General features: G+C 66.1%; 63 protein-coding genes (1 of these 63 cut by a window edge). 21 read left to right on the top strand and 42 right to left on the bottom strand.

All coding sequences use genetic code 11. The annotated features are described in order from the left end of the window. The 10 genes from MUG98_RS14105 to MUG98_RS14060 all read right to left on the bottom strand — a co-directional run. Window positions 1-958, bottom strand: the 5' portion of a protein-coding gene (locus tag MUG98_RS14105; RefSeq protein ID WP_265108081.1) for an outer membrane protein assembly factor BamB family protein. The gene continues 260 nt to the left of window position 1, outside the view; only the first 958 of its 1,218 coding nucleotides appear in the window; its start codon is at window positions 956-958; its stop codon lies off the left edge, out of view. 45 nt (window positions 959-1,003) lie between these two features. Continuing rightward, complete coding sequence (locus MUG98_RS14100; RefSeq protein WP_265108080.1) at window positions 1,004-1,576, bottom strand: HemK2/MTQ2 family protein methyltransferase; 573 nt, start codon at window positions 1,574-1,576, stop codon at window positions 1,004-1,006. Further along, window positions 1,577-2,785, bottom strand: a complete 1,209-nt coding sequence (locus MUG98_RS14095) for a mechanosensitive ion channel family protein (protein ID WP_265108079.1) — start codon at window positions 2,783-2,785, stop codon at window positions 1,577-1,579. 91 nt (window positions 2,786-2,876) lie between these two features. Further along, on the bottom strand, window positions 2,877-3,713 hold the full coding sequence (locus MUG98_RS14090) for a 16S ribosomal RNA methyltransferase A (protein ID WP_265108078.1): 837 nt from the start codon (window positions 3,711-3,713) through the stop codon (window positions 2,877-2,879). Window positions 3,714-3,911: 198 nt separating this feature from the next. After that, entirely contained in the window at window positions 3,912-4,502 is a 591-nt protein-coding gene (locus tag MUG98_RS14085) for a DUF655 domain-containing protein (RefSeq protein ID WP_265108077.1), read from the bottom strand. 105 nt (window positions 4,503-4,607) lie between these two features. After that, on the bottom strand, window positions 4,608-5,864 hold the full coding sequence (locus tag MUG98_RS14080) for an MgtC/SapB family protein (RefSeq protein ID WP_265108076.1): 1,257 nt from the start codon (window positions 5,862-5,864) through the stop codon (window positions 4,608-4,610). 309 nt (window positions 5,865-6,173) lie between these two features. Next, window positions 6,174-6,530 carry an RNA polymerase Rpb4 family protein gene (locus MUG98_RS14075; protein ID WP_265108075.1) on the bottom strand — a complete coding sequence of 119 codons (357 nt, stop codon included), beginning with the start codon at window positions 6,528-6,530 and terminating at the stop codon, window positions 6,174-6,176. A 10-nt stretch (window positions 6,531-6,540) separates the two neighbouring features. Continuing rightward, window positions 6,541-6,849 (bottom strand): 50S ribosomal protein L21e, encoded by a 309-nt coding sequence (locus MUG98_RS14070; RefSeq protein ID WP_265108074.1) that lies wholly within the window; start codon window positions 6,847-6,849, stop codon window positions 6,541-6,543. Window positions 6,850-6,974: 125 nt separating this feature from the next. After that, window positions 6,975-7,811, bottom strand: a complete 837-nt coding sequence (locus MUG98_RS14065; protein ID WP_265108073.1) for a hypothetical protein — start codon at window positions 7,809-7,811, stop codon at window positions 6,975-6,977. Between the two features lies 1 nt (window position 7,812). Next, window positions 7,813-9,204 carry a selenium-binding family protein gene (locus tag MUG98_RS14060; protein ID WP_265108072.1) on the bottom strand — a complete coding sequence of 464 codons (1,392 nt, stop codon included), beginning with the start codon at window positions 9,202-9,204 and terminating at the stop codon, window positions 7,813-7,815. A 176-nt stretch (window positions 9,205-9,380) separates the two neighbouring features. Here MUG98_RS14060 and MUG98_RS14055 point away from each other — a divergent pair, with 176 nt between their 5' ends. Further along, a complete protein-coding gene (locus MUG98_RS14055) occupies window positions 9,381-10,544 on the top strand; it encodes a cystathionine gamma-synthase (RefSeq protein WP_265108071.1) in 1,164 nt (387 codons plus the stop codon). A gap of 89 nt (window positions 10,545-10,633) precedes the next feature. Here the strand turns inward: MUG98_RS14055 and MUG98_RS14050 are convergent, their stop codons facing one another. Together MUG98_RS14050 and MUG98_RS14045 are read right to left on the bottom strand one after the other, a co-directional pair. Then, on the bottom strand, window positions 10,634-11,629 hold the full coding sequence (locus MUG98_RS14050; RefSeq protein ID WP_265108070.1) for a hypothetical protein: 996 nt from the start codon (window positions 11,627-11,629) through the stop codon (window positions 10,634-10,636). A 199-nt stretch (window positions 11,630-11,828) separates the two neighbouring features. Next, complete coding sequence (locus MUG98_RS14045; RefSeq protein WP_265108069.1) at window positions 11,829-12,050, bottom strand: DUF7979 domain-containing protein; 222 nt, start codon at window positions 12,048-12,050, stop codon at window positions 11,829-11,831. A gap of 238 nt (window positions 12,051-12,288) precedes the next feature. Between MUG98_RS14045 and MUG98_RS14040 the strand changes: the two genes are divergently transcribed. Next, window positions 12,289-12,972: an MBL fold metallo-hydrolase gene (locus MUG98_RS14040; RefSeq protein ID WP_265108068.1), complete on the top strand. Its 684-nt coding sequence runs from the start codon at window positions 12,289-12,291 to the stop codon at window positions 12,970-12,972. 61 nt (window positions 12,973-13,033) lie between these two features. On the opposite strand, the gene MUG98_RS14035 is transcribed toward MUG98_RS14040, so the two are convergent. After that, on the bottom strand, window positions 13,034-14,152 hold the full coding sequence (locus MUG98_RS14035; protein WP_265108067.1) for an RNA ligase: 1,119 nt from the start codon (window positions 14,150-14,152) through the stop codon (window positions 13,034-13,036). Between the two features lie 126 nt (window positions 14,153-14,278). On the opposite strand from MUG98_RS14035, the gene MUG98_RS14030 reads away from it, so the two are divergent. The 3 genes from MUG98_RS14030 to MUG98_RS14020 all read left to right on the top strand — a co-directional run bounded on the left by MUG98_RS14030 (window position 14,279) and on the right by MUG98_RS14020 (window position 15,853). Next, complete coding sequence (locus MUG98_RS14030; protein ID WP_265108066.1) at window positions 14,279-14,719, top strand: hypothetical protein; 441 nt, start codon at window positions 14,279-14,281, stop codon at window positions 14,717-14,719. A gap of 75 nt (window positions 14,720-14,794) precedes the next feature. Beyond that, complete coding sequence (locus MUG98_RS14025) at window positions 14,795-15,469, top strand: RNA ligase partner protein (RefSeq protein ID WP_265108065.1); 675 nt, start codon at window positions 14,795-14,797, stop codon at window positions 15,467-15,469. 135 nt (window positions 15,470-15,604) lie between these two features. Then, window positions 15,605-15,853, top strand: a complete 249-nt coding sequence (locus MUG98_RS14020) for a hypothetical protein (protein WP_265108064.1) — start codon at window positions 15,605-15,607, stop codon at window positions 15,851-15,853. A 145-nt stretch (window positions 15,854-15,998) separates the two neighbouring features. On the opposite strand, the gene MUG98_RS14015 is transcribed toward MUG98_RS14020, so the two are convergent. Continuing rightward, entirely contained in the window at window positions 15,999-16,265 is a 267-nt protein-coding gene (locus tag MUG98_RS14015; RefSeq protein WP_265108063.1) for an elongation factor 1-beta, read from the bottom strand. 12 nt (window positions 16,266-16,277) lie between these two features. Then, the gene (locus MUG98_RS14010) at window positions 16,278-16,457 is read right to left on the bottom strand and encodes an HVO_2753 family zinc finger protein (protein ID WP_265108062.1); all 180 of its coding nucleotides are present in this window, start codon (window positions 16,455-16,457) and stop codon (window positions 16,278-16,280) included. Between the two features lie 578 nt (window positions 16,458-17,035). On the opposite strand from MUG98_RS14010, the gene nreA reads away from it, so the two are divergent. The 3 genes from nreA (at window position 17,036) to MUG98_RS13995 (ending at window position 18,988) form a co-directional block, all read left to right on the top strand. Next, entirely contained in the window at window positions 17,036-18,337 is a 1,302-nt protein-coding gene (gene nreA, locus MUG98_RS14005) for a DNA repair protein NreA (RefSeq protein WP_265108061.1), read from the top strand. Window positions 18,338-18,414: 77 nt separating this feature from the next. Next, a complete protein-coding gene (locus tag MUG98_RS14000; protein WP_265108060.1) occupies window positions 18,415-18,675 on the top strand; it encodes a hypothetical protein in 261 nt (86 codons plus the stop codon). Between the two features lie 118 nt (window positions 18,676-18,793). Further along, the gene (locus MUG98_RS13995) at window positions 18,794-18,988 is read left to right on the top strand and encodes a hypothetical protein (RefSeq protein ID WP_265108059.1); all 195 of its coding nucleotides are present in this window, start codon (window positions 18,794-18,796) and stop codon (window positions 18,986-18,988) included. Window positions 18,989-18,994: 6 nt separating this feature from the next. Here the strand turns inward: MUG98_RS13995 and MUG98_RS13990 are convergent, their stop codons facing one another. The 6 genes from MUG98_RS13990 to MUG98_RS13965 all read right to left on the bottom strand — a co-directional run bounded on the left by MUG98_RS13990 (window position 18,995) and on the right by MUG98_RS13965 (window position 23,252). Next, window positions 18,995-20,107 (bottom strand): AI-2E family transporter, encoded by a 1,113-nt coding sequence (locus MUG98_RS13990; protein ID WP_265108058.1) that lies wholly within the window; start codon window positions 20,105-20,107, stop codon window positions 18,995-18,997. A 135-nt stretch (window positions 20,108-20,242) separates the two neighbouring features. After that, on the bottom strand, window positions 20,243-21,016 hold the full coding sequence (locus tag MUG98_RS13985) for a PHP domain-containing protein (protein ID WP_265112462.1): 774 nt from the start codon (window positions 21,014-21,016) through the stop codon (window positions 20,243-20,245). 99 nt (window positions 21,017-21,115) lie between these two features. Beyond that, window positions 21,116-21,580: a DUF302 domain-containing protein gene (locus tag MUG98_RS13980; protein ID WP_265108057.1), complete on the bottom strand. Its 465-nt coding sequence runs from the start codon at window positions 21,578-21,580 to the stop codon at window positions 21,116-21,118. Window positions 21,581-21,702: 122 nt separating this feature from the next. After that, entirely contained in the window at window positions 21,703-22,143 is a 441-nt protein-coding gene (locus MUG98_RS13975; protein ID WP_265108056.1) for an RDD family protein, read from the bottom strand. A gap of 116 nt (window positions 22,144-22,259) precedes the next feature. Continuing rightward, complete coding sequence (locus MUG98_RS13970) at window positions 22,260-22,958, bottom strand: CPBP family glutamic-type intramembrane protease (RefSeq protein ID WP_265108055.1); 699 nt, start codon at window positions 22,956-22,958, stop codon at window positions 22,260-22,262. A 6-nt stretch (window positions 22,959-22,964) separates the two neighbouring features. Then, entirely contained in the window at window positions 22,965-23,252 is a 288-nt protein-coding gene (locus MUG98_RS13965; protein WP_265108054.1) for a DUF5789 family protein, read from the bottom strand. A gap of 126 nt (window positions 23,253-23,378) precedes the next feature. Here MUG98_RS13965 and MUG98_RS13960 point away from each other — a divergent pair, with 126 nt between their 5' ends. Further along, the gene (locus MUG98_RS13960) at window positions 23,379-24,323 is read left to right on the top strand and encodes a cell division protein CdpA domain-containing protein (protein WP_265108053.1); all 945 of its coding nucleotides are present in this window, start codon (window positions 23,379-23,381) and stop codon (window positions 24,321-24,323) included. Window positions 24,324-24,487: 164 nt separating this feature from the next. Beyond that, a complete protein-coding gene (locus MUG98_RS13955; RefSeq protein WP_265108052.1) occupies window positions 24,488-25,219 on the top strand; it encodes a GNAT family N-acetyltransferase in 732 nt (243 codons plus the stop codon). Window positions 25,220-25,264: 45 nt separating this feature from the next. Here the strand turns inward: MUG98_RS13955 and MUG98_RS13950 are convergent, their stop codons facing one another. Both MUG98_RS13950 and MUG98_RS13945 read right to left on the bottom strand, forming a co-directional pair. Beyond that, on the bottom strand, window positions 25,265-25,750 hold the full coding sequence (locus tag MUG98_RS13950) for a metal-dependent hydrolase (protein ID WP_265108051.1): 486 nt from the start codon (window positions 25,748-25,750) through the stop codon (window positions 25,265-25,267). Between the two features lie 283 nt (window positions 25,751-26,033). Continuing rightward, window positions 26,034-26,555 (bottom strand): CinA family protein, encoded by a 522-nt coding sequence (locus MUG98_RS13945; protein WP_265108050.1) that lies wholly within the window; start codon window positions 26,553-26,555, stop codon window positions 26,034-26,036. A gap of 102 nt (window positions 26,556-26,657) precedes the next feature. On the opposite strand from MUG98_RS13945, the gene MUG98_RS13940 reads away from it, so the two are divergent. Then, window positions 26,658-27,758 (top strand): pyridoxal phosphate-dependent aminotransferase, encoded by a 1,101-nt coding sequence (locus tag MUG98_RS13940; RefSeq protein ID WP_265112461.1) that lies wholly within the window; start codon window positions 26,658-26,660, stop codon window positions 27,756-27,758. 71 nt (window positions 27,759-27,829) lie between these two features. Here the strand turns inward: MUG98_RS13940 and MUG98_RS13935 are convergent, their stop codons facing one another. The 3 genes from MUG98_RS13935 to MUG98_RS13925 form a co-directional block, all read right to left on the bottom strand. Next, window positions 27,830-28,237: a universal stress protein gene (locus tag MUG98_RS13935; RefSeq protein ID WP_265108049.1), complete on the bottom strand. Its 408-nt coding sequence runs from the start codon at window positions 28,235-28,237 to the stop codon at window positions 27,830-27,832. 60 nt (window positions 28,238-28,297) lie between these two features. Beyond that, window positions 28,298-28,696, bottom strand: coding sequence for a hypothetical protein (locus tag MUG98_RS13930; RefSeq protein WP_265108048.1), 399 nt, complete (start codon window positions 28,694-28,696; stop codon window positions 28,298-28,300). Between the two features lie 120 nt (window positions 28,697-28,816). Continuing rightward, window positions 28,817-29,071 (bottom strand): hypothetical protein, encoded by a 255-nt coding sequence (locus MUG98_RS13925; protein WP_265108047.1) that lies wholly within the window; start codon window positions 29,069-29,071, stop codon window positions 28,817-28,819. Between the two features lie 227 nt (window positions 29,072-29,298). Between MUG98_RS13925 and MUG98_RS13920 the strand changes: the two genes are divergently transcribed. Together MUG98_RS13920 and MUG98_RS13915 are read left to right on the top strand one after the other, a co-directional pair. Continuing rightward, a complete protein-coding gene (locus MUG98_RS13920; RefSeq protein WP_265108046.1) occupies window positions 29,299-30,459 on the top strand; it encodes an ArsA family ATPase in 1,161 nt (386 codons plus the stop codon). A 148-nt stretch (window positions 30,460-30,607) separates the two neighbouring features. After that, window positions 30,608-30,829, top strand: a complete 222-nt coding sequence (locus MUG98_RS13915; protein ID WP_265108045.1) for a helix-turn-helix domain-containing protein — start codon at window positions 30,608-30,610, stop codon at window positions 30,827-30,829. Window positions 30,830-30,981: 152 nt separating this feature from the next. On the opposite strand, the gene MUG98_RS13910 is transcribed toward MUG98_RS13915, so the two are convergent. From MUG98_RS13910 to MUG98_RS13885, 6 genes are all read right to left on the bottom strand, one after another. Next, window positions 30,982-31,224, bottom strand: a complete 243-nt coding sequence (locus MUG98_RS13910; protein WP_265108044.1) for a helix-turn-helix domain-containing protein — start codon at window positions 31,222-31,224, stop codon at window positions 30,982-30,984. Between the two features lie 157 nt (window positions 31,225-31,381). Beyond that, window positions 31,382-32,743 (bottom strand): glycerate kinase type-2 family protein, encoded by a 1,362-nt coding sequence (locus MUG98_RS13905; protein WP_265108043.1) that lies wholly within the window; start codon window positions 32,741-32,743, stop codon window positions 31,382-31,384. A gap of 11 nt (window positions 32,744-32,754) precedes the next feature. Further along, window positions 32,755-33,723: an SDR family oxidoreductase gene (locus MUG98_RS13900; protein ID WP_265108042.1), complete on the bottom strand. Its 969-nt coding sequence runs from the start codon at window positions 33,721-33,723 to the stop codon at window positions 32,755-32,757. Between the two features lie 111 nt (window positions 33,724-33,834). After that, window positions 33,835-34,020, bottom strand: coding sequence for a hypothetical protein (locus tag MUG98_RS13895; protein WP_265108041.1), 186 nt, complete (start codon window positions 34,018-34,020; stop codon window positions 33,835-33,837). Window positions 34,021-34,076: 56 nt separating this feature from the next. Beyond that, window positions 34,077-34,868: an endonuclease V gene (locus tag MUG98_RS13890; protein WP_265108040.1), complete on the bottom strand. Its 792-nt coding sequence runs from the start codon at window positions 34,866-34,868 to the stop codon at window positions 34,077-34,079. Window positions 34,869-34,935: 67 nt separating this feature from the next. Beyond that, window positions 34,936-35,880 (bottom strand): rhomboid family intramembrane serine protease, encoded by a 945-nt coding sequence (locus MUG98_RS13885; protein WP_265108039.1) that lies wholly within the window; start codon window positions 35,878-35,880, stop codon window positions 34,936-34,938. A gap of 123 nt (window positions 35,881-36,003) precedes the next feature. Here MUG98_RS13885 and MUG98_RS13880 point away from each other — a divergent pair, with 123 nt between their 5' ends. The 4 genes from MUG98_RS13880 (at window position 36,004) to MUG98_RS13865 (ending at window position 38,980) form a co-directional block, all read left to right on the top strand. Next, window positions 36,004-36,444, top strand: a complete 441-nt coding sequence (locus MUG98_RS13880) for a DUF5788 family protein (RefSeq protein ID WP_265108038.1) — start codon at window positions 36,004-36,006, stop codon at window positions 36,442-36,444. Then, window positions 36,444-38,237, top strand: coding sequence for a DNA polymerase/3'-5' exonuclease PolX (gene polX, locus MUG98_RS13875; protein WP_265108037.1), 1,794 nt, complete (start codon window positions 36,444-36,446; stop codon window positions 38,235-38,237). Before MUG98_RS13880 ends, polX begins: the two co-directional genes overlap by 1 nt. Window positions 38,238-38,264: 27 nt before the next feature. Further along, entirely contained in the window at window positions 38,265-38,735 is a 471-nt protein-coding gene (locus MUG98_RS13870; RefSeq protein ID WP_265108036.1) for a Mut7-C RNAse domain-containing protein, read from the top strand. A gap of 86 nt (window positions 38,736-38,821) precedes the next feature. Further along, window positions 38,822-38,980 (top strand): hypothetical protein, encoded by a 159-nt coding sequence (locus MUG98_RS13865; protein ID WP_265108035.1) that lies wholly within the window; start codon window positions 38,822-38,824, stop codon window positions 38,978-38,980. A gap of 28 nt (window positions 38,981-39,008) precedes the next feature. Here MUG98_RS13865 and MUG98_RS13860 read toward each other — a convergent pair whose 3' ends face one another. Then, window positions 39,009-39,773: a PHP domain-containing protein gene (locus tag MUG98_RS13860; RefSeq protein ID WP_265108034.1), complete on the bottom strand. Its 765-nt coding sequence runs from the start codon at window positions 39,771-39,773 to the stop codon at window positions 39,009-39,011. A gap of 253 nt (window positions 39,774-40,026) precedes the next feature. Between MUG98_RS13860 and MUG98_RS13855 the strand changes: the two genes are divergently transcribed. After that, window positions 40,027-40,314, top strand: coding sequence for a DUF7565 family protein (locus MUG98_RS13855; RefSeq protein WP_265108033.1), 288 nt, complete (start codon window positions 40,027-40,029; stop codon window positions 40,312-40,314). A gap of 172 nt (window positions 40,315-40,486) precedes the next feature. Here the strand turns inward: MUG98_RS13855 and MUG98_RS13850 are convergent, their stop codons facing one another. Continuing rightward, window positions 40,487-40,924: a transcription elongation factor Spt5 gene (locus tag MUG98_RS13850; RefSeq protein WP_265108032.1), complete on the bottom strand. Its 438-nt coding sequence runs from the start codon at window positions 40,922-40,924 to the stop codon at window positions 40,487-40,489. After that, window positions 40,924-41,100: a protein translocase SEC61 complex subunit gamma gene (locus tag MUG98_RS13845; RefSeq protein WP_250139848.1), complete on the bottom strand. Its 177-nt coding sequence runs from the start codon at window positions 41,098-41,100 to the stop codon at window positions 40,924-40,926. The genes MUG98_RS13850 and MUG98_RS13845 overlap by 1 nt, the downstream gene beginning before the upstream one ends. 161 nt (window positions 41,101-41,261) lie before the next feature. Here MUG98_RS13845 and MUG98_RS13840 point away from each other — a divergent pair, with 161 nt between their 5' ends. Continuing rightward, window positions 41,262-41,465 carry a hypothetical protein gene (locus tag MUG98_RS13840; RefSeq protein ID WP_265108031.1) on the top strand — a complete coding sequence of 68 codons (204 nt, stop codon included), beginning with the start codon at window positions 41,262-41,264 and terminating at the stop codon, window positions 41,463-41,465. 30 nt (window positions 41,466-41,495) lie between these two features. Here MUG98_RS13840 and MUG98_RS13835 read toward each other — a convergent pair whose 3' ends face one another. After that, entirely contained in the window at window positions 41,496-42,449 is a 954-nt protein-coding gene (locus MUG98_RS13835) for a TIGR03557 family F420-dependent LLM class oxidoreductase (protein WP_265108030.1), read from the bottom strand. Window positions 42,450-42,627: 178 nt separating this feature from the next. Next, entirely contained in the window at window positions 42,628-43,728 is a 1,101-nt protein-coding gene (locus MUG98_RS13830; protein WP_265108029.1) for a S1C family serine protease, read from the bottom strand. Between MUG98_RS13830 and MUG98_RS13825 the strand changes: the two genes are divergently transcribed. Then, the gene (locus MUG98_RS13825) at window positions 43,709-45,394 is read left to right on the top strand and encodes a glycoside hydrolase family 15 protein (RefSeq protein ID WP_265108028.1); all 1,686 of its coding nucleotides are present in this window, start codon (window positions 43,709-43,711) and stop codon (window positions 45,392-45,394) included. The genes MUG98_RS13830 and MUG98_RS13825 overlap by 20 nt on opposite strands. Before the next feature lie 18 nt (window positions 45,395-45,412). On the opposite strand, the gene MUG98_RS13820 is transcribed toward MUG98_RS13825, so the two are convergent. The 4 genes from MUG98_RS13820 to MUG98_RS13805 all read right to left on the bottom strand — a co-directional run bounded on the left by MUG98_RS13820 (window position 45,413) and on the right by MUG98_RS13805 (window position 50,318). Beyond that, window positions 45,413-46,651 (bottom strand): mandelate racemase/muconate lactonizing enzyme family protein, encoded by a 1,239-nt coding sequence (locus MUG98_RS13820; protein WP_265108027.1) that lies wholly within the window; start codon window positions 46,649-46,651, stop codon window positions 45,413-45,415. Window positions 46,652-46,760: 109 nt separating this feature from the next. Further along, a complete protein-coding gene (locus tag MUG98_RS13815; protein ID WP_265108026.1) occupies window positions 46,761-47,828 on the bottom strand; it encodes a glucose 1-dehydrogenase in 1,068 nt (355 codons plus the stop codon). Window positions 47,829-48,388: 560 nt separating this feature from the next. Further along, window positions 48,389-49,042, bottom strand: coding sequence for a bifunctional 4-hydroxy-2-oxoglutarate aldolase/2-dehydro-3-deoxy-phosphogluconate aldolase (locus tag MUG98_RS13810; protein WP_265108025.1), 654 nt, complete (start codon window positions 49,040-49,042; stop codon window positions 48,389-48,391). A gap of 214 nt (window positions 49,043-49,256) precedes the next feature. Continuing rightward, on the bottom strand, window positions 49,257-50,318 hold the full coding sequence (locus tag MUG98_RS13805) for a TrmB family transcriptional regulator (RefSeq protein WP_265108024.1): 1,062 nt from the start codon (window positions 50,316-50,318) through the stop codon (window positions 49,257-49,259). A gap of 174 nt (window positions 50,319-50,492) precedes the next feature. On the opposite strand from MUG98_RS13805, the gene MUG98_RS13800 reads away from it, so the two are divergent. Further along, window positions 50,493-52,547, top strand: a complete 2,055-nt coding sequence (locus tag MUG98_RS13800; RefSeq protein ID WP_265108023.1) for a DUF7997 domain-containing protein — start codon at window positions 50,493-50,495, stop codon at window positions 52,545-52,547. Between the two features lie 166 nt (window positions 52,548-52,713). Here the strand turns inward: MUG98_RS13800 and MUG98_RS13795 are convergent, their stop codons facing one another. Next, complete coding sequence (locus MUG98_RS13795) at window positions 52,714-53,853, bottom strand: ABC transporter ATP-binding protein (RefSeq protein WP_265108022.1); 1,140 nt, start codon at window positions 53,851-53,853, stop codon at window positions 52,714-52,716. Between the last annotated feature and the right edge of the window lie 171 nt (window positions 53,854-54,024).

Genomic DNA, 54,024 nt, shown 5'->3' with positions numbered 1-54,024 from the left:
CGGACCCCGAACTGATGGCCTGGAGCGATCGGCCGTTGACGAAGACGACGCCGTCGGCGAGGGCGATCCCGCGTTGTGCCGAGCCGGTCTCGATCGACCACTGGATGCCATCCGCGGTGTCCGCATCCGCGCCCATCGCCAGCGCGTACGTACTTCCGTTCCAACAGTTGACGTAGACCGTGTCGCTGTCGACGGTCGGGGGAGACATCGGCTCCGCGGGAAGTTGCCACCGCCTCCTGCCGCGGCCGTCGTCGCCGAGGGCGTAGACCATCCCGGCCTCCGTGGCGACGATCCAGGAGTATCCCATAACGATCGCGGCGTGATCGATCACCTGTCCGAAGACGTCCCGTCGCCACTGGACGTCGCCGTTCTCGGGATCGAGCGAGACGACTTGCTCGCCCACCCCACAGATCAGCGCAGACCCGTCGTACGTGGCCGGTGTCGCCACCCGGCCCGGCGTCTCGAACGTGCGCTCCCACAGCGTCTCGCCGCTCTCGGAATCGATCGCGCGAACCGCGTCGCCGATGGAAACGTAGGCGACGCCGTCCCAGAGCAGCGGCGGGGAATCGACGCTGGCGATCGTCCAGCGTTCCTCGCCGTCGTCAGCGTCGAAGACCCGGAGCGTGTCCACGTCGAGGAAGTAGACGCGATCGTCCGCGACGACGGGTTCCTGATAGGCAGAATGTGCGACTTCTACCCGCCAGCGCTCGGTCACTCCGTCGACCGGCGCTTCGCCGTCGGCGACCGCCCGGGTGTGGGCGGCGTTACAGCCGAACGTCGACCACTCGCCGTTCGCGCCGTATACGTGGCCGTCCGGGTCCGGAAGTTCGTCGACGCCCGACTCCGGCGGCTCGTCGGGATCGGGCGTCGTTACCTCTCGCGAGAGTTCCGAACACCCCGCGATCGTCGCGCTCGCGGCACCGACGCTCGTCAGGAGGGCGCGTCGTGACGGAGACATATTCCCGACGTTCCGAGCGAACCGACAAATATCTTCGGACCCGGGTCAGCGCAGCAATTCGAGCACCGTCAGCGTCTCGAACGGGAACGACTCGTCGGCGACGGCGACGGCGCTGAACCCCTCCTCGCCCGCGCGCTCGACCACGTCGTCGACGCCGGTGAGGCTGCTGACGAGCAGGTAGACGACGCCGTCGGGTGCCAGCACGCGGCCGACGGTCGCGAGGAACGGATCGATGACGGCCCGGCCGTCTTCGCCCCCCGAGAGGGCGCGTTCCATCCAGTCGTCCCACTCGTTGTCGGGATCCGTCGGCAGGTAGGGCGGGTTGAACGCCACCGCGTCGAACGACTCGGCCGCGAAGGGTTCGACGAGGTCCGCCCGGACCGTCTCGACGCCCTCGCCGCGGGCCTGCCGGACGGCGCGTGGGTTCAGGTCCGAGGCGATCACGCGGGCGCCGGTTTCCTCGGCGATCCGGCTCGCGACGTAGCCCGATCCGGTGCCGACCTCCAGCACGAGCGCGTCGTCGTCGAGCCGTTCGGAGGCGGTCTCGGCCAGCAGCGCCGAGTCCTCGGCGGGCTGGTACACGTCGCGTTCGAGCCCTCGCCGGTCCTGGAGATCCATCTACTCACCCCCCGATGGTGCCATCTGGCGGCTCTCGGATTCGGGGCCGTCGCCGTCCGTCCTGGACGCGGTGCCGTTGCCTTCCGATGCGGCTTCCCGGGCGTCGATCGCATCCTCCGGGCCGTCCGCGATCCGGAACCCGCCGGTTTCGGCGCGGCCGGAGAGTTCGCGCTGCGGATAGGGGATCTTCACCCCCTCGTCCTCGAAGGCCCGCTTGATCGCGTTGATCGCGGCGGTCCGTGCCCGCCAGTGGCGGCGTGCACTCGGCCTGTCGATCCAGAACCGGACCCCGAGCACCACCGCCGAGTCGCCGAACGTCTTGGCGACGACCCCCGGCGACGGTGCGTCGAGAACCAGATCGATGTCCCCGACCGCGTCCTCGGCGAGCGCTGCGGCCCGATCGACGTCCGTCCCGTAGTCGACGCCGACCTCGACTTCGATGCGGAGCCGTCCCCGTTTCGATCGGTTCGTCACCGTACTCGAGGCGATGACGTCGTTGGGGATCATGATGTACTCGCCGTCGAAGGACTTGAGGCGGGTGTTGACGATCGAAATGTCGGTGACGATCCCCTCCTCGTCCTCGATCTCGATCCAGTCGCCGATCTCGAACGGCCGGGCGAACATCAGGACGAAGCCGGCGAGCATCGTCCCGAGCGTCTGGCGCGCGGCCATACCGACGACGATCCCGAGGAAGCCGGCCCCGACCAGCAGTCCGCCGAGGTCGTCGACCCAGACTCCGAGGATTACGACGAGCGCCACCGACCAGATGATCACCTGCGAGAGGCGGTGCGTGACCTCGCGCTGGTGGTCGGTCACCGCCGCGGCCGAGCCGAGGATCTCCGCGATCACGCGCCGGACGAACCGCGTGACGATGAACGTCGCGACGAGGAGGATGAACGTGACGATCGACCGGGCGATCGCGTTGCTGTCGAGCCCGTAGTTCTGGTAGGTGGTCTGCAGGGTCTCGGTCTGGCCCCAGACGCCGACGACGACGCCGAGACTCACGACGCAGCCCGCGGTGAGCACGGCCATCGTGACGATGTCGCTGTACAGCGGCCGCGTGCGCTCGTTGAGCCACGCCTGCAGCCAGCGGGAAAAGAGCAACACGGCTACCAGGAACCCGACGGCCGCGAAGGTCACCGCGAGCCGGAGGGGTTGCGAATCGATGGTCTCCGACAGCCAGTCGAGCCCCGTCAGGACGACGGTCATGAATCTGTGTGATCTGTCGATCGATTCGTTCGTGCAGCTTTGAGTATCCGTCGGTCAGGGCCGGTCGGGGTCGATCAGTTGACAGGTGCGATCACGCCGTCGGCTCACCGACCTCGATCGCCAGCGTGGCCAGCGCCGCGAACTCGGCGGGAGCCATCGCGTCCGGTCGTTTCTGCAGCAGTTCGTCGTCCGCCGCGTCGACGACCGCGTCGGGATCGTCGAGTCCCGTGATGTGGGCCGTGTTCCGGATGCCGTTCCGGACCGTCTTCCGGCGCTGGGTGAACAGCGCCTTGACGAACCGCAGGAAGAACTCCTCGTCGCCGATCTCGTAGTCCGGGTCGCGCGGGATCAGTCTGACCACCGCGCTCTCGACCGCCGGCGGCGGCGAGAACGCCTCCTTCGGCACCGTCTCGACGAGTTCCGGTGCCGCGTAGTGCTGCGTCGAGACCGAGAGCCGCCCGTACTCGGCGGTTCCGGGATCGGCGACCATCCGCTCGGCGAACTCTCGCTGGAACATCAGGACGAGCGGCCGCCCTTCGGGGAGCAGTCGAAAGGTAATCTCGCTCGAGACGCCGTAGGGCAGGTTCGACACCGACGCGGTGAACGCGGGGAGGTCGACCTCGAGGGCGTCGCCCTCGATCACCGTCAGCCGTCCCGCGTCGATCGCGTCGGCGAACTCTTCCCGCAGGAAGGCCGCGAGATCACGATCGCGCTCGACGACGGTGACCTCGTCGGCGACCGCGAGCAGCCGATCGGTCAGCGCGCCAGTCCCGCCGCCGATCTCGAGGACGTGGCTCGCGTCGGCGTCGATCGCCTCGAGATAGGTCGGCAGTCGATCGAGGACGCGATCGTCGACGAGGAAGTGCTGATCGCGGTCGGGATCGCCGCGCACGCCCGCCCGGGCGATCAGTCCGTCTGGATCTCTCATTGCCGGCGCTTGGGACGGAACGGGTGTAAACGCACCGTCTTCGACGTCGGCGGTGCGATCGTCTGCGACGCCGGCCGAGTATCTATCAAAATGATTGCTGCTATCGGGGCTATACTGTGTCGTCGGTTCATGAACTGTACCGTCGTTCACTACCGGTCCGAGAGACGATTAGCAGAACCGTTGGCTGGCGCCCCCTTCTTATTGCGTCTGTTCGCGCCGCCCGACGAACGTCTGGTACTTCAGATCGTCGTCGCGCAGTTCCTCCAGGATGCGTTCGACGAGGATCTCGTCGGGATCGTGCAGCCCCGAGACCCGATCGGTGAGGTCCTCGAAGTTCTCGAAGCGCTTGCGCTTGCGCTCGTCGAGGATGCTGTTCCGGAGCTTCTTCCCGATTCCCGGCAGGAGGTTCAACTGGTGGAGTCGCAGCGTGATCGGCTGGGCGTCGTTGTAGAAGTCGACGAACCGCTCCTCGTTCTCCTCGACGAGGTCGGCGACGACGTACTCCAGTTCCGACTGGGCACCCGAGGAGAGGTCCGCGTACTCGACGCGGTGGGCCTCGGTGACGACGTCGCGCTCCTCGGGCGGTTCGACCACGACCTCGCTGCCGATCGTCAGCCGTTCGTCCTCGTCGAACGCAACCTGATAGAGTCGGAAGTCCTCGACCCCCAGCGCGTACCCTGCCGGTGACTTCTCGTACTGCGGACGGCCGTCGTCCGACAGTCCGTGTGCGAGGTAGTCCAACACGACCGCACGCCGAACGTCCATCTCGTCGCTGTCGGCTTCGCTCATTAGTTGTCGATACGGTGACGGCGTACTTAAAGAGTCGGCCCGCTCTCAACGGAGACCGGCGCCTCTCGTTTTCGACGTTCGACTGCCGCCCGGCGCCGTGGTCGATCAGAACTGTACGAGAGCGAATCCGAGGCCGACGACCGAGACGACCCCGAGTATCGCCGTTACCAGGAGTGCGAGGCGTCGCGTTCCGAGCAGCCACGCGAGCCCTGCTTTGACGAGGGTGTTCGCGATCGCCCCGATGACGATCCCCGTCGTCGCTACCTGCTGGGAGATCGCTCCCTCCGCCGCGAGTCTGCTCAACGTGATCGAGATCGCGTCGACGTCGGCGAGCCCCGAGAGAAACGCCGTCACGTAGACGCCGGACGCACCGACCCACGAGTGTGCGGACTCGGACACCAGCAAGACCCCGGCGAAGACGACCCCGAAGAATAGCGCGGGTCGCAACCGGAACGGGTTTTCGACGTCGGTCTCGATCGCGGACTCCGGGGTAGACCGCCAGTAGACGAGGCCGGCCACGAGGGTGCCAGTCACCGTCATCGCACCAAGTGGAACCGCGACGTGGGGGAGCAACGCCGGATTGACGACCGCGATTTCGACTGCCGCCCGTGGAAACATCACGATCGACGCGATGACCGTCGAGAACGCACAGATTCGATAGAGCGAGGGGGCGTCCGTCGATCGTTCGGCCATCGAAACCGTCGTCGCAGTCGAGGAAACGAACCCGCCGAGAACCCCGGTTAACGCGATGCCGCGCTCGGCACCGACGGTCCGGCTCAGGACGTAGGCGACGAAACTCAACCCGGTGACGAAGACGACCATGAGCCAGACAAACCGCGGATTGAGCCCGAACAGGACAGCGAGTTCGCGATCGGGGAGCAGCGGGAGGACGACCAACACGACGAGAACGAATTTGACCGAGGCCCGTCGTTCGCTCTCGTCGATCCGATCGACGAATCCGTGAATCGTCCCCTTGGCGGAGAGGAGGGCCGTGACGACGCCGCCCGCGATGATCGAGAGCACCATTCCACGGTGTGAGTGGGTCGCCAGCGCTCCGAGGACGACGGTGAGGAGTGCGGCGGTCAGGGTCGTCAACCCGAGATCACCTTCCGTCATGATCTTTCCGCCGTACGCCACGGTCAGCGGAAGGGCGAGAGCGATCAGTGCGACGGGAAGCAGGTCCGGAAAGAACGCCTGAACGAGCGCCCCGAAGATGGCGAACAACGGGAACGTGCGACTGCCTGCGAACGTCCCGCCGGATTCGCTTCGTTCCCGCTCCAGTCCGATGAGTGCCCCGATACCGAACGCCACAGCGATACGCGAGACGAGCACTAACAGTGGCTCGGTAGTCGGGTCGACCATTCGTTCGTCCTTTCGCTCCCGCTTCAGTCAAACTATCGGACCGATCCTCCGGTCCGAAGACTCCAGTTCGAGTGCCCGGGTCACTCCGACGACGCGGCGTACTTCTACATCGTCTCTGATGACGATCGGATTCAGATCGAAACGGTAGCCCGAAATTCGGCGTTACGCAGTGCGGCCCGTTCGCCGATATTTCCCTCGAATACTGACCACTACCGACGTCTCCGGTTCTCGACCCGTTCGATCACGGTGGAGCGGTACCTGCAGACGGGCCAGCGATCGTAGAACCAGCGGCTCCGAACGAGGTCGCTCTTAGCGATACTGCGCGACGATGTTGAGAATCTCGTCGAGTTCGTCCCCTGACAGCGAGTACCGTTGCTGTGCGTACACCGATCGAAGTTCGTCCCGGTCGCGCGGCAGGAGGTTCCCGATCTTGTACGCCGTCGGTTCGTCGACCTTCTCGAGTTCCTGCAGGTCGTCGACCAGCGCCTGTGCCTCCTCGGGTTCGAGCGTGGTGAACCGGTTGACGTGTTCGATCGCTCGTGCGAGTTCGTAGCGCAGCTCGCGGTCCTCGTCCAGTGCGCGTTCGGCTTCGATGTCGGCGAGCAGCTCCTTCGTTTCCGAGACCGTCAGGAACTCCTCGTCGACGATCTCTTTGAAGATCGTCATGGGTCCTGGCTCAGACGTCGACCTGGTCCTGGTCCTGGGCACGCAGGTGGGCAGCGGTCACGATGAGCGTCTTGGCCTTGCCGCGGTCGTTGATCTCGATCTTGAACGCCTTCCCCTGTTTCCCGACGACCTCGCCGGTGTGACCGTCGAAACGCGGGTGGAAGCGGCCGTCCGGGACGCTCGGGTCGATCTTCAGGTGGACCTTCTGTCCGACGTCGTACTCCTGGATCGCTCGCTGCGGCGGCGATCCCCCGCGGTCTCGGGGATCGTTGGAAAGTTTGTTCCGGGTTCCCTGACGAGGGCCATTAGATTTCGGCATAGTCGTACGCCCCTCTTACTTGGTGATGGTTATAAAACGCACGTTCCGCCGTCGTCGCGGTCGGGAACCGGGACGCCCCGGATCCGATCGCCAATCGCTGACGGGCGAGGCGATCGGCTTCCCTGCTATTCCGGGCCCGGCATTGCCCCGTCGAGTCGACGACCCCGTCGAAGCGTCGACGCGCGGAGTTCGGTGATACCCGTCACGAGAAGCACCCCGCCGACGCCGGCAAGGACGACCGTCGCGATCGGCGGCGAGACGACGCCGATGAGGTACCGTCCGACGAGCGCTCCGGCGAGGAACCCGAGGTTAACTCCGGTGACGCTCCCGATCGCCCAGCCCCGACCGACCGGTGCGTACAGGCCGCCGATCGCGACGGTCTCGCCGATCGCGTGCACCGTCAGGACCGCCAAGCCGACCAGGCCGAGCGCGGCGCTCGCGACGTAGACCCCCGCGACAAGGACGCCTTCGACCGATCGGTGGAGCGCGATCGCGCCGAACGCGGCGTCGGCACAGCCGTCGTGCGGCGAGACGCCCCGGGCGCGACCGGCCCACGCGACCGTGCCGCCCAGGAGTCCGCCGCCGATCGCGACGGCCGCGTACTGACCGACGACCGACAGCAGCGCCAGGAGTCCGAGGAGGATCAGCAGGACCGACGTCACGATCCGGGTCGCCGCGCCGTCACCGTGCTCGTGGTCGCGATCCGGATCGGAGGCGGGATCGCAAGCGAGTTTCGACCGGAAGCCTCGCACCGCTCCGAGGCCGATCGCGACGCTGAGCAGGGTCGAAAGGCCGATCGCCGCGAGGAACGGCACCGTGGCTCCGTGGCCCTGTGCGCTCGCTCCCGTCTCGTGGGCACTGGCGACGGCCGGCCCGATCGAGAGGGCGACGAGTGCGATGGCTATCGCGACGACGGTCGTCCGGGGCGGGCGAATTCGTTCGAGGCGGGCTGTTCGGTGCACGTCACATCCAGATGTCGCTGGTGCAGTCGCCCTCGGGCCACCGGATCTCGTGGGCACGAGCGGGCCCGTCGGGGAGCTCGCCGAAGTCGACGAGGAAGTCCTCGTCGAGCCTCATCGTCCCCTTGCGGGGATCGACGTCGACTTTCAGCATGACCGAGCCCTCCTCGCCCTCCGCGGGGAAGAACTGGTTGTCCCAGGTCGAGTACAGCGACGTCGTGAAGTAGAGGCGCTCGCCGTCCAGCGAGAGCTGGAGCATCTGCGGGCCGGCGTTGATCGTCCGCCCGTTCACCTCCTGGCGATCGCTGAAGAGGCCGCCGACGGAGACCGTGTCGACCAGTCGTGGGTTCGTCCGGTCGGAGATGTCGTACATGCGGACCTCCCCGTGGAGCCAGTTCGAGAAGAACAGGTACTGATCGTCCATCGAGATCACGACGTCGGTGATGAGGCCGGGGACCGGCATGTCCCAGTCCTCGTGCTCGCGCGGTTCGACGTCGATAACCTTGCTTGCCTGCCATTCCCCGTCCTCCTTGTACAGGTGGAACATGTTCGACGAGAGCGCAGCGCCGACGTAGGCGTGGTCGGAGTCAGGGCTGTGCAGGAACCGCACCTCGAGCGGGACCATCCCTTCTTCGCCGAGATCGATCGTCTGCTCCACCGTCCGGTCTTCCCAGTTCCAGAAGTGGAGCTTCTGGCCGTACTTTCCGGCTTCGACGTCCTCGAGATCGAATCCCGGCTGGTAGGTCGCGGGTGCAGCCCACTCGCTCGAGACCATCACGTTCCGGCGCGGCTGGTACCAGAAGTCGTAGTTCATCTCGATGTCGCCGGGCGTGTCCCAGCGACCCTCGACCTCGAAGTCCGAATCGAGGAGGAGGAAGCCCCCCGGGAGGTCGCCGTCCGCGTTCCCGAGCATGCTGATCATGATCTTCTCGTCCGGGATGCAGTGGACGGTGTGGGGCGCCGAGAGGTCGTGTTCGAATACCTCCTCGGGTTCGATCACCTTCACGAGTTCGGGGTTCTCGCGGTCGTCGGTGTCGACGATGTGGATCCGGGACGATCGGTTGCCGGGAACGACGAGGTACCGCCGCTGTGCGCCCTCGACGTGGCAGGACGAGGAACAGGCGTTCCAGCCGAAGTGGTGGAGTTCGTCGCCCTGGACCGGCATCTCGATCCGATCGATGATCTCGCAGTACGTCTCCGAGTCGGGGTCGAGGTCGACGACCGTCAGCATGTCGCGGGCGTCGAGGTCCGTCCCGACGTAGAGGGCCGACACGTACCCGATGGTCTCGCGGGCCGCCTGCTCGATGGCGGCTTGCGGCGTTGCATAGCCCACGTCGCTGGCATGGTGCTCGTGTTCGCCGTGGGCGTGGCTGTGGTGTTCTGAGCTAGAGCCCATACGGTACGATACGCGGCTGGACTACATAAATAAATATTATAGAAACACATTTGCAAACCTTCAGTCCTGTTTTCTACGGACCCGTCCCCCGGAGTAAAGGGCGGGTCGATACTCGGTGAGCGACCCCTTGCGGCAGAGTCGTCAGTATAACTTACCTCCGCCGCCTCGGCCCGCGTATGGACGACGACCAGTTCCGGATCGAGACTCGATCGATCCACGCCGGCCAGGAGCCCGACGAGGAGACGGGGGCGCTGATGACACCGATCTTCGCCAACTCGACGTACGAACAGGACGCCCCCGGCGACCACCGCGGCTACGAGTACTCGCGGACGGGGAACCCGACCCGGACCGACCTCGAGGAGAACCTCGCGAGCCTCGAGAACGCCGACCACGGCCGCTGTTTCTCGAGCGGCATGGCGTCGATCAACACCGTCCTCAACCTGCTCGAGGCGGGTGACCACGTGGTGACGGGCACCGACGTCTACGGCGGCACCCATCGCATCTTCACACAGGTGTACGAGGACTACGACCTCGAGTTCTCGTTCGTCGACATGACCGACCTCGACGAGATCGAGTCGGCGTTCAGGCCGGAGACGGAACTGCTCTGGCTCGAGACGCCCACCAATCCGCTCATGTCGATCGTCGACATCGAGGGCGCGGCCGAACTCGCCCACGCGAACGACGCGCTCTGTGCGATCGACAACACGTTCGCGACGCCGTACCTCCAGCGACCGCTCGATCTCGGGGCCGACGTCGTCTCGCACTCGCTGACCAAGTACCTCGGCGGTCACTCCGACGTCGTCGGCGGCGCGCTGCTGACGAACGACGCGGATCTGGACGAGCGGTTCGGCTTCTACCAGAACTCCGTCGGCGCGACGCCCGGCCCGTTCGAGTCGTTCCTCGTGCTCCGGGGGACCAAGACGCTGCCCGTCCGCATGGACCGCCACTGCGAGAACGCCCGCGGCATCGCCGACTGGCTCGACGACCACCCCGACGTCGATCGGGTCTACTATCCGGGCCTCGATTCACATCCCGGCCACGAGATCGCCCGCGAGCAGATGGACGACTTCGGCGGCATGCTGAGTTTCGAACTCGACGCGAGTCTCGAGGAGGCGAGCGCGGTCGTCTCGAACACCGAGGTCTTCACGCTGGCAGAGAGTCTCGGCGGCGTGGAGAGTCTGATCGAACAGCCCGCGCCGATGACTCACGCCGCGATCCCGCGCGAGGAGCGTCTCGAGGCCGGTCTGACGGATAGCCTCATTCGGGTGAGCGTCGGCATCGAGCACGTCGACGACCTGATCGCCGACCTCGACGCCGCGATCGAGCGCGCGCTCGGGTAGTCACCGTCGGGGACGGACGCGATCGGCCCGGAACGAACCGGTGGTTCGACGTTCGAGGTCCCCTCCGGCGTCTCGAGCGGTGATCCGACTCACAGCAGGCCGTCGCTCTCGACGTGATAGACCAGGATTCGCTCGAAGGCCGCGAGATAGGCGTCCACGTCGACGGAGTCGAGGTCGGCGTCGAGCGTCACCGCCTCGTCGTACTCGTCCTGCCAGCGCGCGAGGAACTGGGCGTCGATATCGCTGTCCCTGACCGCCTCGATCACCGGGTCGACGGTCTCCGGGGCGGGTGACGACTGAACGGCTCGAAGCTGATCGACTGAGACAATGCCGGCCTCGAGCGCGCGGATGACGACCCCCGAGATGGGGTCTCCCTCGGTGAGTTCTCGCTCCCAGGTAACGAGCCAGTTGCAGATCCGGGCCATCCGCTCCGTGTGCCGAACCAGTCGCCGTAGCGCCCCGAGTTCGCTCGCGTCGAACGACGGCGCGTTCACGAGGTCGAGGTCCGCGTAGACGAAGACCATCATGTTGTGGACGTCGTGCCGCCAGAGGTCCCGCTCCGAGACGAGTTCGAGGTGTGACCCGGCCAGTCTCGCGTACTCGATCGCTTGCAGGACCTGTCGCAGGTCGAACTGCAGGACGTCGCCGAATTCCCCGAGGCGGGGGCTGTCCTCGATCGTCGTCGAGAACTCCGTCCAGACGGTCCGGAGAAATCGAATCGCTTCGGCATCGACGCCGCGCCGGTCCGGATCGGCACGACAGTAGTCGAACGGGATCTTGATCGCCTCTTCGAACGTGGCCCGATCGCCGCGTTTCTCGGCGATGTCGTCGACGACGGTGACGAACAGCGACGAGAGCAGTTTCGCGTCCTGGGCGCGCTCGGCGTGGTCGTCGGCGACGCACGAGAGCGTGAACTGCGGGAAGAGATGGGTGAGCCACCGCCAGAGGTACGGATCCCTGTTCCCGATGGCGTCGTCGTACTCTTCGAGCAGTGGGACGATCGATTCGGGGAGGTCCTGCTGGCGAACTGCGGCAACCGGTTCGTCTCGTCCGGCGGGTTCTGATTGGAGGTGTTCGCTCGTCACGTACGAAACTCTTCGTATATAATATTATTAAAACTATCGAAGGAAAATAGTGGCGCAATACAGGCCGAACTGGAGCGGCCGGGGAGGACGAGACGGTGATAGCGGTCCTGAAGGCGCAGTAGCGACTGACGTCGACGAGTGTGTGAATCGGCGCACCCCGACGGGAGCGCCCCCAGAAGCGGATTCCGATCGAGAGCGTTCAGTTCACCGAAATTGCGTAGTAGTCGGTGTATTTGACGAAGTCACACCGTCGCAATCCGTCGATGGTATCGTCGTCGACGTCGACGTGGTCGTTCCGGCGACCATCGTCGGTGAGGATCGGGAACTGTTCTTTCGCCGCTTCGCTCAACTCGTCGTAGTGACAGACGGTGGAGTCCTCCGAAACGTCGTCGACCGGTTCCAGTGTGACGTTCTGACTCATGGGACGGTGCCTCGTGGTTGCGGCTGGAAGATATTCAATTTTGTCCCGGATAGTCGACGAATGTACACAGCGAGGGCGTTGTAACCCGTTTGAATTGAACGAACGATGGCTCCGGCTGGATCGACGATCGACCGTCCGCTGCACGCCGGTCCGGACCCGCGACCGTTCGGTGACGAGGCTCGGCGAACGACTCGGAAGAGAACCCAAGCCTTTCTCGGTCCCCGACGAACGGTGTCGTATGCACGACCACGACGAAGCTGGCGTTCACGCACTGCCGATCGACGTCGAGTACGGCGGTCGCCAACTGACGATCACGCCGTCCGTCGTCGAGACCGATCGCGGGCTAGTGTTGATCGACGTCGGACCGCAGCGTGCAGTGGATTCGCTCGAGGTCCACCTGCAGAATCTCGGATACGCGCTCACGGACGTCTGGCTGATCGTCTGCACACACCACGACGGCGACCACGTCGGCGGGCTGACGGCGGTGCTCGATCGCGTCGACGCAGTCGTCGCGACCCATCGCGACGAGGCACCGTACGTCAGGGGCGATCGGGAACCGATCAAGGGCGACGGCGACCGGTACGAACCGGTCGAGGTGGACATCGAACTCGCGGACGGAGTCCGAATTCCGACGCTCGCGGGACCGATGGAGGTCGTCGCGACCCCCGGGCACACGCCGGGGCACGTCTCGCTCTCGTTCCCCGAGGACGGGTTGCTGATCGCCGGTGACGCGCTCGTCGCCGACGGGGCCGCTCCGCTCGAGGGACCGAAACCCGAGTTCACGGCGGACCTGAGCCGTGCCACGGAATCCGTCGGTCGACTCGCCGAACGCGACGTCGAACACACGCTGTGCTATCACGGCGGCTACGTCGACGCGGGGAGCGAACGAATCGAGGAAATTCACGAGAATCTCCGGAGTTGAGGCCTCCCGCGATCGCTGGCGTCATCCCCAGCCTCGTCGTATACTTCCTCAGTTTCGTCACCTACTCCTGGACGACGTGGCCATCGAGATAGTTCCGGATCTTGTCGTTCGTCGCCTGCGTCCGCTTGCAGAACGTGACGACCCGGTCCCCGTCCTCGCGCCGATCGGCCTCGACCTCGATCCGGAGTCCCTGTCCCCGGAGATGCTCGAAGAGGACGTCGATCGTCTCCGCGCTGGCCCGGACGGTGTGACGTTCACCGACCGTCTCGCCCGCTTCCACGGTCTCGATGCTGTCGCGCATCGAGAGGAGGATCGCCTCGCCCAGTTCGTGTGCGCGGTCCGTGGCTTCGTCCGCGGACTCGTCCCACTCGATCGTCTGGAACGCCTCGCGGATGAGCCGGCGGAACATGAACGCCTGCCCGTAATCGAACGGAAGCGAGAAGGCGTATGCGAGGTCCCCCCGGTTCGCGGCCGACGTCGTGTACTTCAATTGCTCGGTGCCGTCGGGTGATTTCATCACGACGCCCTCCCGGTCCTCGGCGTCGAGTTCGCGGACGAGCCGACCGACCTCGCCGGCCGCGTCGTCGACGTCGTAGCTGCCGAAGTACCGCGTCTGTGGGATATCGAATCGGTCGTACCGCTCCCGCCGTTCGTCGACCGGAAGCGGATCGCCGGACTGTCGATCGCGCCAGTCGAACGCCCGGAACGCCAGCGAGTCGACGTCGGGGTAGTCGTGTACGGTGTAGGGGTTCTCCGGGCCGATCATCTCGCCACAGACCATCGCCTCCGGATACGCGTCGAAGAGCGGTTCGAGATCGACGAGGCGATCGACGAACCTGGTCGTGAACGGACAGACCATGCCGCTCCGCGAGAACGCGAGGACGTCGCCGTCGATCCGGGCGAACCGGACGTTGTAGCCGTTCAATTTCTCCTCGACGACGACCTCGTCGTCGAACCAGTTCGGGATCCCCGTCTCGAGGACGAGCGTGCGCGGGATCTTGGGAAATCCCCGGACGACCTCGCCCGCGATCAACGCGGTGCCGCGCTCGACGCCGCGACGGTAGTCCGGAACGTGACGGTACTCGACCCCGTCGTAGCGTCGATCCTCCATGTGCTCCGTGAGCGAGTCGAACGCCGATTTCCCGATCCCGAGCTGTTTGTGGTACTCGGTATCACTCATCGACCGGAGATACACCGCGCCGACGGAAGAATCACGCCCCGACCGGCGCGGGTCCGCAGATCCGTGATCCGGCATCCCGATCGGCGAAGCGGAATTCTCATCGGCGTCGAGTGTCTACTCGTCCGCATGCAGATCGAACTCCGCGTCTGCCAGCACTGTCTCGACGGGGACCACGGCAACGAGAAGCGGACGCAGGTGATCAACGACATGGTCGACTGCGCCGAGCGGATCAAGGAGTACAAGGAGGTCATCGACCTCGACGCAGTTCACATCCGGAAAGTCCGGGAGGACGAGCCCGGAAAACCGGCCTCGCTGCCCGTCGTCTCCGCGTCGATCCAGGAGAACCAGGTCGTCCTGAACGACCTCCAGCTCGTGACGGAAGGCCAGGACGGCAACATGCTCATCTACGTCGATCCGCAGGACATCCTGACGGTGCTCGCCGGCAACGTGGACGAGATCAGCAAGGCCGTTCCCGGCGACGTGACCGTCGACCTCTCCCCGACCGGGGCCGAGATGATCTCCGAGGCCGATCTCGGCGCGAAAGGGCCCCAGACGGACGACCCGTAACGAGCCGCCGTCGATCGCTGCTACCCTGGCCGCCCGAGACCTACTTATTTCCCGGTTCGGCCCCTATCGTCGATCATGTCCAGCGAGGCGTTCAAACAGCGGTTCGTCCTCGACACGTCGCTGTTTATCACCGAGGAGATCCGGGCGGACGACGAGTCGATCGAGGACGCCGTGTGCCGACTGCTCGAGTTGATCGCGAACGCCCGCCTCAACCTCGGTATCTCCTGTTACGTGCCGCCGACGATCCACGACGAGTTGACGACGATGCTTGCCGACCGGGGCATCAGCGACGAGACGTTCGCGCTGCTCAACACGTGGGTCATCCGCAAACACCCCGATCGGTACGAGATTTCGATCCCCGCGAACGTCGTCTACACGTTCGTCGACGAGATGAGCGATCGGGTCAACCGCGGCCTGCGCGTCTCGGAGGAGGCGGTCCGGCGCGCCGAACGAAGCGCCGACGAACCGCTCGACGAGCACGAGCACAAGACCGAAGTCGACGCCGTGATCTCGGACCTGCGGGACAAGTACCGCGGCGCGATGCGCACCGGTGTGCTCGACTCCCGCGAGGACTTCGACCTCCTGATCCTCGCCCGAGAACTCGACGCGGGCGTCGTCACCGAGGACAAGGGCATCATCGACTGGACCGAGGACTTCGGCCTGCGCTACCTCCGCGGCCGGGAGTTCCCAGACCTGCTGGAGCAGTATCTCGCGGCCGTCGATCCCGAATCGAAGCGATCGATCGACTAGAAGGGTGTGACCGCCGTCCCGGTCTCGGCCCCGGGTCTGATTACGACGAGTAATCGTACGAAATGGTGATACGTGTTTTCTGAAGACGGATTTCGATCGAAACCGCCGCTGACTCCGGATTTCGACTACTGTATCATGACCAGTATTAATACTCGCGCCTGTACCCCACACGAGGACGAGGGGATGGTCGGGAGCGTCGTGGTCGGCCGACCGGACCCCGCCGACCAGCCCGGGCTGACCGCGCCGGACGACGACCTCCCCGCGGAAGCCGTCGAACAGCTCGAACGGTTCAACGACGAGGTTCGTGCGGTCCTCGAGAACGGGGAGCAGTCCCACGAGCACGACGGCGGTCACGACGACGACGGAAACGACCACGACCACTGATCGCGCCTGCTCACCGGTCGCGATCGGTCCCGCGAACGCGGTTCGATCGGCCTCGCGAACGCGGTTCGATAGACTCCGTGGAAACGAACTGACGCGAGCGCCGCCGCTCGCGGAACTGTTCGAAGTCGGCGAAAAAGGGCTCCCGCTAGATCCGGCCGACGTTCTCGACGCCGACGCTCTCGACGCCCTCGACGTCCGTGAAGTTCTCCTCGACGGTCTCCGTGCCGCCAGCGCCGTCCGGGACGATCACGGTCGGGTAGAGTGCGACGAGGCCGAACGCGACCTCCTCACGTTCGACGCCGTTGATCTTGGCACCCTCGGGGAGGGCACTCTCGAGGCGTTCCTGGAGTGCGTCCAGGTCGATTTCGGGGCTGTCCGGCATGACCTTGATTTTGGCAGCTACTTTTCCCATCGTTCGAACACCTTACGGGCCGGTGAATCCGCAGTCGGGGCACTCGTAGAGGTTGCTCTGCTTGCGGCACTTGGCACAGCGGTAGATCTGGTGCCCGCAGTCGGGACACTTGAACGCGGCGGCGTTCGTGCCAGCGATGTTGATCCCGCAGGAGACACAGGAACGCGTCTCGCGGTCGTCCGTCGTACTCATACCCACCTCTTCCCGCCCGCCGTTTTTAAACTACTCGATAGCAGAATTCGGTGGACCACCACGGCCACGGGTGGCAGCGATCGGACCTCGGTGGGGTCGATCGCGACCTACTGCAGGGCCCGCGGGGCGTCGAAACCAGGGAGCAGAAGTCGCCCGGGAACTCGGAAGCAGAAATTGCCCAGTGACTCGGAAGCAGACGTCAACCAGTAACCCGGGAGCAGACGTCAGCCAGTAACCCGGAGTAGCGGTAGCGCCGACTTCACGGGCCCGCCAGCGTTTTCTGAGCCAGAAAATACGCGTCCGGATACTTTACGGTCCGGCCGAAATGGCGAACCGAGGTTCGGTGGTGGAACGCCCGTCCGGACCTCTGCCTCTGACTTCGTGCCGTACTCGATACGTACAGAACGTCCGATCGAGCGCCGATCGAGCGGTTCGCTTCGATCGCTGGCTCGCTCACGTGTCGATGCACATAGCGTTCTCGAAGGCGAATCAGGAGAGGCAAATCCGGAGTCTGGTCTCGGGCGCGGACGCCGGCCGGAACTCAACATTCAAACCCGGGCCGCTCCTACAGCCAGTGAATGCGCCTCGACGACTACATCGAGGAACTCGAACCGGACGAGGAGGCCGAGCGACGGCGTCTCGCGAAGGAGAAGTCGTACGCGATCACGGACCACCTCGCGGAGTTCGAGCAACGGTTCGACGACGCGGTCAGCGGCGACACGCTCGTCGGGTCGACCGCACCCTCGATCTTCGTCGGGCGATCGAACTACCCCAACATTCCCGTGGGACTGCTCTCACCCGTCGGCGACGAGGCGGCGGCCGAGGAGTACGTCACCGACGGGGAGTGGTACCGGCAGGGGTACGCGATCGACGACGTCTTGCAGCGCCGAACTGGGCTTTTGAACTCGAACAAACGCGCGAACGTCGACTCGCCGAGCATCGCGAGCAGACTGACGCCGTCGGTTCACGACGCCTGGAACGGCTTCGTCGGCGTCCAGCGCGAGGTCGCGATCGCCGATCGGCCGGTCGATCTGGAGATCGGCCTCGACGACGCGCCGGATCTCGGCCTCGACGCGGGGACCGACGTCGCGACGCCCCGCGGTCCACGGGCGAACGCCCGGAACGCCGAGTTGCGGGAGAACCCGCACGTCCCCAGACCCGTCAAGAAGACCTTAGAGGACGACGACTGGCAGGCCCAGGGTGCGATGACCTACCTCTACCGGCGCGGCTTCGACGTCTACGAGATCAACTCGATCCTCTCGGCCGGTGCGCTCGGCGAGACCGACCAGCGCCGCCTCGTGCCGACGCGGTGGTCGATCACCGCCGTCGACGACACGATCGGGCAGTTCCTTCGCGGGCGCATCCGGACCGAGTCGAGCATCGACGAGGTCCAGGTCTGGGCCAACGAGTACATGGGGAACCGCTACTGGGTCGTTCTCGCGCCCGGTAACTGGGAGTTCGAACTCGTCGAGATGAAAGCGCCCGGCAGTATCTGGAACCCCGATCCGGGCGACGACGTCTGGCTCGCGAGCGCGAGCGAAGGATACGAGGGCCGATCGAGCTACGTCGAGGAAACCGCCGGCGCGTACTACGCCGCCCGACTCGGCGTCCTCGAGTACCTCGCGTCGATCGGCCGACAGGCGAAGTGTCTGGTGTTGCGGGAGGTGAGCGACGACTACTGGGCACCGGTCGGCGTCTGGCAGGTTCGCGAGAGCGTGCGCAACGCGTTCGAGGGCGAGTACGGCGAGGCCGAGACGTTCCACGGAGCGGTAGCGGAGGTCGCGACGCAGTTGCCGGTCTCCTATCAGCGACTCCAGCGCAAGTCCGAACTCGCGGCGGCGGTCCAGTCAAATCTCTCGGCGTTCTCGAGGGACGGGTAGCCCGCCGGGGTCGGGATCGACGATCGGATTCGGATCAGTGTGTGAACACTTTTGGTGACGCGTGCTCGAACGCCAGTATGGTTCCGCTCGTTCCCCTCTTCGTTCCGGGTGCGCCCGGTGGTCCCGAACTCCTGATCCTCCTGTTCGTTCTGCTTTTCGTCCTCGTTCCGGTCGTCGGTATCGGAGCCGTGATCTGGATTCTGACTCGCGGCGGCGACGACGGCACCGGAGCGCCTGCACCGGCCGACGGCGACGTCGCCGCACTCGAACGACGGGTGACGTCCCTCGAACGTCGCATCGAACACCTCGAGGCCGATCGCGACCGCGACGAGGACTGATCGAGGAGCGGCCGGCCGGCGTCTCCGGGCGTCGACGTAGCCCGCTGCGTCGGGACCTCGATACGGGCGGCGTCTTCGATCCCCGGTGCCTAAGCCGGTCGAACCCGTTTGCGGTCGTATGTGGCCCGCGCTGGTCAGTTCCGAGTTCCTCGCGGTACTAGCGATGCTCGTCCTCCTCGTCGGGGTCCCGATCTTCGTCGTCGCCGCCCTCGCGATCGTCTCCGGGGTCCTCCAGTCCGACATCGATCGGCGAATCGCGGAGCGGACAGACGCGGACGACGACGATCCCGAGACGATCGAGGATCGCGGCTGAGGCGACCTACTCGGAGACTGCGGCTGCGTTCTCCCCGTCCGGATCAGACGTCCTGCTCTCGGTGTCCGGTACCGGTGTCGCCGTTGGCTCGACCTGTGGATCGCCACTCGCAAGGGCCGTCTTGTTGAAGACGTTGAGCCCGGCCTTGAACACGGCGAGAACGACCGGACCGAGGAACAGCCCCATGATGCCGAGCAGGTAGATCCCGCCGATGACGCCGACGAGGACGACGGCACGGTGGAGACCCGTTCCGTGATCGACGAAAACCGCCCGCAGGTAGTTGTCGACGATCGACAGGACGGTCAGCCCGTACGCCAGCAGCACCAGCCCGGCGACCAACTCGTCCGCGGTCACGAGATAGACGACGGCAGGGGCCCAGACGAGCCAGATCCCGATCGCCGGCAAGAACGAGACGACGATCATGACGACCGTCCACAGCGCGACGTTTGGCACGCCGAGCAGGTAGAATCCGAACCCGCCGAGGAGGCCCTCGACCACCGCGACGAGGACGTGACTCTGGATCACGGCCCGGGTCACGGTCTCGACCTCCGTGAACAACTCGTCGCGAATGTCGTTCTCGAGCGGGATGACGTCGGCGAGCCAGGCGACGAACGTGGCCCCGTCGAGGAGCAGGTAGTAGAGGACGAACACGAGGACCAGCAGGCCGACGCTCATCCGGATGCTGGCGTTCAGGAGGCCGACGATCTCGCGGAGGACCGTTTCGACGGCGCTCGCGACCGAGCCCTCGATTTCGGCGATGACCTGCTCGCGTACCACGCCGAACGCCTCGTCGTCGACGCCGATCTGGAGTGCCACCTCCCTGAGCGATTCGATGACGACCGTGTCGTCGAACCCGTCGAGATACGAAATCGTCGTCTGGAGAATGACGATCGAAACGTAGAGGGTCGGAACCACCGCAGCCACGACCGCGAAACCGGTGATGACGAACGCCGACGGGCGCGAGCCGATACGCGCTCGAAGTCGCTCGTGGGCGGGATAGAGCACGAACGCGAGGAGGCAGGCGGCCATCACGTACTGCAACAGCGGGGCGATCATCAGGATCGTGATGGCCCCCAGGGCGACGAGCAGGAGGGCGAAAAATGTCGTTCGAATGTCCATATTCCGATCTCGCCCCTCACGTACGTAAACGTTGACATTTCGGCGTGCTAACCGGAGGCGAGTGTCGACCCCGGGCATCCCGAGTTCCCGTTCGGAGTCCGTCGCCTGTCACCGGTGTGGGGCGCGACCGGCGGATCAGGCCACCGGCGACGTCGACTCGAGTCCGACCTCGGCGAACCGGTCCGCGAGCAGCGGGACTCGATCGAGGACTTCGTCGGGCCGGTGGGCGTCGGTGCCGGGGACGAACTGAACGTCACGGTCGCGAAGGACCTCGAGAAACTCCGGCGCGGGGTGGTACTTCCCGTACTCCACGGTCACCGTCCCGGCGTTGATCTCCGGCACCGTCGACGACTCGACGAGGGCGTCGGCGACGCGCTCGTAGTGCTCGGTGCCCGCGTAGCCGCGCAGTTCCGGCGTTCGCTCGATCGCGTCGACGTGGCCGAGGACGTCGAACGCGTCGAACTCGAGGAGAGCGACGATCTTGTGGTAGTAGTCGTCGACGAGCGTCCGGCGTTCGGCCTCGGTGCAGTCGGCGAAGGACGATCGGTCGAAGATGCACTCGCCGTCGAGTTCGTGAACGCTACCGATGGTGTAATCGAACCCGGCCTCGTCGACGAACGTCTCGAGTTCGGGTTCGTCCCGAGGATCGTAGTCGAGTTCGACGCCGTCGTAGATCGAGACGTCGGCCGCCGCTCGTAACCGGTCTAGCGCGTCTCGTCGTCGCTCGTACGTCAGATCGAGGTTGAACCCGAGTTCTCGCTTGGCCTGCATCGGCACCGATCGGGCCGAGACGTTGCAGTGATCGGTGATCCCGACGGCGTCGAGTCCCGCGCGTTCGGCTGCCGCGACCATCTCGGGGAGAGATTGTCCATCGGAGTAGTTCGAGTGGACGTGAAAGTCCGCGTGCAGTGTCACCGGTTCCCGGTACGCCGTCGGCCGTCCTAAAAGGCGGGGTAGCAGTGGCAACAGGTGCGAACGCCGATCGCGGGTCCCGATCCTCGCGGGCCGTCAGTCCGTGACCTCGGTCTCGACCGAATCGAGTTTTGCGAAGGTCTCTTCGGTGAGTTCGCCGGTGGTATCGATGATATCCGCCCACGCCTCGTTGTCCGGCGCGATGCCGAGCAGGCGGGCGATTTTCATGATCGAGACGTGGTAGACCCGCTGGCGGCCAGGCTCTTCCTCCCAGACGATCACGTTACACGGGAAGAGTCCGCCCATGCGCATCGTCTCGTCGAGCGCTCTGTCGGCGATTGCGGGGTTACAGGCCCCGAGAACGTAGTACGGGTCCCGATCGGCGTCGACTTTCTCGTTCAGCAACTCCGAGGGCGAGAACTCGACGGGGATGCCGAAACCGACGTCGAGACACACCTCGCGGACGTGTTCTATCGCCTCCTCGTGGTCCATCTCGAGGACCGCCTGTTTCTCGCCGTACTCGTCGGGATCGATCGCCGCCGGGTCGATGGGAAGGCTCATACGTGACACATCGGGCGGGGGGTGCATAACAGTGGCTGTGGGACGGGCCCGGAGTTCGGGGGTGGTGCCGAGTTTCGACCGATCGGTCGACGCCGGTCGGTCGTTCTCCCGACCGATTCGAGCTAGACGTTGACGACGATCGTCTCCCCGATGAGGTCGCCCAGGCGCTGGTTCTCTTCCGTCGCCAGAATGAGAACGATGGCGACGATGACCGATAGAAACGCGCCGCCGCCGAGCACCTTCGTGATATTGCGGAGCACCGCCTCCGCGCCCGTGCAGCCGCGTCCGTCGGTGCGGACGACGCGAATCCTCACCAGCATCTTCCCGGGCGTCTGTCCCCACTTCGCTTCCGACCCGGCGTAATACACGGTCGACAGGAACAGGCCGAACAGCGCGGCCAGCCCCTCGATTCCCCGTGCGCTCTCTGGCCCGCCGCTCGTCACGAGAAGCGGGATCAGCACGACGATCGCGATGACGAAAAGCGCGATGCCGTCGACGAACCACGCGATCCCGCGTTCGAGCAATCCAGCGTAGTCGTGGCGTCCGATGTTCCGCCGACTCATTTCGGTATTTCGACTGGTTAATCCAGACGTAAAATACCTATTGATTCCGTACGTTATCGGCCAGAATCCGAACTGGCCCTCGATCGCCGATCGGAGACCGGTCGCCGTCCCCGAACTCACAGCGGGAGCGGCAGCCACTCGAGATACTGCAGGTACGGGAGCGGATCGAACAGCGGGTCGTGCAACACGAGCCAGTCCAGCAGGACGAGGCCGGCGCCGTGGGCGATCACCGACGGGAGGATGGAGTTCGACTCGTAGTCGACCGCTCCGAAGAGGACGTCGGTCGGCCCCGACAGCAGGAACTCGATCGGGGGTTTCGAGGAGTGGTGGATCATGTAGACGACGGGGCTGATGAACACCGCCTTGAACCCGATCTCCCTGACCCCGACGCAGAGCAGTCCCCGGTAGTAGGTCTCGGCGGCCAGTGCGAGCGCGAAGAGCTTCACTGCGTGGGGGAGAAACTCGGCCGGCGCGGCCGAGGTCTCCCACATCGGGTAGAACGTCCGGATGGTCGGCAGCGTCGATCCGACGAGATAGAAGGGGAGCACGAACATCGCGAGCAGGACCGCGTTCCGGACCGCGACGCGGTCGACGGTCCAGCCGATGTGTCTGCCCTGCGAGAACCCGAGCGCAAGCGGGCCGCCGATGAGCAGGACGCTGTCGACGATCGCCCGGCGGCCGAGTTCGCCGGGGACGACCTGCATCCACACAGCCGTCAGGACGGCCCCGGTCAGCAACGACTTCTGGAACCAGGAGAGCCGGTCGAACTGGGCGCGCGCCCAGCCACTCAGCGTCCGGTCCTCTTCAGTGGCCACGGTTCGTCACTCGTCTGCGGTCGGGATTGGCCCGGTGCCGACGACCTGGCGGACGTGTCGCTCGAACTCCTGGTGACGCTGGAAGTACGTCTCGTCGATCTCCTCGAGCACGGCCGACAGCTCTCGGGGGCCGTCGGGGGTCCGGATCACGCTGTCGCCCTCGAGCCGATCGACTTCGCTCTTCTCTTTCGGCCAGGTCAGTCGTGACGTCACGCGGGCGAGGGGTGCCCCCTCGACGGGGGTCTGCTCTCCGAGTGATACGGCCGGCTCCGCCTCGTCGTCCTCGTCGCTCATAGGCGGTGGTTCTCGAGCGTGGCGATTCAAGCTTTCGTTTCCCGGGGTCGGCCACGAGCCGATCCTCTCTCTTTGACGAAACGTGTCTGACATACCGTTTTGTGGTCCGAGCGTGAATACGCTCGCATGACTAGCCTGACGGAGGTTTACGACGGGGCCGCACGGGAGGGAGCGAGCCTCCGGCGGCTGTACGCGGGGACGGCCCTCGTCTGTCTCGGCGCGATACTCGCGGTCGTGGCCGTGCTCGTGGCGACAACCGATCTGTTCGTGGCGTACGTCGGCGATCACTACGCCGCCGTGCGTGCCGCGGGGGTGCTGGCCGGGGTCGGCGTCCCGGCTACACTCGTCGGAGTCTTCGTCGTGTTGCCGGCGGGTCGTCGCGTCCGAGCGGCCGCCGCGATCAGTTCGAGCCTCTGCCTGCTCGGCGTCGCCCTCTTCTGGCACGCCTACCCCGACCACTGGCGGGGATACGGGCAGGACCTTACGCTGGAAGTGTCCGCGATCTACCTGCTCGGGCTCGTTATCGCGATCTGGTGTCTGTTCGCCGCGATCGTCAACTTCAAGACCCGGAACGACCCCGGCGGCATGCTCGAGATGAACGTCACCCGCCACAACCAGACGATCGTCGAGGTCGACGAGAGCGGCGACACGGGGGGACTCGGCGGCGTGGGGTTCCTCGGCGGAACGCCCGACGGTGACGTGGAGACGCAGACGAACGAGTCCGACGCGGCCGCACCTTCCATCGGGAGTGGCGGGCAGTCGCGAACAGGGACGGGCGGAGGCGCAGCCTCCGGTCGCCGATCGAGACTCGCCGGTCCCAACGGCGCGGCGACCAGCGACGGCGGATCGACGACGACGGACGTCTCGTCCCCGATCGGCGGCGACAGCCGCGGCGCGAAAGCCGTCGATACGCCGGAGACGGCGGACGAACTCACCGATCGATACTGTGGCAACTGCAGTCACTTCGAGTACGTCCGCTCGTCCTCGGGAATGGTCCCCTACTGCGCCCGACACGACTCGGCGATGGACGACATGGACGCGTGCGAGGAGTGGACGCCGAATCGCCGCTGATTCGGCGTCCGTCAGCCGTTGTGCCCGCGAATTCTCGCGTCGAACGATCGACCGTTCCTGTCTACCCGCTCTCGACGTCGCCGGCCGGTGCGATCGGCGTCGATAGACTATGGTAATTGGTACCGATAGACAAACACTAAGCGACTCGTTGTCGTACGGAGTTTATGGGCGCGATTGAGCGACCGGCGTTTTCGTCGGAAGACCGCAAACGGATCTACGAGTACGTGGAACGCCACGGAACCGTGAAACGCCACAAACTACGGCAGGTCGTCGAACTCCCGGCGTCGGAGTTCGAAACGCACCTCGAGGCGCTAACGGCTGACGGCTACCTCACGGAAGACGACGGGACGTTACAGCTCGCACTCGAGTTCGGGGCCATCGAGACGTACGAACAGAACGGCTTCGAGTTCACTGTCCGGCCGGCGCGCCAGCGGGATTTCGAGGGGCTCGTCGAGACCATCCGTGACGTGACGTCCGAGGAGACGTACGTCGTCGCCGAGACGATCGCCGCGGAACTCCTCTACGAGAACGCGGTGAACAGGCACAACACCGTGAAATCCAGGATGTTCTTCGTCGCGACCGTCGACGGCAACGTCGTCGGCTGGACTCACCTCGACCTGCCACAGGTCGAGCAGGTACAGGGAACCGCACAGCAAACCGTCGGAGTGAAGGAGGCCTATCGCGGCCACGGAATCGGAAGCAAACTTCTCCACCGCGGTATCGAGTGGGCCGAGGCGAACGGCTACCGGAAAGTCTACAACAGTATTCCGGTCGTCAACGACGACGCGCTCGAGTTCCTGACGATGCACGGCTGGGACACGGAGGCGATCCGCCGGAACCACTACACGATCGACGGCGAGCACGTCGACGAGGTGATGATGGCCTACGAGCTGTGATCGGGAGTGGCCCCGATCCAGTTCCCACCTCAGGCCGTCGGGCGGCTAGATTCCGAGCGCCGCCCGCCCCACGTCGAAGCCCCGCTGTGGAACCTCGAAGACGATCAGCGCGACGAGAGCGAGTTCGCCGGCGGTGACGAGGACGGTCGCGAGCGTCGCGCGCGAACTGCTGACGGTGACGCCGATCGGAAGCCCGAACTCCTTCTTCCAGACCGGATAGAACAGTGCGATGCCGCGTTTGCTGCCCGCCACGTCGAGCACGTAGTGTGTCAACACGCCGATCCAGACGTACTCGAGGTTGCCGAAGAGTGACGGGAAGACGTAGAAGCCGACGAGCATCGGGAGATTGTGCAGCGTCTTTCGATGTTTTCCGAACGCCGTGTCGACGTCGGGAAAGAGCGCACCGAGCGTGACCGGGATCCCGATCGCGATCATCGTCTCGAACGTTTTCAGATCGCCCGCCGGTTCGAGCAGATACCCCAGCCCGATACTCAGCAGGATGGCATTGAGAACGTGACCTTTCTTGTTCATCCACTGGTACTGGACAGTCGACTTTCGAATAGTTTTCTCTCTGGAGTGTCGGCCCGTCGAACCAGTTTGGATCGCTGGCAGGGTAGCGATCGGAGCGGGTTTCGATATCGTATCGGGACCGAGGGGACCTCCCGCGGGCGCGCCGAGACTATGCTCCCATCGATTCGAACGCCCATCGTCACCGGTTCGAACGCCGATCCGCACCGCCCCGATCGTCAATCGAAACCCACGCCGCGGCGGTAAATCGCCTGGTTGCGGGTCTGCAGGACGGAACCGGGTGCGCTTACGCGCGGTCTCGGTCGTCGATGGCCGAGAGTAGATCCGCGAGCGCCTGGTCGACGGTTTTCGCCCGGACGGCGGCCCGATCGCCGTCGAACTCGTAGCGGGAGACGGTGCAGGCGGAGGTCTCCGAGCCCCACGGCCCGGCGTAGGCGACGCCGATGTAGACGGTACCGACGGGGTTCTGGTCGGTGCCGCCGGTCGGCCCCGCGATGCCGGTGGTCGCGACCCCCCACGTGACGTCCGTGACGTCCCTGACGCCGCGGGCCATCTCGCGCGCGACGGGTTCGGAGACGGCCCCGTGTTCGTCCAGCGCCTCGCGGCTGACGCCGAGGTGGCGGCGCTTGGCGTCGTACGCGTAGGTCGTCAGCCCCGAATCGAAGTAGTCGCTCGCGCCCGGCACGGCGGTGATCGCCGCGCCGATCAACCCGCCGGTACAGGACTCCGCGACGGCCAGGGTTTCGTCGCGGTCCCTGAGCGCGTCGGCGACGTCCATCGGCTGATCGCGATCGATGTCGTCGTTCATACGTGCTACCGGACGCGCTGTCGGGTTGTAAGCGACGTGGATAGTGACGACGAGTCGCTCCGTGACGAAAGAACGACGGTACCGGCCCGCCCAGTACCGGACATGGAGTACGAGACGCCGCTGTTCTTTCACGTGATGGAGTACGCGGCACAGGCGGATCGCGACGTCGTCGACATGGTGAGTGGCAACCCCGACTGGGACCCCCCGGAAGCGCTCCGGGCGGGGCTTCACGACTACGCCGACTTCGACTCCGATCGGTTCCAGTATCCGCCCAGCGAGGGGCTTCGCGAACTGCGCGAGGAGATCGCCGCTCGGCGCGGGGTCGCCGTCGAACAGGTCGTGATCACGAACGGGGCCGGCGAGGCGAACTACCTCGCGATGGCGCGCGCACTCGAGCGCGATCGGGGCCGGGAGATCCTGCTTCCCGACCCCGTCTACCCCTACTATCCCGGCAAGACGACGCTACTCGGCGGGACCCAGTCCTACGTGACTGCCGACGAGACGGGGCAACTCGATCCGGCCGAGGTCCGGGCGGCCGCGAGCGAGGAGACGGCCGCGATCGTCGTCAACTCGCCGAACAACCCGACAGGTGCGGTCTACCCCGAGGAGACGGTCCGGGAACTCGTCGCGATCGCCGAGGAGTACGACGCGATCCTGATCAGCGACGAGGTGTACGACCACTACGACCTTTCGGGCCGATTCACGAGCGCGCTCCAGTTCGACTCGGACCACCGCATCGTCACCAACGCGTTCTCGAAGTCGTTGGCGATCACCGGCTTCCGGGTCGGCTACGCCGTCTTCCCGCCACGTCTCGTCGAGAACGCCAGGAGCCGCCACATGCTGGTCAACGTCGCCGGAAGCCGGCCCGCGCAGTACGCCGTCCTGCGGGCCCTCCGCGAGACCGGCCCCGACTACTACGAGCGCAATCGGGACCTGCTCGCCGATCGGGTCGCCACGTTCACCGACGCCCTCGACGCGGCGGGTGCGGAGTACACCACGCCACAGGGCGGATTCTACGTGATGGCTCGCTTCGACGGCTACCCGGGGACGCTCGCGAACGTCGAGCAACTGATCGACGAGGCGGGCGTGGCCGGCATGCCCGGCGAGGCCTTCGGCGATTCGCGGGCCGACTGGCTCCGGTTCGCGCTCGTCACGCCGCGCGTCGAGGAGGCGGCCGATCGGCTGGCGTCGTATTTCGACTAGCGGAGTCGATCGCCGGGGATCGAGTCGGCTCACTTCACGAGTCGTCGTTACAGTGGCGACCCACCCGGACGCTAACTGACGACGAGTTCGGCGTTTAGCTGGCTGTGGAGGACCGTTTCGAGATCGATGCCGACGCCGAGGCGGTCGGCCAGCAGTCGGCGCCATCGCGACCGCATCGATTCCCCGATGACGACGTAGTCGACGTCCTGCTGGGCGGCCTCGTCGAGAATCGCTTTTTCGATCAAGAACGCATCCCGGACGTGACAGGTCGCGTTTTCGGGTGGATCGATCTCGTCCTCGACGGCTCGACGGAGTTCCGTTCGATCGATGTCTCCGCCCTTGTGGAGGGCGTTCACGTGCAGGATGAACAGATGGGCATCGTCGAATCCCTCGGCGAGGTCGATCGCGTGGGTTACTGTCTGCACGCTGGCCGTGTTCGGTGGATAGCGGATCGGCACCAGCAACGCGGTCCGAGTCACGGTACTCGTACACCCAGCTAGCATATGAACCCCGCTTCTGGATTCTGGACCACGGAGGGGTCAGGCTGCGTCCGCGTTCCCCGTCTCCGGAATGGGCTCGACCAGGAACACGTAGTCCGCGTAGACGCCATCGAGGTTCGTGGGGTTCTCTTCGGCGGTGTGGTCTCGACACAGGACTGCCTCCGCCTCGACGGCACCGTGACCGGTCTCTTCCTGGTATCGTTCGAGGACGCGGAACGTCGCCGGTTCGGTGCAGCCGCGACGGTGACACTCGCGACGTGGGTCCGGATCGTCGCCCGCCTCGTGCTGGATCTCGTCGTCCCCGCGCTGGGTCTCGTCCCGTTCGTCACGGGGTTCGGCTTCGTCACCGCGGTCACGGGCCTCTTCGAGTTCCCGCTCTCGCTGGCGGTTCTCCGCGTCGCGGGCTTGTTTGTCTCGACCCTTTTTCGTATCTCCCATACCGTGTGTACACGGGAATAAGCGGGATAACGCTGTGGTCGTTCTCCGCAGGCCCGCTGGAACCGCCGTCGGGACCCACGACTCTCGGCCCGGCGTCGATGCAGGCCTGCTGTTCGCGCGTTAGCGGAGCGTCCCGGTCCACTCGCAGTCCGTGCAGGCGAACAGCCCTGCGCCGTCGATCGTCTCGCATCCACAGTTCGGACAGTCGGTCGAGCCGGCAGTGCCGATCGGGCCGGCTGGATCCCGCGACCGGAGCACGCCGCGGGCTGACGCGGTCGGGAGGAACCCGGTTCGATCGGATCCGTAGGGGAACGGTTCGATGGCTCTCCGGTCCGCCAGTTCGTCCGCGGGTCGCTGTGTGAGTCGGGGTGTCATGGGTTCTGTAAGGGGGATATCGACGAAATCGTGGTCGGCGGTCTTCACGTCGATCGACACGCTCCACGCGAATAAGGTTAGCTCTTAAACACATTAATGGGTAAGGCAATATAATAGTTAGACTCAGTGTATAAGGGTATCATAGGTCAGGATCGTCAGCGGTTCACGGTCCGATCGATCGGGGAAAGACCGACGAATACTCCTGTCCGGACCGGGAATCGGCCCGTATGAGTGGAATCGACGTCGAGCCGGTCGACGAGGAAGGTTCGGACGAGACGCGAGACGATGGCGAGACCGACGCGGACGACGGTGCGCACACGATCGAGGTGACGCCGACGGACGCCGTCGAGGGAACGGAGGACCGCGAACGAATCGACGTCGAGCCATCGGACGAGCCGATCGACGGGCCCGAGTACGTACTCTACGGCGGGAAGGGCGGCGTCGGGAAGACCACGATGGCGGCCGCGACGGCGCTGGACAGCGCCCGCGGCGGCACTCGCACGCTCGTCGTCTCGACGGATCCAGCACACTCGCTGTCCGATACGTTCGAGACCGACGTCCCCGCCGAACCGGGCCGCATTCGCGAGGACGTCCCGCTCTACGGTGCCGAGATCGATCCCGAGCACGCGATGGAGCAAGGGAAAGCGGCCTTCGCCGCGCAGGGCGAGGAGGCCCTCGGTGGACTCGGCGAGATGCTCGGCGAGGAGTCGCCGATGGACGCGGTCTTCGGCGGCGCGATGCCCGGTGCGGACGAAGCGGCCGCGATGCAACTACTGCTCGAGTACATGGACGACCCCCGGTTCGATCGGGTGATCGTCGACACGGCGCCGACGGGTCACACGCTTCGCCTGCTCCGACTTCCCGAGATGATGGACTCGATGATGGGCCGGATCCTTCAGTTTCGCCAGCGAATCGGCGGAATGATCGAGGGGATGAAGGGGATGTTCGGCGGGCAGGAACCGCCCGAGGAGGAGGCCGATCTCGAGGATCTCCAGGAGTTGCGCGAGCGGATCGAACGGTTGCGGGCCGCGTTACGGGACCCGGCCCGGACCGACTTCCGGATCGTCATGGTCCCCGAGGAGATGAGCGTCGTCGAGTCGAAGCGCCTGCGCCAGCAACTCCGGGAGTTCGACATTCCGGTCGGGACGGTCGTCGTCAATCGGGTCATGGAACCGCTCTCGAACGTCACCGACGACGTCGAGGGCGAGTTCCTGCAGCCGAACCTCGACGACTGCGAGTTTTGCCAGCGACGCTGGGACGTCCAGCAAACCGCACTCGCCGAAGCGCAGGAACTCTTCCGTGGGACCGACGTTCGGCGCGTCCCGCTGTTCGCGGACGAAGTCCGCGGCGAGGGGATGCTCGAGGTCGTCGCGGCCTGTCTCCGGTAGCGGGCCGGGACGTGATCGCCTCGTCCTCGTCGATCGACGACGACAGGGGGTAACCGCTCTCGACGACTCACTACGGGACCGTTCTCGACAACTGGGAATGCGGCGAACGGTTGATGATCGTGTTCGAGAACTCTCGAACGAGACCCCTATGGGAGACACCGACACGATCGACCGGGAACTGATCCTCGACGTTCTCGACGAGTCCCAACCAGCGACGATTCCGGACCTTGCAGCCTCCCTCGATGAGCACCCGGTCACGGTCGAGCGCCACTGTTATACGCTCCAGCAGGACGGCGAGATCCGGCAGTGTACCGGTGGAGCGTACACGCTCTCCGAGGGCGTCCGGACCGACGGAACGGCAGCCGATTGAGAGCTCCGGGCCCGGAGTCCGGACCCGGGTGCCCATCTCCGAGGGTTCGTCCTGGCTGCCCGACTGCCCCGTAACTGGTTCCGTCCCGAAACTGGTTCTTCAGCTCAGACTGGCGATTTCGGAAGGAGCGACGAACTGTCGTGAGACGCCCGTCACGCGTCCGAAATTCGGTATTCCTCCCCCTGTTTTCGAACCAGGTTCTCCCGTTCGAGCAGCCGAAGGATGCTGTAGAGACTCAGTTTCGGGACGTTCGTCACTCGATGGAGGTCGTCGACCGTCTGCCCGCCGAGCAGGTCGAGACAGAGGTAGACGAGTTTCGCTCGCGGAGCATCGACGGCTGGTGGAATGCGAACCTCTGTATCCGTCCGTTCGAGATCATCCGTGGTGACTGTCATCGATCGCGACTCTATCATCGACGATAATAAATGCTTGTTACAACGATCGTCGAAATCGGGGGGCGGCAGTTCGAGTGCCGTGTTCGTCTCGTGACGTCGACCGGACACTCGCCGGTGGTCGATCGACTGCCCCGGACAGGTACCGGCTCTCGCGGACTCAGTCGGCCGCCGGGACGACGAGGACGCGAAGGTCGTTCACGTTCGTGCCCGTGTATCCGGTCCGGAGGAGCGCCGATCGGTCGTCGAGCGCGTCGTAGACGTCGTTCTCGGCGAGTGCGCGTCGCGCAGTTTCGGACTCGTCGGGCGGGATCGACTCCCGATCGACGATCGCACCGGCGGCGTCCGTCGGGCCGTCGATGCCGTCGGTATCGACGCTCGCGAGGATTGCGTCGGTCCCGGTATCGGCGAGTTCGAGCGCCGTCGCCAGCGCGAGTTCCTGGTTCGGCCCGCCGGTGCCGTCGCCGTCGACGGTGACGGTTACCTCGCCGCCGGAGAGGACGATCGCCGGTCGCTCGACGGGATCGCCGCCGGCCGCGATTTCGGCGGCGACGCCGGCGTGGACGCGTCCGACCTCGCTTGCCTCGCCGCCGAGTCGACTGGAGAGCACGAGCGGTTCGTAGCCACGCTCTCGGGCGACGTCGCGGGCGGCGTCGATCGCCGTCCGGCCGTTCGCGAGGCAGTGCCAGTCGCCCTCGTTCTCGGCGACGGCCGGGTCGTTCTCGTCGGGGGTCTCGGCCAGTTCACCGTCTGCACCTCGTTCGAGTCGATCGACCACCGATTCCGGCACGGAGTCACGGATGTCGTAGCGATCGAGCACGGCGAGCGCGTCGCCGAACGTGCTCGCGTCGGGCACCGTCGGCCCGCTTCCGATCACGGACGGATCGTCGCCGACGACGTCGCTGATCGCGAGCGTGACGACGGTCGCGGGAGCGGCCGCGCGTGCCAGTTGCCCGCCCTTGATCGCCGAACAGTGCTTGCGGACGGCGTTGATCTCGTCGATCGAGGCACCGGACGCGAGCAGCGCGTCGGTCGTCCGCTGCAGGTCGGACAGCGTGAGGTCGGTGGCGGGCGCACACCACAGCGCGCTCGCACCGCCCGTAACGATCGCGAGCACGAGCGTCTCACCGGTGGCGGACCCGGCGCGTTCGAGAATCTCCGCCGTCGCCTGGACGTTCCGCTCCGTGGGGGTCGGGTGATCGCCCTCGCGAACGTCGATCGGACCGGCGGCGGCCGTGTCGACGTTCGTCGTGACGACGGCGCCGCCGTCGAGACGGGACCCGAGCCGATCGGCGAGCGCCGCGGCGAACCCGCCGGACGCCTTGCCGCCGCCGAGGACGAGGAGTCGGTCGTACTCGTCGAGATCGTAGGCCGCGTCACCGACCGCGAACGTCTTGCCGTCGAGATCGACGGTGGAGGAAACCACTTCCTTTGGCAACGCGGCTGTGATGCCAGCCTCGAGACAATCCAGGGCGGTCTCGTGTGCTGGCGTCCTCGCACGTCGTTCGCGGTGGTGGAACATGTCGTGTCCTCTTAGACCAGCTTCCGGAGCAGTCCGTACCCCGCATCACGGAACCGATCGGGAAGGTACCGGGCGTAGACGCCGAACTGGCCGAGCGGCCCGACCGGGTACCGCGCCGGCGGCTCGGGACAGGTACCGGCCTCGAGGATCGCCGCGGCGACGTCCTCGGGCGTGGATGCGAAGGGTCCGCCCCTTCCGCCGCCGATCAGCTGTGCGTCGTCGTAGATCTCGTACAGTTTCTCGTAGGCCGGCGTCCGATCGGCCTCCGGGAGTTCCTCGTCGGCCCGATCGGAGAAGTTCGTCTCGACCGGCCCGGGTTCGACCAGGACGACGTCGATCCCGAATTCTTCGACTTCGCTGCGCAGCGCGTCGCTCATCGCTTCGAGGGCGTGTTTCGAGCCCGAGTACGCGCCCGATCCCGGGAGCGAGACGCGGCCGGCGACGCTCGAGACGTTGACGATCCGGCCCTCGCCCTGGGCGCGCATGTGCGGCAGGGCGGCGCGTGCGAGACGGTGGGGGCCGTAGACGTTGACGTCGAACTGCCGGTGGAGATCGACCGTCGAGACGTCCTCGATCGGACCCATCTGGGCGTAGCCGGCGTTGTTCACGAGACAGTCGATCGCGCCGCCGCGGTCGACGGTCTCCTCGACGACGCTCGCGACCTGGTCCGGATCGGTGACGTCGAGTTCGAGCGTCGTACAGCCCGCGTCGGCGAGTTCCGCGATGTCGTCGGCGTTTCGCGCGGTCGCGATCACCTGCCAGTTCTCCGCGAGGAAGGCCTCGGCGGTCGCACGGCCGATCCCGGACGAACAGCCGGTGATCAGGACGCTCTGCTTGCGCGTGTAGCGATCGTCGTCCGCCCTGGTCGTCTCGCGGCCGCGGTCGTCGTCGGGCGTGCTCGTCGTGTCTGGATCGCGAGCGTCGACGGCGCGGCCCCCGTCGTCGGTCTCCGCTTCCTCGGCGTCCTCAGCGATGGCCATGCGCGAGTGATTCGTGCGGCGATACCTAAGTAGCGACGGTTTGTCGCGCTCACCGGACCGTCACGACGACGGACACGATCCGCCACGACGACGGGGCGACGTAACGACGGCTCACGACGTCGCCGACCACTCGCACGCGTCACCGTCGGTGAGGGTTTCGGCGTCGACGTGTGCGACGAGGCAGCCGTAGTTACAGAACTGGCTCGTCCGTCCTTCGCTCGCGTCGCGGCCTTCGGTCGCGACCACCGGGTCCTGGGCCTCGACGTCGCGACCGCAGTAGGTGCGAGCGATTCCCATAGTCGACGCTCGCGTGCCGGGCGGAACGTCGCTGTCCTGCGTCGCGCTGCCGCGGCTCAGTCGAGGGCGTCCCGCTTCGCCTCGTCGGCGTAGCTGTCCGCCAGTCGAACCGGCTCCGGCAGTTTGTACGACGTGGTGAGCGCGAGGACGACGTCCGCGGCGGTCTCGGGGCCGACGCGGTGGCCTGGACTCACGTAGAGCGGATTGATGTACCGATCGGGCGAGTCGTACTGGCGGGTCTGGACGGCGTAGCCGATCAGCGTGCCCTCGGGCGCGTCGACCCTCGCGTTCGCCTCGATCGCGACCCGTGTCCCCTCCGCCAGATTCTCGACGTCCGATCGCGGCCGGCCACAGAGGAGGCTCTTGGCGACGCCGATACACGGCGCGTCCAGCACGACGCCCATGTGGGTCGCGATGCCCGCCTGCCGGAAGTGGATGCGGCCGCTGCCGTCGAACAGGAGCAGATCGGGGTCGACGGACAGTTCCTCGAGCGCGGCGAGGATAGGCCGTCCCTCGCGAAAGGAGAGGAGACCGGGGATGTACGGAATTTCGAGGGGCGTCACCGCGTGCACGCGCTCGATCACTTCGCCGCCCTGCATCGCGACGACGGCGCTCAGGGCGCGATCCTCGGTCCCGTCCTCGTCCTGGAGAAAGGACTGGTCCACGCCGGCGACGATCGGCGGCTCACCTTCGCTCGCCGCCGCCGCGAGCGGGTTCGAGAGGAGCCCGGGATCGATCGGCACGTCGTCGGTGAAGACGGCGGCCGCGGCGATGTCGCGCTGGAGAGCCTCCATCTCGTCGCGGGATAGCTCGGCGTCGGGGACGAGGTCGGGACGAACTGGATCCATCGATGGAGGTGCGTAGCGGCCGCGGAAAAATCAGTGTCGGGGTTCGGCGGGTGGACGATCGAACGGATCAGAACCGGCCGCGACCGGGGCCGCCGGGTCCGCCCGGCCCACCGGGGCCGCCTGGCCCGCCGGGACCACCGCCGAGCTGGAACTGGTTCGGCGTGCGGACGTTCTGGGTCCGCTTGACGTACTCACCGTATCCCAGGCCGATCGCGAGGCCGACGAGGTGGGCCATGTGGGCGACGGTCCCGCCGCCGCCTGCGGTGAGGAAGAAGACACTGAAGACCGCGTAGCCGCCGGTGAGAATCCAGATCGGGATCGGGAGAATGAAGTACAGGTACACTTTGAGCCCGGGGTTGAGGATCGTCAGGACGCCCATAATCGCCAGCGCGGCACCGCTAGCGCCGAGGACGCCGGTCGCCCCGCCCTGTGCGGCTGTGATTCCGATCTGCCCGAGGCCGGCGAGAGCGCCGCTGACGAGAAACAGAATCGCGAAGTTTCGCGACCCGACGTAGCGCTCAACGAGCGGGCCGAAAAAGAATATCACGATACTGTTTCCGACGATGTGGAAGAAGTTGGGAAACGGCGCGTGGGCGAAGATCGAGGTGAACCAGGTCCAGACGAATTCCGGTTGGCCCGGCGAGAGGACAAACAGCGCCTCGTGCAAGGCGGGCGATCTGAGCAAGTAGAGGGTGAAAAACTGCGCGGCGTACGTAATCCACATCAACGCGAGGAACGTGTACGTCATGTTCCCCCGGAAGTACCCGAGCGGCCCGCCCGGCCCGGTGTCGATCGGAAGTTTCGCCGCCAGGCTGGCCGACTTGGATTTGCCGCCCGAGTCGACGCTGTCGTCGAAGCCGCTGTCGAAGACGCCCTGCGGATCGTTCCAGTTGTTCAGACTGGTACAGTCGTGGTTCTCCGGCAACCGGTGCTCCGAACAGTAGGTTCCCCCGCAATGCCGGCAGTTGTACGGCATGCTTTCGTCTTTCCCACACACGTCGCACGTAGCCATTGGGGAGGGGTATGCGTGGCATAGCTAAGGGAGTTGGGGTTTCCCCCGGTCGATACCGGGACTCGACGGGGACGCGATCGATCCGACGGACGTTTTTTTACGCCGCGGCCCGCAGTTCCGTCCGTGCAACCGTACGAGCGCAAGCAACTGCTCGAGCGCGTCGAGCGCGAGGGCGCGACCGTCGGGGCCGACATCCCGGAGACGATCACGGTGCAGGGGGAGGCGATCGATCTCCAGCAGTTCGTCTTCGAGATCAAGCGCCGCGAGACGGTCCCGCGCGGCGAGCGCGACCGCGTCGAGCAGGCGAAACGGAACCTGCGACGCGAGCGCATCGAGCGACTCGAGCGCATCGAAGAGGGCGCGATCAGTCGCGAGGAGGGCGAGGAACTCGCACAGAGCGTCATCGGGATCGATCGCGCGTTGAACGCACTCGAGAGTCTCGGCCCGACCGACCTCGAGCGCGAGCAGCAGGCCCAGCAGGCCGCAGACACGAAACGCTGGATGTCGTTCCTGAAGAAGGCGCTCGGGCAGGAGGACGAGGGCGCCGCACGGAGGGGTCGGTGATGGCGACGAACGCCGAGATCGCCGGCCGCTTCGAGGAGTTCGCCGACCTGCTCGAGGCCGACGACGTCGAGTACAAACCCCGCGCGTACCGTCGCGCCGCCGACAACATCCGTGCCCATCCCTCGCCGATCGCCGACTACGTCGAAGACGACAACCGCGACCGGATCGAGGACATCGACGGCGTCGGGGACGCCATCGCGTCGAAGATCGTCGAGTACGTCGAGACCGGCGAGATCGAGGAACTCGAGGAACTGCGCGCGGACCTCCCGATCGACATCGCGGACATCACCCGGATCGAGGGCGTCGGCCCGAAGACCGCCGGGAAGCTCTATCGGGAGTTGGGGATCGAGACGCTCGACGATCTGGAGGACGCGGCCGAGGCCGGTGAGATCCAGGAGGTCTCGGGATTCGGCCCCAAAACCGAACGGAACATCCTCGACAATCTCGAGTTCGCCCGGACGATCGGCCAGCGGCAGTTGCTCGGCGAGGCGCGCCCGCTCGCCGACGACGTGCTCGCCTTCCTCGAGTCGATCGACGCGGTCGATCGCTGCGAGGTCGCGGGATCGATCCGCCGGTGGCGCGCGACGATCGGCGACGTGGACGTCCTCGTCGGCACCGAGTCGAACGAGGACGTGATCGACGCGTTCGTGAACTGGGATTCGGTCGACAGCGAGATCGAGTCCGGCCCCGATAAGGCGAGCGTCCGCGTCGGCGAGATTCGGGTCGACCTCCGCGTGGTCGTCCCCGACGAGTTCGGCTCAGCCCTGCAGTACTTCACCGGTAGCAAGGATCACAACGTCTCCCTGCGCAACTACGCGATCGATCGGGGAATGAAGCTGAACGAGTACGGCGCGTTCGACGTGAGCGAGGCGGGACGCGCCTCGGGGGGTCGGACGGAGTCCGACGGTGAGATCGACGATCCCGACGCGGGTCAACGCGCGGGCGAGCGGGTCGCCGGCGAGACCGAGGAAGGGATGTACGAAGCGCTGGATCTCGAGTGGATGCCGCCGGAACTGCGCGAGGATCGCGGCGAGATCGACGCCGCGGCGAGCGGCGAGTTGCCGGACCTGGTCACTCGAGACGACGTCCGGGGCGACCTGCACACCCACACCGGCTGGTCGGACGGCAACAACACCATCTCGGAGATGGTCGAGGCGGCCGAGACACGCGGCTACGACTACTTCGGGATCGCGGACCACGCCGAGGGGCCGGGCGTCGTCGGCGACATGGGACTCACGGACACCCAGATCCTCGAACAGGTCGAGTCCATCCGCGAGGTCGACGCCGCGGCCGACGTCGAGGTCTTCGCCGGTATCGAGGCGAACGTCGACGCGGGCGGCGAGATCGATCTCGGCGACGAGGTGATCGAGGAACTGGACGTGATCGTCGCCTCGCCCCACAGCGCGCTCGATCAGGACGCCGAGACGGCCACGGAGCGACTCGTCCGGGCGATCGAGAATCCCGCGATCGACGTGCTGGGCCACCCGAGCGGTCGCCTGCTCAACGACAGATCGGGGCTGACGTTCGACGCGACTGCGCTCGGCGAGGCCGCGGCCGCCTCGGACACAGCGCTGGAGGTCAACAGCAACCCGCGACGACTCGACCTCTGGGGGAGCGCCGTCCAGGCCGCGATCGAGGCCGGTGGTTCGATCGTGATCAACACCGACGCCCACCAGCCGTCGACGCTGGAGTTCATGCGCTGGGGGGTCCACACCGCGCGCCGCGGCTGGGCCGAACCCGCGGACGTGATCAACACCTGGGAACTCGCGGAACTGCGGGCGTTCCTGCACTGATCGCCCCGGTACCTCAGATCGATCCTCATGCACCTGCTTCTCGACGTCATGTGCGGCGGGATAGACTCCTACCTGCGAATGTGTGGCTACGACACCGTCTACGCCGGCGATCGCGGTCTCGAGGAAGACGACGAGGTACTCGCGCTCGCCCGCGACGAGGATCGGACGCTGATCACGCGCGACGTCGACCTCGCAGCCCGCGCCGACGAGTCGCTCCTCCTCGAGTCGCGCGAGGTCGACGCCCAACTCGCGGAACTCGCGGCGGCGGGACTCGACCTCACTCTCACGTCCGATCCCGAGTTCTGCGGCCGGTGTAACGGCCCGCTCGAACCGGTTCCGGAAACCGACTCGACGCCCGACTACGCGCCGGATCCCGGATCGATCGACGTCTGGCACTGTGAGGCCTGCGGCCAGCACTTCTGGCGCGGGAGCCACTGGGATCGGGTGGCGCGAACGCTGTCGGAAATCGACCGAGACGGGGAGCCGGACTCGCCGTGATCGCTCGCGCGTCTCGCTGGTCGGTTCCGTTCTCACGGTTCGATGGCACCCCGAAGGTATTCCGGGTGGACGACGATAGTCGACACATGCCGGAGGATACCGATCGCCTCGACGAGGCCGGCAAACAGGCCGCCTACATCACGAACGAGTGGAGCGACGACCCCGCGATCATGCAGACCCAGGCGCTGTGTTACGTCGGGTTGCAACTCGAACGGATCGCGGACGCGCTAGATGAGGGGGACTGACGCCGGCGCGATCGCGACGAACGATCGATCAGTAGACCGCCACGTCGTCGAACCGGCCGTCGTACGCGATGTGGCGCGGATGCGTGGGCTCGATCCCCGAGAGGAAGAGTCGATCGGCCTTCTTCCAGGTGTTCTCGTACCCGAGGTGGACGAGTTCGGTGGCGGTCGTTCGAACCCGTTCCAGGCCGTTCTTGTAGACGACCCGCCGAGCGACGCCGTCGGCGAGCGCGTCGATCAGTTCGGCGTCGGTTTCGAACTGGCTCTCGAACGCGGTGTACGAAATCCCCACGGAACTCGGGAGGTGGGCGTACGACGACGTGAACGGCGGGAGCGACAGCGTATCGGTGAGTTTGCGTGCGCGGCGGTTGTGCGAGGGGAGGTGTTTCGGATTGAAAATTTCGACGGCGTCGATGGCGTCCGCGTACTCGTGGATATCGGCCTCGGTGAGGCTCACGTTGGCGAACTCGGGGTGTGGCGCGAGGACCGTCGCGTCCTGGCGTTCGAACTCGTCCATCGCCGCCTCGAGCGAGATGAAGTCCGGTACTGGCTCTTCGAGTCCCAGTGCGAGGACGTGCTTGCGATTCTTCCACGACCCGGTGAATACCTCCCGAGCGGGGACGACCACCAGGTCGTCGCTCGAGTACTCGGCCGCCCGTCGGCGGATCTCGGGCAGCCGCGTGAAGTGGGGCGCGTAGACGATCGCGTCGAGGCCGGCACGTCTGGCGCGTTCGACGACCCGATCGTCGAGCACCTTCACGTGACAGTCGACTCGGAACTTCGCTCCATCGCTCACGGGTAACGTGTCCTTTCGAGAGAGGTGAGTTATGGGTTCTGATTCGCCAGCCAGTTGCGATCGCTCCTCATCACGTCGACGATCGGGTCGTCGGTCGCCGTCGGCGTCGGACGACGACGGCGTCGACCTGCTGGCCGCGGCTCTGCGAGGGTCGCCGACCAGGATCGGCGATGCCTCCCCGAGGACCTCGTCGATACCCTCGGAGGTTTGCTGCGAAAAGACCATTAGGACGGCCGGTCGATTTTCCGAGAGCATGGCCTGGCAATGCGGCATCAGCGGCTGCGGTTCGATGTTCGAAGAGGTCGAGTCGGCGGTGGTCCATCAGGCGACGGAGCACGAACGCCGCGAGTGCAAAGTCTGTGGAACCGTCGTTCCGGACGGTTATCTCGCGATCCGTCACGCGTTCACCGAACACAGCCGTGCCGAGTACGTCCGCGCGTACGGCGCCAGCTCCGAAGCGGTCCGCGAGCGGGAAGAACTCCTCGACGAGATCGCTGAGGTCGCCGACATGGAGACGATCGCCAAGCGACTCAAGCGATAACCGCAGGCGGGTCCCCGTGCCGTCGTGGTCGCTGGAGCGTCGCCTCCACGGTTCCGTCTCCAGCAGCCTCTCCCAGAAGTACGATAGAACGGGCCGTTCGCACGGGTCGACGAACTATCGTTCGTCGCTATATTCAGTGCGGCTTCGCCGCACTGACCGCTTGACGAACGCGTTAGCGCTCGTCACTGTCGAGCACGCGGATCTGATCGCCCCGGACCGTCACGGGAATCGGAACCGTCGCCTCGTACAGTTCGACCGTCACCTGGTCCTTGCCTTCGTCGATACGCTGGACCTGTGCTTTCTCACCCTTGAACGGGCCGGCGATGAGTTCGACGATGTCGCCCTCGGCGATCCCCTCGACGTCCGGTTTCGGCGACAGGAAGTGCTCGACCTCCGAGATGTCCGACTTGCCGGGGACGATGCTGCGAGCGTGGGGGATGTCCTCCAGGACGCGCTCGAGGACCGCGTCACCGTCCGCCTCGACCATGACGTACGAGGTCAGCGAGTCCGGCGCGAGCGCGGCGTGGATCTCGTTCTCCTCGCGGTTGATGATCATGTCGGCGACGGTCCGCTCCTGACTCGCGGTCGTCTTCACGGCGAAGATGCCCATTACACGCCACCACCGGGGAGGTACAGCATGACGGCACCGATGAGGAAGCCGATGAGGCCGACGAGGACGATCCCTGCACCGGCTATTTTCGATACCTGAAGGAACTCCTCGGTCGTGGGTGTCGTCGCCATTTTCAACACCCGAACGTACGAGGTGAGGTCGTACGGAACGTCCATATCTGTCTATTCACAACGCGGCGTCTTTTATCTGTCTTTCGTGTCTTCCGGACGGTCACGGTCGATCGGGACAGCAGCGCCGTCGATCGGCCCCCGCAGTCGCCCCACGTTGCACTCGACGGCACGGCGTCCATACCGATCGATCCCGAACTCCGACCGTCATGGCTGAAGACGACACCGACAGGACAGACGAGTACGAGGCGGAACGAGAGGCCGAAATCGAGGAGGAACTCGAGCGCGTCGATCAGGACCCCGATCAGGTCGACGCCGGCGACGACCTCGGGACCCAAAACGCCCCGCGCGAGGACGAGGAAGAGATCGAGGACCTCGAGGATGCCGAGGAGGACCACGAAGCGCCGGAGTAGCCCGAGAGGCGGTCCGTCGCCGATCGTCGGCTAGCTGAGGGCCGGCAGCACCGATTCTTCGTAGAAGTCGACGAACGCGGCCTGGTTCGATCCGATCTGGTGGACCACGACGTGATCGTACCCGGCGTCGACGTACTCCTCGATCGTCTCGACGTGTTCGTCGGGGTCGGGACCGCAGGTGATCAGTTCCGCGACGTCGTCCTCGGAGACGATCTCGGTCGCCTGTTCGAAGTGAGCAGGCGTCGGGAGTTCCCACATGAGTTCGCCGGGGAGCCCCTCCACTGGCCACAGGTCGGCCGCCCGTTCGACCGCCGTCTGCGTGTCCTCGTCGTAACAGACGGTGACTTCCCCGTACCGCGGCTCGTCGCCGCCCGCGGTTTCGAACGCTTCGATCAGCTCCGGATCGGGACTGACGCCGATGAGGCCGTCGCCGACCTCGCCGGCGAGACGGGCCGCCTTCGGGCCGTCGGCGGCGATCGGGATCGGCGGCGGTTCGTCGGGAAGCGTAAAGAGCCGCGCGTTCTCGACGGTGTAGTACTCGCCGTCGTAACTCGTCGTTTCGCCCTCCCAGAGCGTTCGAACGATGTCGATCGCTTCCTCGAGTTTCGCCAGCCGAACGTCGTGTTCGGGCCAGCGCTCGCCCGTGACGTGCTCGTTCAGGTTCTCGCCGGTCCCGACGCCGAGGAAAAACCGGCCGGGGAGTTGCGCGCCGGCGGTGGCAGCCGCCTGCGCGACGATCGCCGGGTGGATCCGCGTCGTCGGACAGGTCACGCCGGTTCCCAGCCGCAGGTCGTCGGTCGCTCGCGAGATGGCGCCGATCACGTTCCAAACCATCGGGCTCTCGCCCTGGGTCGCGGTCCACGGGTGGTAGTGATCGGAAATCATCGCGAAGTCGAAGGCCGATTCGTCCGCGAGCTGGGCGTACTCGACGAGGTCGTCCGGCCCGTGCAGTTCGGAGGTGAGTTTGAGGCCGAGCTGTGTCATGGTTTGGGAGTGAAAGATCGGGATACGGTCGATCGGACGCGACGCTCGAACGGGTATCGGGATCGATCGCCCACCCGGAGCACCGGGTGCCGAGATCGATCGCGCGAGCGCAGTACAGCCGTCCTCACCGAGGACGGTGCCGGGATGGCTTGCGTATGCTTCCGTGCCATCGGTCTGGTCAGGGAGATTCTTCCTCCGGCCGCGGCTCGAGGGTCAACTCGACCGTCTGGCGCTCACCGTCCCGGACGATCTCGACGTCGATCGTCTCGCCCGGCGAGGTTTCGAGCGCGAGCACCGACGACAGCCGGTCCTGGTTCGGAATCTCTTCGCCGGCGATGGCCACGATCGCGTCGCCGTTGACGGGAACCGACGCGTCGTCCACGGTCGTCGTCTCGTCGGCGGCCTCGAGAACGCCGTCTGCGGGGCCGTCCGGGTCTGTTTCGACGACGAGGACCCCTCGTGGTTCTTCGAGGGCGTTCGCCTCGGCGATCAGCGGACCGACCGGGAGCACTCCGACGCCCATGTAGGCGTGTTCGTACTCGCCGTCCTCGACGAGCGCCGGGACGACCCGATCGGCGAGCGCGGCCGAAATCGCGAAGCCGATCGTCTGGCCCGCGCCAGCGAAGACGACCCCGAGGACGTCCCCGTCGAGGGTCACCAGCGGGCCGCCGCTGTTGCCGGGGTTGACCGGCGCGTCGGTCTGAATGGCCGCCGGGATGGAGAACCCGGTCGGACTCGGGAGCGATCGATCGACCCCGCTGACGATCCCCTGTGAGATCGAGGCGTCGAACCCGAACGGGTTACCGAGTGCGAGCACTTCCTGTCCGACCACCGGGTCGTCGGCGGCGAACGAGAGGCCGTCGGGGCCGTCCGGCAGGTCGTCGACGTCCAGGACCGCGAGGTCGCTGTGGACGTCCGTTCCGATCACCGAGGCCGTCCGCCACTGCTCGTCGCGGAACTGGAGTTCGATCTCGGCTGCCTCGGCGACGACGTGGTCGTTGGTCACGACGTACCCGCCGTCGATCACGAACCCGGAGCCGAGTCCGCCGGGCCCCTCCGGCCCCTCGCCGAACACGTTGACGAGCACGACGTCGTCGATCGTCTCCCGATAGACGGCCGCGTACTCCTCGTCTTCGTCCTCCTGGATCGCTCCCGCGGCGGCCGTCGTGCTGGCGATCCGATCGCCGTCGGTGGCTCCGTAACCGCCGACGGCGCTCGCCGCGAGCGTCGCGCCGGCCGCGCCGAGCAATCCCCGTCGAGTGAGTCTGTCTGACGTCACGCGGGGTTCCACCCCGACGAGCGAGATAAAACATTCACCAGCACCGGCGTCTGACTCGCCCCGGCCCGTCGCGTGCGAACTGTCCTCCTCTGGCCCATCGCGTGCGGAGTTCACGGTCGAGTTCGAACCGCGGTTCGACTACGCGCGGACGACGCCGAGGCTCGAACGGTCGGCCGAGGGGGTAGTCGCGGCTAGCGACGACGAACGACTCTTTCTGTTCGCCGACGACGCTCTGGCCGATCGGCTCGAACTGTCGTCGTCGGCCGTAGTCCGGGGGACAGTCAGCCTCGCCGCTGGCGAGTCTTGCTGGATCGGCGTCCAGTACGGCGGCCGGGAGCCGCTGTCGTCGATCGATCCGGCGGTCGCGCTCGACGAGACGAAGCGATACTGGCGCGAGTGGGTCAGCGACCGCGACGGCGCGCCCGGGTCGATCCCGGAACGGTGGCACGAGATGGTCGTCCGATCGGAACTCGTCTTGAAGCTGCTGATCCACCACGAAACGGGCGCGATTCCCGCCGCGGCGACGACGTCGCTCCCCGAGGCGATCGGGTCCGATCGATGCTGGGATTACCGATACAACTGGGTCCGCGACGCGAAGTTCGCCGTGGAAGCGTTACACGATACGGGTCACCGAGAGGAGGCTCGCCACTACTTCGACTGGTTCTCGGAGATCGCGCGGACCGACCCGGAAGCGATCCAGCCGGTCTACGGCCTCCACGGCGAGACCGACATCGACGAGCGAATACTCGATCACCTGTCGGGCTACCGCGATACCGGGCCGGTGCGGGTCGGAAACGCCGCCGCGACCCAGTACCAGCTGGACATCTACGGGACGATCGTGCAGGCGGTGTCCGAGATGATCCAGCTCGATCGGGAGACGGCCATCACGGACGACGAGTGGAACGCCATCTGCGCTATCGTCGACGTCGTCCGTGCCCACTGGGACGAACGCGACGCCGGCATCTGGGAGTTCCGGAACGAACGCCGCCACTTCCTGCACTCGAAGTTGCTGTGCTGGGTCGCGCTCGACCGGGGGATCGCGCTGGCGACCGAGACCGACTTCGAAGCCCCCCTCGAACGGTGGCGCGAGGAGCGCGAGGCGGTCCGCGAGGCGATCGAGGACCGCGGCTACAGCTCGCAGGCCGACAGTTTCGTCCAGCACTTCGAAACCGACGTGGCACTCGACGCAACGGCCCTCTTGATCCCGGTCTACGGGTTCCTCCCGCCCGAGGACGCCCGCGTCCAGGCGACGATCGACGCCGTGATCGATCGACTGACGACCGACGACGGCCTCGTGGTCCGGTTCGTCGATACGGACGTCCGCCGCGACGAGCGGACGGCCTTCCTGCTGTGTTCGTTCTGGCTGATCGACGCGCTCGTCCTCTCGAACCGACTCGATCGTGCGCGGGAGTACTTCGAGAACGTTCTCGAGTACGCGAGTCCCCTCGGACTGTACTCGGAGAAGGTCGATCCGAGGGACGGGCAGTTGCTGGGCAACTTCCCGCAGGCGTTCAGCCACCTCGGGTTGCTGAACAGCGTGACGTATCTCGCACGGGCGATCGAGACGGACGGGGACGTGATGCCGACCGACGTCCACCCCGACCACGACGAGTCGTTGTTTCGGTGCAGTGAGTCCCCGGACGAGACGGAATGCGGAGATGGGTGAACTGGCGGCTCCGATTCCCTATTCCGCATCGAAGAGTTCTTCGCCCTCGACCATGTGCGCCGCGACGGCGTCCATGTCGAGGGTGACGCCCAGTCCCGGCTTTTCGGGGACCTCGATGTAGCCGTCCTCGATGACGTCTTCCTCGACGAGGTCCTCCCACCAGCCGAGTTCGTAGGAGTGGTACTCCACCGCGAGCGAGTTCGGGATGGCCGCGCCGACGTGGACGCTGCCCATCGTCGCGACCGGCGAGGCGACGTTGTGCATCGCCACCGGCACGTAGTACATGTCCGCGAGGTCGGCGATCTTCGCCGTCTCGCGCATACCGCCGACCTTGGGCATGTCCGGCGCGATGATGTCGACGGCTTGCCCTTCGAGCAGGCGGCGCTGGCCGTGTTTGCGGTAGACGTTCTCGCCGACGGTGATCGGCGTGCTGGTCGACTGGGTGACCTCGCGCTGGACGTCGTGGTTCTCCGGCGGGACGGGGTCTTCGAGCCACCAGACGTCGTATTCCTCCAGGCGCTTGGCGAGCCGTTTGGCGCTGCCGCCGGAGAACGTCCAGTGGCAGTCGAAGGCGACGTCGGCCCGCGAGCCGACGGCCTCGGTGACCGCCTCGACGATCGAGGCCTTGTGTTCGATCTCGGGTTCGCGGAGGTGGCGGTTGGCGCGGTCCTTCTCGTGGCCGCTGGGGACGTCGAGGTCGAACTTCAGCGCGTCGTAGCCCAACTCTTCGACGACGCGTTCGGCTTCCTCGGCGCAGGCGATCGGGTCCGCCTCTTCTTCAGTGTGACAGTCGCAGTAGACGCGAACCTCGTCGCGGTACTTGCCCCCGAGCAACTGGTACGCTGGAACGCCGAGGATCTTGCCAGCGAGGTCGTGGAGGGCGACCTCGATGCCCGAGATGGCGGTGACGGTGACGCCGCCGATCGACCCTTCACCGGACATCTTCTGGACGAGGTGCTCCGTGAGACGATCGATGTCGAGCGGGTTTTCGCCCTGCAGGAAGGGGGTCATGCGCTCGATCAGTTCGGGTGCACCCGCGCCCCAGTAGGCTTCACCGGTGCCGACGATGCCGGCGTCCGTATAGATTCGAACGAGCGTCCATGGGAAGTTGCCGTCGACCATCGTCGTCTGGACGTCCGTGATCGCGACGTCCCGGTCACCGCCGCGCTCTCGCGTCACTCCCATCGTCTCCGCCGAGAGGTCCCGCATCGTGTACTCGGCGTTCGGGTCGTGTAGCCGTGTGTAGTCGACACTCATGGCTCAATTACTTACTCGAACAATAGTAATAGTTTCTATCTCGGCGATCGAGGTCGGAGGACGTCGCCCGGCCGATCGGGCCGACCGATTCCGGTCGGGGACGGTCGGTTCAGATCGCAGCGAACTCGACAGCCGTTTTGATGACGTCGTCGTCGTCGGTGAAAGCTGTCTGGAATTCGTCGAGACCGTAGACCCCGGTGACGAGGTCGTCAGTGAACCACTCGGGCAGCTGGACGAGGCTGTCGACGGCGGACTCGAAGTGGCCGCGGTGGGAGTTCACCGTCCCGAGGAGGGCCTTGTTGTGGAGCACCAGTTCCCGGTGGAGGCGACCACCGTCGATCTCGAACTCCCAGGGTTCGGGGACGCCCAGCAGGACGCCGACGCCGTTCGGCGCGAGCGCGTCGACCGTCTCGACGGCGTGTTTCGCGTAGCCGGTCGCCTCGTAGACGAGGTCGACGGGCTCGTATTCGTCGGGAATCTCGGGCACCGGCGTCTTCCGGGAGTCGACGTACGTTCCGCCGAGGTCCTCGATGAGGTCGATCGACGGGTCGGGCCGATCGCGCCGACCCAGACAGTAGGTCCGGTCGATGTCGAGCACTTCCTCGAACATCGCGAGCGTCACGAGGCCGAGCGAACCGTTCCCGAGTACGATCGCCGAGTCGGGTTCCCAGTCGAACGCCGACCGGGAGGCGACGGCGTGTTCGATCGCCTTCTCGCTGATGCTGATCGGTTCGACGAGGAAGCCGAGCGGGGCGAGGTCCTCGGGGATCGGGACGAGGTACTCGGCGGGGCTGGTGAAGTACTCCGCCATGAACCCGTGAGCACCGACGATGCCGCGCTCGACGTACTCACCGTCGGGAGCCATGTCGGGTTCGCCGCGTTCGAAGTACTCGTTCGTGCCGTTCGGTTGCCGTCGGACCGTGGGGACGACGTACTGACCCTCCTCGAGGTCGGTGCCGTTCGCGTCTTCGACGACGCCGACGGCCTCGTGGCCGAGGACCAGCCGATCGTCACCCTCGGGAACTTCGCCGTGGTGGCCCGCGATGACCTCGTGGTCCGTCCCGTCGACGCCCACGCGGAGGGTCCGAACGAGGGCCTCACCGGGAGCGGGATCGGGGCGGGGCCGCTCGACGATGTCGGGCTCGCCGGCCCCGGGCTCGACTGCGATCGCTTTCATGTCTCGGCCAACGGGTGCTTGGGCTAAAAGATTTACCCTATCCGTAGTAAATATTTGAACAGCGCACGAGCACCGCCGATAATTATCGGTTCCCCGGGATCGTTTGTCCCGCGGACCCGGGTCGTCCTACCCGGGTACGAGACGAAGTCGGTATCGAACTCGTCCGTATTCACGGGACTGGGACAGTAGCGGCGTCAGCAAGGACCGACCGACGAAACCGGAGGACCCCACCGTTAGAGCGGCCGGTGTGACGAGGGATTCGCGATCGGACCGGTCCCGGCAAGCGAGACTCGCCCGGCACGTCCCCTCCGGCAACAATTTTCACCGACCGTAGTAAATATCGTGAACGGTGGTCGGCTACCGCCAGTACATCTCGTAATGTTGTCATCGTGGGCGTCCCGAACGCATCGTCGCTACTGGACGCCGGATCGACGGAGACGGCAAAAGATCACGAAACGCGAAGACGCCGCCTCTGGCGCCGCCGCGTCGGCGAGATCGGCGTTCCACTGGGTCGATGACGCCGGCTGTCGCCGGCTGCTCGCGGTCGAGGACGGGGACGGTTACTCGCTCCGTGCGTCTTCGACGGCTTCGACGAACGTGGCCGCAGTCTCCCGAACCCCGTCCATGTCGCCGTTCGCGATCGCCTCGTCGTTCAGGATCGCGCCGCCGGCACCGACGGCGACCGCACCGGCGTCGAAGAAGTCGGCGACGTTGTCCGGCGAGACGCCGCCGGTCGGGATGACGTCGACGTCGCCGAGCGGGCCGCTGAGCGCCCCGATGTGTCCGGGACCGACGGTCGAGGCGGGGAACATCTTCAGGACGTCAGCGCCGGCCTCCATCGCGGTGACGGCTTCCGTCGGCGTCATGACGCCCGGCGCTGCGAGCACGTTGTGCCGGTTGCAGGTCCGGACGACGTCGGCGTCGGTGTGCGGCGACACGACGAATTCGGCACCGGCGTCGATTACCGACTGGGCGGTCGCGGCGTCGAGGACGGTGCCCGCGCCGACGATCGCGTCCGTGTCCGCGAGTTCGCGATCGATGGCGGCGATCTTGTCCCGTGCGTGTGGCTCGTCGGCGGTGATTTCGAGCGCGCCCACGCCCGCGTCGTGCATCGCTCGCGCGACCGGGACGACGTCGTCCTCGTCGATACCGCGCATTACCGCGATGACGCCGTTCTCGACGATTCGGTCCGTGATCGTCGCTTTGTCAGTCATCGGCGGGTCCCCCGTTCGCTGGCTGGTCGATCGTCGGCGAGCGCCGGACTGTCGGTCGGGTACTGTCGCGTTCCATCGTATCGAGGCGTTCATCCCCCACTCAAATAAGTTCACTCACGGTCGAAGAAGTATCAGCGACGATGTCGGTTACGGTCTCGTACTCGAGGTGCAACATTTCGAGGCGACAGTTCACCGCTTCGGCCGTGGGCGGCGGTCACGATTCGAGGGGGCGGATTGTGACCGACTCCGCCTCGAAGTCCTCGAGGAACGCGCCGCTGCCGCCGACCGTGTACCGGTCGTCGTCGACCTCGATCGTGAACGCGTTCTCGATCGGGACGGTCGAGGTGACGGGCCGAACCAGGCTCTGGCGGACGTCGACGACTTCGCCGGTGAGTTCCACGGGTTCGTCGGTACTGCCGACCGGCGACCCGACGACGGTCGCCTCGATCGGGGTGTCCGTGGCGCGATGCAACGCGATCTGGAAGACCGCGTTCCGGAACCCCTCGTAGGTCCGGGGCAACTCGCTGGGTGCGGTGACGTACCGCTCTTCGGCCGTGGGCCAGTAGTTCGCGAGGAAGGAGCCGGCGAGGACCGGTGCGAGCTGTTCCTGCGAGAGGGCGATCGCCCTGGTATCGCTCTGTGAACTGGTGAGCATCTGGCTCGGCGCGAGGAGTCCGTGCAGGCGATCGACCGTCAGCATCGTCGGGACGAGTGCGTCCCACGTGCGAACCGTACTCGCAGTTCCGGCGAGCGAGGCGATGTCCTGGTCCTCGTCGCCGGTGGCGCCCAGCAGGAGCAACACGAGGACGCCCCGGTCGACCGTCTCCTCGAGCGTCGATCGAATCTGAGGAAGCACGGCCGCGGGCAGCGAGAGCGTCACCTCGTTCTCGGCGTTCGCGAGCAGGCTCTCGATCCGCTTGAGTACCGTCTGGCGGGACTTGATCACCTCGAACTGCTCGCCCGTGCGCTCGGTGCGCGTGTATCGCGATCGAATCCCCGGCTCGATCCGCTCGACGCTGCTCGTGAGCCGATCGACGACCTCGTCCGGGTCGACGGGACGGATCACCGTCGGCACCGAGTGATCGTCGACTTCGACGAACCCGCGCTTCTCGAGTTCTTCGCTGATGCTGTAGACGTATCGCTTGGAGACGTCGGCCGCATCGGAGATCGTACTGGCTTTCGATTCTCCGTGTTCGAGGATCGCAAGATACGTGTCGATTTCCTTTTCCGAGAGGCCGAAGCGTTCGAGAAGTTCGGCGAGATCGTCGTCGTCCATGTATACGTATTACTTCACGAATCGTCGAGCCGAGAGTAAAAGATTCCGGGTCGATCCCTCCGTCCGGAACCGAATCATCGGCAGTCGGGTAACACTGACCCGTTTCTCGGTTTCGAAAAGTAGGAATACATTTTTCAACAAGGTTTAATGGCCCGGGGGCGAACAGTCACACCGATGGAACTGCACGGCGCTCTCAACGACTTCAAACGTTCTCGGGGCGATCCGCACCTGTTCCCCGGCGAACGTCGATCGACGACGGGACTGTTCTCCGGTCTCGACGACCGACTCGTGCACGTCGCCCCCGACGGCTCGATCAGGGACTACTCCTATCCCCTCTCCGGCCTCTCCGGGATCGAGCGATCGCGGTTCGGCCTCGAACTCGACGGCTCGGTCCACTGGTTCGACGACGGCGATCAGCGGTACGTTCCGGACACGGCGGTCGTCGAAACCGTCCACGAACTCGGTGAGCACGCGTGTCGCCAGTACGATCTCACGCTCGATCGCCTCCACCTGACCCACGTCGTCCTCGAATCGGCTCCCGGGACCGGCGACTCGTCCCCGACGCTGGAGGGGTGTTTCGGGTTCGCACCTGACGGCCGGGCGAATCGAATCGGGCAACTCCAGCACGACGACGCGGTAGAGGTGTACCACGACAGCGAGCGGGACTTGCTCGCCACCTCGACCGACCTCGACGTGACCGGACAGGTTCCCGAACGGTTCGAGGAACTCCTCGCGTCCGACCCGATCGAGTTTCCCCGATCGGACGCCGACGACCGCTACGAGGAAGCCCGACTCAGTCCGATCACCAGGGCGAGCGTCCCGCTAACCGGCGAGACGCCGAGTGCGACGGTCGCGACGTTGCTCACAGACGGTGGTGAGCGCACGGCCGCGCTCGAGGACGTCCGGAGCGGTGCCACGGCACACGACGACCGCGACGCGGTGATCGCGGCCGGGCGGCGACAGGCCCGGGAAGCACTCCCTCACCCCGATTCCGGGACCGAGATCGACGACGGGTTCGCGGACCTGCGCGCGCTCTGTCTCTTGCGCGCACCCACCGGTGCGCGGATCGCCGGTCCCGAGTTCGACCCGTTCTACCGCTACTCCGGCGGCTACGGCTACACCTGGTTCCGGGACGACGGGGAAATCGCCACGTTCCTGCTCGAGGCGGATCACGCGTCGGGACTGGACCTCGAGTCCTGGCACGCGGCGAGCGCCCGGTTCCACTGCGAGACCCAGCTTCCGGACGGAACCTGGCCACATCGCGTCTGGCCGCACAACGGCGAACTCGCCCCGGGGTGGGCGAACGCTCGACTCGAGGACGGGAGTTCCGCGGACTACCAGGCGGACCAGACCGCGAGCGTCGCGGCGTTTCTCGCGACCTACCTTCGCCGGATCGATCCGAGCGACGAGCGGGTCCAGGAGACGCTGACGGCGGCGCTCGACGGGATGGACGAGACGCTTTCGGCCGACGGCTTGCCTGGTCGCGTCCAGAACGCCTGGGAGAACATGACCGGCCGGTTCACTCATACGGCCGCGACCTACCTCGACGCGTACGCGGCGATCGCCCGGGCACCGGTCCCGGACGACGTCGCCGCCCGCGCCCGCGGGAACGCTCGGTCGATCTACGAGGCCCTCGACGACCTCTGGGTGCCCGACCGGGGGATCTACGCGCTTCGTCTCGACGGCGACGACCTCGACGATCGACTGGACGGCAGCACGCTGGCGCTCGCATCCGCCCACCGGGAGTACGACGCGATCGAGACCGTCGACGATGCCCGACTCGATCGGCTCGTCTCCCACGTCGAGACGACGGTCGACGGACTCTACCGCGATCCGGACGGCCCGGTGGAGGGGCTCGCGCGATTCGAAGGCGACCCCTGGCGGGTCCGGACCCAGGACGAGGCCAAGATCTGGACGGTGACGACCGCCTGGGGGGCCCACGCGACCGCGGAACTCGCACACCTGCTGGCCGCGACCGATCGGCCGGAGCGGGAGTCGTTCGAAACCCGCGCCCGGGAGTTGCTCGCACTGGTCGCTCCCGGCGGATCGCTCCGCCGGCCGGGCGGTTACCTGCCCGAACAGGTGTTCGACGACGGAACGGCAGACAGTGCGACGCCGCTGGGCTGGCCGCACGCGATCCGGCTCGCGACCGCGGGGTCGCTCGCGTCGGCCGGCACCGTCGAACCGGCCGGGGCACCCGCGAGCGACCCCGCGACCGGTCACGAGTAGTCTCGTTTCGGGACCGGGCGCACCGGCTCGATCGGCGATCGTCGGTTTTCGGCGCCCCATCCGATCGTCGAGAGACGTGACTGGATCGAGAACGGGACCGGAGTGAGAACAGGGAGAGAGGGAAAACGGTGACGGAGAGACGGAGTCCGTCTCAGAGCGATCCGCCTCAGGGCGTCGTGGCTTCCGGCTGCTCGTGACCGGTCGCGAACACGTCGTCGCCCGAGCCCGATTCGAACAGGTGAACGTCGGTTTCCTCGAACCTGAGCGTCACCTGGTCGCCGGGGCTAGGATCGACGCTCGAGTTCACGCGGGCGATAAAGTCCGGCGCGACGTCGAGGTGGAGGTAGTTGTCGGAGCCGACCGGTTCGACGACTTCGACCGTACCGGTGACGGCGTTTTTCGCACCCGGGTCAGCGACCGAGACGTCTTCGGGCCGGATTCCGAGGGTGTACCGGTCCTCCTGGAGGTCCTCGACGTGTCGGTCGACGTACGCTGCCGAGAGCGCGAATTCGAAAGTCCCGTCGGGTTCGATCAGGCGAATCCCGTCGCCGGCGCGTCGCACCTCGACGTCCACGAAGTTCATCGACGGCGAACCGACGAATCCGCCGACGAACTCGTTGACCGGATTCTCGTAGACCTCGGTCGGCGGCCCGGCCTGCTGGAGGACGCCCTCGTCGAGGATGACCATGCGATCGCCCATCGTCATCGCTTCCTCCTGGTCGTGCGTGACGTAGACGGCGGTGATCCCGAGTTCGTTCTGGAGCCGCTGGATCTCCGCGCGCATCTCCGTTCGGAGGCTCGCGTCGAGGTTGCTGAGCGGTTCGTCGAACAGGAACAGGTCGGGTTCGCGTACGATCGCCCGCCCGAGCGCGACGCGTTGTTTCTGCCCGCCGGAGAGTTCGTCGGGTTTGTCCTCGAGCAGGCCGTCGATGTCCATCATCTCGGCGGCGTCGACGACGCGCCGTTCGCGCTCGTCCTCGCTCAAATCGGTGCTCATCCGGAGCCCGAACTCCATGTTCTCGAAGACGGTCTTGTGCGGGTACAGCGCGTAGTTCTGGAACACCATCGCGACGTCCCGATTCTTCGCGTGGACGTCGGTGACGTCCTTCTCTCCGATCTCGATCGTCCCCGAGGTCGGGGATTCGAGCCCCGCGAGCATGCGCAGCGTGGTCGTCTTGCCACAGCCCGACGGGCCGACGACGGTGACGAACTCGCCGTCGACGATCTCGAGAGACAGGTCGTCGACGGCGACGACCGACCCTGTGTCGTACTCCTTGCGGAGCGATTCGATCTTGACACGTGCCATTACCCCACGGTTGTCGACCCGACGTAAAATCCTTTCTCAAATGAGCCGATTTAGGAAGTAATTTTTCTTCTCGAATATGCGTCGCGGGGTTCGGATTCGGCCGGGACCGCGTGGAACCGCCGCGAACCGTCCGTCGTGGCGGGTGAGCCGGTCCCATGACTGATGCACCCA

The organism is Halosolutus halophilus, from assembly GCF_022869805.1.
In the GTDB taxonomy this organism is placed as follows: domain Archaea; phylum Halobacteriota; class Halobacteria; order Halobacteriales; family Natrialbaceae; genus Halosolutus; species Halosolutus halophilus.
Note: the sequence above shows the minus strand (reverse complement) of the source record. Positions and strands in the feature narration are given on the sequence as shown.

Excerpts from the sequence above, each read along its gene's own strand:
- MUG98_RS14100 (WP_265108080.1), bottom strand. The coding sequence starts at position 1,576 with ATGGATCTCCAGGACCGGCGAGGGCTCGAACGCGACGTGTACCAGCCC.
- MUG98_RS14095 (WP_265108079.1), bottom strand. The coding sequence starts at position 2,785 with ATGACCGTCGTCCTGACGGGGCTCGACTGGCTGTCGGAGACCATCGAT.
- MUG98_RS14090 (WP_265108078.1), bottom strand. The coding sequence starts at position 3,713 with ATGAGAGATCCAGACGGACTGATCGCCCGGGCGGGCGTGCGCGGCGAT.
- MUG98_RS14085 (WP_265108077.1), bottom strand. The coding sequence starts at position 4,502 with ATGAGCGAAGCCGACAGCGACGAGATGGACGTTCGGCGTGCGGTCGTG.
- MUG98_RS14080 (WP_265108076.1), bottom strand. The coding sequence starts at position 5,864 with ATGGTCGACCCGACTACCGAGCCACTGTTAGTGCTCGTCTCGCGTATC.
- MUG98_RS14075 (WP_265108075.1), bottom strand. The coding sequence starts at position 6,530 with ATGACGATCTTCAAAGAGATCGTCGACGAGGAGTTCCTGACGGTCTCG.
- MUG98_RS14070 (WP_265108074.1), bottom strand. The coding sequence starts at position 6,849 with ATGCCGAAATCTAATGGCCCTCGTCAGGGAACCCGGAACAAACTTTCC.
- MUG98_RS14060 (WP_265108072.1), bottom strand. The coding sequence starts at position 9,204 with ATGGGCTCTAGCTCAGAACACCACAGCCACGCCCACGGCGAACACGAG.
- MUG98_RS14055 (WP_265108071.1), top strand. The coding sequence starts at position 9,381 with ATGGACGACGACCAGTTCCGGATCGAGACTCGATCGATCCACGCCGGC.
- MUG98_RS14045 (WP_265108069.1), bottom strand. The coding sequence starts at position 12,050 with ATGAGTCAGAACGTCACACTGGAACCGGTCGACGACGTTTCGGAGGAC.
- MUG98_RS14040 (WP_265108068.1), top strand. The coding sequence starts at position 12,289 with ATGCACGACCACGACGAAGCTGGCGTTCACGCACTGCCGATCGACGTC.
- MUG98_RS14035 (WP_265108067.1), bottom strand. The coding sequence starts at position 14,152 with ATGAGTGATACCGAGTACCACAAACAGCTCGGGATCGGGAAATCGGCG.
- MUG98_RS14030 (WP_265108066.1), top strand. The coding sequence starts at position 14,279 with ATGCAGATCGAACTCCGCGTCTGCCAGCACTGTCTCGACGGGGACCAC.
- MUG98_RS14025 (WP_265108065.1), top strand. The coding sequence starts at position 14,795 with ATGTCCAGCGAGGCGTTCAAACAGCGGTTCGTCCTCGACACGTCGCTG.
- MUG98_RS14020 (WP_265108064.1), top strand. The coding sequence starts at position 15,605 with ATGACCAGTATTAATACTCGCGCCTGTACCCCACACGAGGACGAGGGG.
- MUG98_RS14015 (WP_265108063.1), bottom strand. The coding sequence starts at position 16,265 with ATGGGAAAAGTAGCTGCCAAAATCAAGGTCATGCCGGACAGCCCCGAA.
- MUG98_RS14010 (WP_265108062.1), bottom strand. The coding sequence starts at position 16,457 with ATGAGTACGACGGACGACCGCGAGACGCGTTCCTGTGTCTCCTGCGGG.
- nreA (WP_265108061.1), top strand. The coding sequence starts at position 17,036 with ATGCGCCTCGACGACTACATCGAGGAACTCGAACCGGACGAGGAGGCC.
- MUG98_RS14000 (WP_265108060.1), top strand. The coding sequence starts at position 18,415 with ATGGTTCCGCTCGTTCCCCTCTTCGTTCCGGGTGCGCCCGGTGGTCCC.
- MUG98_RS13995 (WP_265108059.1), top strand. The coding sequence starts at position 18,794 with ATGTGGCCCGCGCTGGTCAGTTCCGAGTTCCTCGCGGTACTAGCGATG.
- MUG98_RS13990 (WP_265108058.1), bottom strand. The coding sequence starts at position 20,107 with ATGGACATTCGAACGACATTTTTCGCCCTCCTGCTCGTCGCCCTGGGG.
- MUG98_RS13980 (WP_265108057.1), bottom strand. The coding sequence starts at position 21,580 with ATGAGCCTTCCCATCGACCCGGCGGCGATCGATCCCGACGAGTACGGC.
- MUG98_RS13975 (WP_265108056.1), bottom strand. The coding sequence starts at position 22,143 with ATGAGTCGGCGGAACATCGGACGCCACGACTACGCTGGATTGCTCGAA.
- MUG98_RS13965 (WP_265108054.1), bottom strand. The coding sequence starts at position 23,252 with ATGAGCGACGAGGACGACGAGGCGGAGCCGGCCGTATCACTCGGAGAG.
- MUG98_RS13960 (WP_265108053.1), top strand. The coding sequence starts at position 23,379 with ATGACTAGCCTGACGGAGGTTTACGACGGGGCCGCACGGGAGGGAGCG.
- MUG98_RS13955 (WP_265108052.1), top strand. The coding sequence starts at position 24,488 with ATGGGCGCGATTGAGCGACCGGCGTTTTCGTCGGAAGACCGCAAACGG.
- MUG98_RS13950 (WP_265108051.1), bottom strand. The coding sequence starts at position 25,750 with ATGAACAAGAAAGGTCACGTTCTCAATGCCATCCTGCTGAGTATCGGG.
- MUG98_RS13945 (WP_265108050.1), bottom strand. The coding sequence starts at position 26,555 with ATGAACGACGACATCGATCGCGATCAGCCGATGGACGTCGCCGACGCG.
- MUG98_RS13940 (WP_265112461.1), top strand. The coding sequence starts at position 26,658 with ATGGAGTACGAGACGCCGCTGTTCTTTCACGTGATGGAGTACGCGGCA.
- MUG98_RS13930 (WP_265108048.1), bottom strand. The coding sequence starts at position 28,696 with ATGGGAGATACGAAAAAGGGTCGAGACAAACAAGCCCGCGACGCGGAG.
- MUG98_RS13925 (WP_265108047.1), bottom strand. The coding sequence starts at position 29,071 with ATGACACCCCGACTCACACAGCGACCCGCGGACGAACTGGCGGACCGG.
- MUG98_RS13920 (WP_265108046.1), top strand. The coding sequence starts at position 29,299 with ATGAGTGGAATCGACGTCGAGCCGGTCGACGAGGAAGGTTCGGACGAG.
- MUG98_RS13915 (WP_265108045.1), top strand. The coding sequence starts at position 30,608 with ATGGGAGACACCGACACGATCGACCGGGAACTGATCCTCGACGTTCTC.
- MUG98_RS13910 (WP_265108044.1), bottom strand. The coding sequence starts at position 31,224 with ATGACAGTCACCACGGATGATCTCGAACGGACGGATACAGAGGTTCGC.
- MUG98_RS13905 (WP_265108043.1), bottom strand. The coding sequence starts at position 32,743 with ATGTTCCACCACCGCGAACGACGTGCGAGGACGCCAGCACACGAGACC.
- MUG98_RS13900 (WP_265108042.1), bottom strand. The coding sequence starts at position 33,723 with ATGGCCATCGCTGAGGACGCCGAGGAAGCGGAGACCGACGACGGGGGC.
- MUG98_RS13895 (WP_265108041.1), bottom strand. The coding sequence starts at position 34,020 with ATGGGAATCGCTCGCACCTACTGCGGTCGCGACGTCGAGGCCCAGGAC.
- MUG98_RS13890 (WP_265108040.1), bottom strand. The coding sequence starts at position 34,868 with ATGGATCCAGTTCGTCCCGACCTCGTCCCCGACGCCGAGCTATCCCGC.
- MUG98_RS13885 (WP_265108039.1), bottom strand. The coding sequence starts at position 35,880 with ATGGCTACGTGCGACGTGTGTGGGAAAGACGAAAGCATGCCGTACAAC.
- polX (WP_265108037.1), top strand. The coding sequence starts at position 36,444 with ATGGCGACGAACGCCGAGATCGCCGGCCGCTTCGAGGAGTTCGCCGAC.
- MUG98_RS13870 (WP_265108036.1), top strand. The coding sequence starts at position 38,265 with ATGCACCTGCTTCTCGACGTCATGTGCGGCGGGATAGACTCCTACCTG.
- MUG98_RS13865 (WP_265108035.1), top strand. The coding sequence starts at position 38,822 with ATGCCGGAGGATACCGATCGCCTCGACGAGGCCGGCAAACAGGCCGCC.
- MUG98_RS13855 (WP_265108033.1), top strand. The coding sequence starts at position 40,027 with ATGGCCTGGCAATGCGGCATCAGCGGCTGCGGTTCGATGTTCGAAGAG.
- MUG98_RS13850 (WP_265108032.1), bottom strand. The coding sequence starts at position 40,924 with ATGGGCATCTTCGCCGTGAAGACGACCGCGAGTCAGGAGCGGACCGTC.
- MUG98_RS13845 (WP_250139848.1), bottom strand. The coding sequence starts at position 41,100 with ATGGACGTTCCGTACGACCTCACCTCGTACGTTCGGGTGTTGAAAATG.
- MUG98_RS13840 (WP_265108031.1), top strand. The coding sequence starts at position 41,262 with ATGGCTGAAGACGACACCGACAGGACAGACGAGTACGAGGCGGAACGA.
- MUG98_RS13835 (WP_265108030.1), bottom strand. The coding sequence starts at position 42,449 with ATGACACAGCTCGGCCTCAAACTCACCTCCGAACTGCACGGGCCGGAC.
- MUG98_RS13820 (WP_265108027.1), bottom strand. The coding sequence starts at position 46,651 with ATGAGTGTCGACTACACACGGCTACACGACCCGAACGCCGAGTACACG.
- MUG98_RS13815 (WP_265108026.1), bottom strand. The coding sequence starts at position 47,828 with ATGAAAGCGATCGCAGTCGAGCCCGGGGCCGGCGAGCCCGACATCGTC.
- MUG98_RS13810 (WP_265108025.1), bottom strand. The coding sequence starts at position 49,042 with ATGACTGACAAAGCGACGATCACGGACCGAATCGTCGAGAACGGCGTC.
- MUG98_RS13805 (WP_265108024.1), bottom strand. The coding sequence starts at position 50,318 with ATGGACGACGACGATCTCGCCGAACTTCTCGAACGCTTCGGCCTCTCG.
- MUG98_RS13800 (WP_265108023.1), top strand. The coding sequence starts at position 50,493 with ATGGAACTGCACGGCGCTCTCAACGACTTCAAACGTTCTCGGGGCGAT.
- MUG98_RS13795 (WP_265108022.1), bottom strand. The coding sequence starts at position 53,853 with ATGGCACGTGTCAAGATCGAATCGCTCCGCAAGGAGTACGACACAGGG.